Below are 55479 nucleotides of genomic sequence, written 5' to 3' on the forward strand. Positions count from 1 at the left end.
GAAGTAGCCGATCCACAGGACCGCGATCAGCACGAACCAGACGTCGTGGAGTTGCATGTCAGATCCTCAGTTCCCCAGTGGTCCTGGTGGCTCAGTACGCGAAGGCGAGCGGCTTGTCGGCGTCCTCGTCCGAGGACGGTCCGCGCAGGGACGGGTCCTTGGCCGGGGGCTGCTCGGTCACCACCGGGCCGGCCTTGGCGTACTTGACCAGCAGCCGGACCTCGACGACGGCGAGGACGGCGTAGAGCAGGGTGAAGGTGACCAGGGCACCGATCTGGGTGCCGACGCCGACGTTGGGGGAGACGGCGCTGGCCGTGGTCATCAGGCCGAAGACGGCCCAGGGCTGGCGGCCCATCTCGGTGAAGATCCAGCCGAAGCTGTTGGCGATCAGCGGGAAGCCCATGGTCAGGATGCCGACCCGCCAGCTCCACTTGGTGAGCACCGGGCCCAGTTCGCGCTTCGGCGTGAGCATCAGCCGGGGCACCTCGGTGGCGCCGGTGCGGAACTCGGGGTCCAGGAAGAGCTTCCTGCGGGTGGTCCAGAGGCCCACCAGGCCGGCCACGAAGGAGGTCATCCCGAAGCCGATCATGAAGCGGAAGCCCCAGTAGGTGACGAAGACGCTCGGGATGTAGTCCTTGGGGTCTCCGCCGTGCTGGGCGGCCTCGGCGGCGGCGGTGTCGTTGATGCCGGGGACGGTGGAGCTGAAGTCGCTGTGGGCGAGGAAGGACAGCACCCCGGGGACTTCCAGGGCGACCGAGTTGTGGCCCTTGCTGACGTCGCCGACCGCGAAGATCGAGAACGGCGCCGGCGACTGGGTGTCCCACAGTGCCTCGGCGGCGGCCATCTTCATCGGCTGCTGCTCGAACATGACCTTGCCGAGGGTGTCGCCGCTGAGCGCGGTGCCGGCGCCGAAGACCACCGCGAGCACCAGGCCGAGCCGCAGCGAGGTGCGCATCACGGCGGTCTTCTTGGGGTCGGCGGTCTCGGGCTTGCGCTTGGCCTTCCAGAGGTGGAAGGAGGCGATGCCGACCATGAACGCGGCACCGGTGAGGAAGGCTGCGGTCAGGGTGTGGAAGACGACGGTGAGGGTGGTGTTCTGGAACAGCACCTTGGCGATGTCGGTGAGCTGCGCCTTCCCGGTGGCCGGGTCGATCGTGTAGCCGACCGGGTGCTGCATCCAGCTGTTGGCCGCCAGGATGAAGTAGGCGGAGAGCACGGTGCCCAGCGCGACCATCCACATGCAGGCGGCGTGGATCTTCTTCGGCAGCTTGTCCCAGCCGAAGATCCACAGGCCGATGAAGGTGGACTCGAAGAAGAAGGCGATCAGCGCCTCCATCGCGAGCGGGGCGCCGAAGACGTCACCGACGAAGCGGGAGTAGTCGGACCAGTTCATGCCGAACTGGAACTCCTGGACGATGCCGGTGACCACGCCCATCGCGATGTTGATGAGGAAGAGCTTTCCCCAGAACTTGGTCGCGTGGAAGTACTTCTCCTTGTTCGTCCGCACCCAGGCGGTCTCCAGCCCGGCCACGATGGCGGCCAGGCTGATCGTGAGCGGGACGAAGAGGAAGTGGTAGACGGTCGTGATGCCGAATTGCCACCGCGCGATGGTCTCGTGAGCGATTGCCAGTTCCACGTCGCTCTCTCTCCCAACCTGCCCGCAGGATGACGGGCATCTTCCGGACAAACTTCTCTAAAGCCGTAGACCGTTGCTCAACCACGCAAGCTTGTCCGCTTGTGAACGTGAACACGTTCACAAGAAGCAGTATCCATCATCCTTACGAAGGAATCGCAGGCGGGGTGGGGTTGACACGGCACGGCGGTGCGTGACGCTGCGCACAGTCTGCGGAGCCGCCGGGCGCCGGGACAACGAACGAGTGGGCGGACCGGGCGCGGATCTTGGCCGAACCGGTGCTTGACAGGTGCCCCGGCCGCTTGACCGGGGCACCGGAAACCGTCAGGACGGCCGTCGGGCCCGGCCGTCAGGTGTGACCGTCAGGCCCGGCCGAGGAGCTCGGTGCCCGGGGTGGAGTCGGCGCGGGCCGTGAAGAACTCGCTGAACCCCACGAGGAACTCCTCCCGGGTGATCCGGCCGTCCCCGTCGGCGTCCAACTGGCGGAAACCGTGCGACAGCTCGGCCGGGTGCACGCGCGGCCCGCCGAACACCGCCCGGTACTCGTCGAACTCCAGGAAGCCGCTGCCGTCGGTGTCCGCCGCGGTGAACACCGCCCGCAGCGCGGGCAGCAGCCCCCGCTCCAGGTAGGCCTCGTCCCGGTCGCAGCCGGCCAGGGTCGCCGCCACGAACTCCTCCCGGCTGACCCTCCCGTCCCCGTCGGCGTCCATCAGCGCGCGCAGCTGCTCCCACCAGCTGTCGAAGGCCTCGTACACCCGGGCCTCGCCGGCCTCGTCCAGCTCCAGCTGCCAGCACACGTTGTGCGCCATCGCCCGCAGGTCGTGTGCCGTGATGAAGCCGTCGCCGGTCTGGTCCAGCACCTCACGGAAGAAGCGGTCCAGCCGGGATCCGCGCGCGTCCCGGCGCTGGCGGGGGAGGCGGGGCGGACGGTGCTCCTCCGGGGAGCGGTAGCGCGCCCGGTCCGGGAGGAAGCGGACGACGGCGCCGGCGCCGCGGTGCAGCACGGCGGACAGCAGCGCCCCCCGGCGGGTACGGACCAGCCCGAACCGCTCCCGCACGGCGGGCGGCAGGTCCGCCACCGTCAGGTCACGGATCACCCGGGCGACCAGCACCCGGGTGATCCGCCATCCGGCGTCCCCGAGGAACCACAGCCGGCGCGGCCGGGGCGCCTCGCGCAGCAGATCGCCCAGCAGGTAGCGCGCCGCCTCGGTGTACTCCAGCCTCTCGCGGGCGCACCGGGCGAAGTACGCGGGCAACTCCCCCACGGTCTCCGGGATCTCACCCTCGGGAAGGCCGAAGGCCGCGACCGTCTCCCGGAACTCCGCGTACGCCGACGCCAGCTCCCCGGCGTCGTACGGGTCCCCGCCCAGCCGGCGCATCGCGACCACGCACTCGAAGAGCGTCAGCAGCACCCAGGCCCTGGTCGCCGCGTCCCGGGCGTCGTACGGCCGCCCGTCCGGCCCCGTCCCCCGGATCCGCTTGTGCGCCCGCTCCAACCGGGCCACCTCCCGGCGCAGCGCGTCCGCGTCCTGGTAGAACAGCCGCCGCCCGCTGCCCAGCGTGTGCTCCACCCGCCGCCACGGATGCGCCCGGTACGTCGAGTGCTCCGCCATCCCCGCCGACACCACCGGATCCGCTGCCTGGAGCACCAGCAGCCGCCAGGCGACCAGGGCGATCCGCCACTCGGACAGGTCCCGCTTGAACGAAACACCCTGGTCAGACACAGCGCTCCCCAGTGATTTCGGAGCCGATCCCGAAGCCCTTGGCGGGACCCCCCGGGATGACGGCCTGCTTGCCGTACGGGAATCGGGCCGGGAAGTCACAACCGATCTCCGCGCGCACGTTCTTCGGGACAGCAATGGCCTTCCATCCCTCTCACAGCCTCTGGTCAGTGTCCACGACGGTCTCCCGGTGCCCGAGTCAGCACGTGGACCATCGCACACGGCCGAGGGGCCGATCGGGTGAACGGTGGCGGGTTCACTCGATCGGGGAGTTTGGGGGCTCGGAAACGCCGGAACCGCAGGACGGGCCGGGGCCTGTCCTGCGGTTCCGGGTGGTCGCGCCCTCCTCCCGAGCGGACGCGAACGGGGGGTGGGTCAGGAGGTGGAGCGGGTGGCCGGCTTGCGGCGGGAGACGTAGAGGGCGGCGGCGCCGAGGCTGATGGCGAGGCCGGAACCCAGGGCGAGGTACGGCGTGGCCGGGTTGGAGCCGGTCTCGGCGAGTTCGGTGGCCGAGCCGGTGGTGGCCTGGGTGGTGGTCGCGGTGGTCGACTTGTTCACGGTGGTCGACTTGTTCGTGGTGGTGGTCTTGGTCGTGGTGGTGTCCGAGACCGGGGTGACGGCCGCGGGCTGCTCGACCGGCTCCTCGACGGGCTGCTCGACGGGCTGCTCGACCGGCTTCTCGGCGGCCGCCCTGGCGTCGGCGAGGGCCTTGTCCGCGGCGGCCTTGACGGTGGCCGCGGCCTTGGTGGCCTGATCCGCCGTGTGGATCCGGCGGAACGCCTCGACCCGGGCGTCGTCCATGGCGTTCCGCGCGGCCGTCACGTCGGCCTTGGCCTTCTCGTCCGCGGCGATGGCGGCGTTGGCGGCGTCGACCGCCTTGAGCATCCGCTCCCTGGCCTTGGGCAGCTCCTCGTCCGTGGCGGAGCCGTACGCCCGGGAGGCCTCCCCGGCCTCCTTGTTGGCGGCGTCCTTGGCGGCGGCGGCCTTCGCCGCGGCGGCCTTGGCCTCCTGGTACTTGCCCAGGTAGGGCTGCGGGTCGTCGAGGAAGGCGGAGGCCTCGGCCCGCACCTTGGCCTCGTTGGCGACGGCCGCCGTGTAGGCCTTGGCGGCGTCGGCGGCGGCCCGCTCCAGTTCGGCGATCGAGCCGTTGCCGCTCCGGGTCTGCGCCGCCGGAGCCGACTCCGCGAAGGCGGGCGTCGCGGAAAGCATGGCGACGGGCGAGACGACGGCGGCGACGAGGGCGGCCGAAACCAGCGAACGGCGGAGTTTCACGATGACCCCTTTCGGGTCTAAAGGAAAGCAAAAGCCTCGGCCGGAACGGATTCTGACGGCCGGGCAGCGCCGATCATAGACAGACGCTTTCTTAACGCTCCATTCCGGATTCCGGCAATGATCGAGCGTCGTGCCTTCCTGGTTCGCCGGAGAATTGACGAGTCGACAAATGCGACGAGACCCGCGCCCCGAATGCCCGGATTCCGAGCATTCGGACGGGGACGAGAGGAATTCCGGTCAGCGCTGGCGGGGCAGTTCGACCCGGAAGGTGGCGCCCTCGCCCGGGGCGGTGTGCAGGGTGAGGGTGCCTCCGTGGGCGCGGGTGAGGGCGGTCGCGATGGCGAGGCCGAGGCCGGCGCCGCCGCCGTTGTCGCGGCTGCGGGAGGGGTCGACCCGGAAGAAGCGGTCGAAGACCCGCTGGGCCTGCTCCTCGGTGAGGCCCGGGCCGGAGTCGGCGACCTCCAGCAGGCAGATGCCGCCGGGGCCGGCGCCCACCCCGATCCGGACCGGGGTGCCGGACGGGGTGTGCTTGACCGCGTTGCCGACCAGGTTGGTGACCACCTGCCGCAGCCGCGCCTCGTCGCCGAGGACGGGCGCCGCGCCGGGCGCGCCGGTGCCGGCCGGGCCGGTGAGCGCGACCGGGCGGCTGGGGTCGAGGGCGGTGAGGTCGTGCAGCGCGTCGGCGGCGAGGGTGCGCAGGTCCATCGGGGCGAGGTCGAGCGGGCGCTCCTCGTCCAGCCGGGCGAGCACCAGCAGGTCCTCGACCAGGGCCCCCATCCGGTCGGCCTCGCTCTCGATCCGGGTCATGGTCCGCTTGACGTCGGCGTCGGTGGGCAGCGCGCCCATCCGGTACAGCTCGGCGAAGCCGCGGATGCCGGCCAGCGGGGTGCGCAGCTCGTGCGAGGCGTCGGCGACGAAGCGCCGCATCCGGGCCTCGGACTCGGCGCGGGCCGCGAAGGCCGCCTCGATCTGGGTGAGCATCCCGTTGAGCGCGATCGACAGCCGGCCGACCTCGGTGCCCGGGGAGAGCTCCGGCATCCGGTGCGACAGTTCGCCGGCCGCGATCCGCTCGGCGCCCTCCTCGATCCGGGCCAGCGGCCGCAGTCCGGCCCGTACCGCGAAGAAGCCGAGCGCGGCGATCAGCACCAGGACGCCGCCGCCGATGGCCAGGAAGGAGGTGTTCAGCTTGCCGAGGGTGGCGTCGATGTCCTCGCGGGAGACCGCCACCATGACGTGGGTCGGGGTGACCTCCGGCGAGGCGTACGCGCTGGGGGTGGGGGCCTGTCCGCGGGGGGTCTGGAGCGGCAGCACCAGCACCCGCCACCTGTGGTGGCCGCGCTGGTCGGGCAGGTCGAAGGGGACGTCGGGGGCGGTCCGGGTCGGGTCCAGCCCGGCCAGCTGGGGTGCCGGATCGCTGTCCGAGACGGGCTGGCGCATCACCGCCTGGACCTTGCCGTCCGAGGAGAGGTACTGCACCAGGTACTGGCTGGGCAGGCTGACCCGCCGGCCGGCGACGGCGGGTCGGCCGGCGGCCGGCGCGGTCAGCTGGCCCGGGGGCTTGCGGGAGAGCGGCGGCCCGTACCGCTGGAGCTGCTCGTCGAGCTGCTCCACCAGCTGGGTCCGCACGGTGCCGAGCACGAAGGTGTCGCTGATCACGAGCCCGGTGGTGACCAGGGCGAGCGCGAGCACCAGCAGCCGGGCGCGCAGCGACAGCCGGGAGGAGAAGCGGGCGAACACGAGCGGGTCCGGTCAGCCCTGCGGGGGGCGGCGCATGACGTAGCCGATGCCGCGCACGGTGTGGATCAGCTTGGGGCCGTGCGCCGGGCCGGAGTCGAGCTTGCGGCGCAGGTAGGAGATGTACGACTCGACGATGGAGAGGTCCCCGCCGAAGTCGTAGGCCCAGACGTGGTCGAGGATCTGCGACTTGGAGACCACCCGGCCGACGTTGGCCATCAGGTAGTGCAGCAGCTTGAACTCGGTCGGGGAGAGCGAGACCGTGGTTCCGCCCCGGGTGACCTCGTGGGCGACCGGGTCGAGGCTGAGGTCGGCGACGACCAGCCGGCCGTCCTCGGCCGGTCCGCCGGCCCGGCGCAGGATGGCGCGGATCCGGGCGATCAGCTCCTCCAGGCTGAACGGCTTGGTGACGTAGTCGTCCGCACCGGCGGCCAGGCCCTGCACCTTGTCGCCGACGCCGTCCTTGGCGGTGAGGAAGAGCACCGGCAGGTGGTCGCCGGGGTGCCCGTGGGCCGGGCCGGCTATCTGCCCGCGGCTGGTGCGCTCGCGCAGCTTCTCGACGACGGTGAAGCCGTCGAGGTCGGGGAGCATCACGTCGAGCACGACCAGGTCCGGGCGCTCGGCGGCGACCAGTTCGAGCGCCTCGGTGCCGCTGGCGGCGGAGGCGACGCGGAAGCCGGAGAAGCGCAGCGAGGCGGAGAGCAGCTCGCGGATGTTGGGTTCGTCGTCCACGACGAGCAGGAACGCTTCGCCCTGGCCTCCGGCCACCGTGGAGCCGCCTGGTGTGGTGACAGTGCCTTGCACGGGGCTTTCGCCTCCCGGTCGGACGATGACGTTCAGCATGAGGCTAGCCCCCGGAGGCTATGCGGCATGGATGAATGTTGGATTAACACCTTATCGGTCGGTTTTTGGGCGATCGGCGCACAGGGGTGGGTTCGGTGGTGTGCGTACGGGCGTGGACACGACGAATGGGGCGCGCACCCGGCGTGACGCGCCTCACTTCCGCACGTCGCCTCCACTCGGCCGGCCCTCCGTCCAGGGCCGGAGCTTCTCCGGGTTGCGCACCGCCCAGATGTGGGTGATCAGGCCCTCGGCGATCCGGAACGCGAACACGGTGACGGTCACGCCGTCCTGCCGGGCGACCAGGCCGGGAAGACCGTTGACGCTGCACTCCAGCAGCGTGATGCCGGGCGCGAAACGGTCGGAGTCCAGGTAGGCGGCGGCGATCCGCTCGCGCCCGGTCAGCGGGTGCAGCAGCGCGCCGACCAGACCGCCGCCGTCGGCGATCACGGTGGCCCCGGGGTCCAGCCACCCGGGCGCGATCCGGATCGACGGCGACACCGCGACCGGCCGCGCCCACATACACGAGGTCGTCCGCCTCAAGAACGGCATGCAGGGGCTCAACTACGCGATCTACCACGACCGTTACCGACGCACGGCGGACGGCTGGCGGTTCACCGAGCGGGTCTACGAGATCCGCTACCTGGACACCACCCCGCTGACCGGCGCGGCGCCGCACGCCACCGGACCGGCCTCGCACACGGCCCCGGCCCCGGACCCGACGGCCGCCGACCGCCTGGAGCGGGTGGCCGCCGCACTGACGGCGAACGGCTTCACCGTCGAGATCCTGGACGACGCCGCCGCCGCGCGCACCCGGGTCGCGGAGCTGGTCCCGGCCGGCGCCACCGTCTTCACCGGGGCCAGCGAGACCCTCCGGCTCTCCGGCATCGAGGAGGACGTCAACACCGGCGACCGCTACCGGGCCGTGAAACCCCGCGCGCTGGCCATGGACCGGGCCACCGAGGCCGACGGCATCCGCACGATGGCCGCCACCCCGGACGTGGCGCTCGGCAGCGTCGCCGCCGTCACCGAGACCGGCTCCCTGGTCGTCGCCTCGGCCACGGGCAGCCAGCTGCCCGCCTACGTCGGCGGTGCCGGCCGGGCGATCTGGGTCGTCGGGGCCCAGAAGGTCGTCCCGGACCTCCCCGCCGCCCTGCGGCGCCTGGAGCAGCACGTCCTCCCGCTGGAATCCGACCGCGCCCGGGCCGCGTACGGCCGGCCGAGCGCCGTGAACCAGCTCCTCGTGCTCAACACCCCGGCCCGGCTCACCCCGGGGACCGTCCTGCTGCTGCGCGAGGCCGTCGGCTTCTGAGGCCGCGGAATCCCTCCGCTTTTCGCCCTGCTATGATTTACGGCGAGGCGAAGGCAATGCTTTCGAGCAATTGCCCGGCCCGATCATTTCGGTGGTCATAGCGAGAGGGAAACGCCCGGCTCCATTCCGAACCCGGAAGCTAAGCCTTTCAGCGCCGATGGTACTGCAGGGGGGACCCTGTGGGAGAGTAGGACGCCGCCGAATTCTTCTTACGGCCCCTGCCGTGTCCGACAGAGACACGGCAGGGGCTTTTTCGTTTCCCCCGACGATTCGGCTTCCCCCCGACTCCCCCGACTCCCCCGACTCCCCCGACTCCCCCGGCTTCCGCGGCTTCCGCCCCCGCGGAGCGCCCTTCGGAGCGTCCTTCGGAGCGTCCGGTATGCGAGACGCCGAGTCCCGGAAAAGCCGCTTTGCAGGCATCCGAGAGGATGGCGACCACCGAAACGGACTTGCGTCTCGCTACCTGAGACTGCAATATCATGGTATGGACAACACTAGCGGCGTCGGCGTTCTCGACAAGGCCGCTCTGGTGCTCAGCGCACTGGAGTCGGGCCCCGCCACGCTGGCGGGGCTGGTCGCCGCCACCGGTCTGGCGCGCCCCACCGCCCACAGACTCGCCGTCGCACTCGAACACCACCGCCTCGTCACCCGCGACATGCAGGGCCGCTTCATCCTCGGCCCCCGCCTGTCCGAACTCTCCGCCGCAGCCGGCGAGGACCGACTGCTCGCCACCGCGGGCCCCGTCCTCACCCACCTGCGCGACGTCACCGGAGAAAGCGCCCAGCTCTACCGCCGCCAAGGCGAAATGCGCATCTGCGTCGCCGCCGCCGAACGACTCTCCGGCCTGCGCGACACCGTCCCCGTCGGCAGCACCCTGCCCATGAAGGCCGGCTCCGCCGCCCAGGTCCTCCTCGCCTGGGAAGAACCCGAACGCCTCCACCGAGGCCTCCAGGGCGCCCGCTTCACCGCCACCGCACTCAGCGGCGTCCGCCGCCGCGGCTGGGCCCAGTCCATCGGCGAACGCGAACCCGGCGTCGCCTCCGTCTCCGCCCCCGTCCGCGGCCCCTCCAACCGCGTCGTCGCCGCCGTCTCCGTCTCCGGCCCCATCGAACGCCTCACCCGCCACCCCGGCCGCCTCCACGCCCAGGCCATCATCGAAGCCGCCAACCGCCTCACCGAAGCCCTCCGCCGCAGCTGACGGAACCCGGCCGACGGACACGACGGAACGGGCCGTGTCCGAGGAAGAAACCTCCTCGGACGCGGCCCGTTCCGCCGTTCCGGCCGCCCGTCCCCCTCCACGGTTCCTACGGTTCGAGGCGGTGCGGGCCCCGGAAGATCTTCCCGCGTGTGGAGAGCGGGCGGTGGTGCCGTCCGGACGACCGCGTGCCGACTTCGGCCTACGCTGGCTGGAGGGGGTCCCGGGCACCACCGGCCACCACCTCACGGAGTCGCCATGGCCACCACGAAATGGTTCTTCGAGCCCAGCCACACCGGTGCGGAGTTCCGCGCCAGACACATGATGGTCACCTACGTGCGCGGCCAGCTGAAGAACGTGCACGGCTTCCTGGAGGTGGACCCGGACGCTCCGGAGAAGGCCCGGGTCGAGGCGACCATCGACGCGACCCAGGTGTACACCGGCTCGCCCGAGCGGGACGCACACCTGCGCAGCGCCGACTTCTTCGACGTCGAGCACCACCCGACCTGGACCTTCGTCGGGTCACGGGTCCACCAGGTGAGCGCGAGCGGTTTCGAGGTCACGGGGCAGCTCACCATCCGCGGCGTGACGCGCCCGGTCACCTTCGACGTGAGCTACCTCGGGCAGTGGGACACCCCGTGGTGGGAGGACGGGCGCGACCTCGGCCCCAGGCGGCGCGCCGGATTCACCGCCGGCACCCGGATCAACCGTCAGGACTTCGGCGTGAGCTGGAACGACGTGGTGGACCGGGGCGGCGCGGTGGTCGGCGACCTGGTCGACGTCACGGTCGATGTCGAGGCGGTCCTGGAGACCGCCCCCGAGACCGGCGACGCCGCCTGACCGGGCGCACGCAACCTTTCGGCCTGCTCACCGCATCCAAGTGATGACAGGGCCACGGGAGGGGAGGGGCGCCACACGCGAGGCGGGCCGCATCCGGTGCGGACCACTGAATTCCGCCACATTCCCTCGGTATGTATACGACCGATACGGTCGGATCCGGCCTCGGAATCCTGTTGCACAGCCGTGACAGCCGCGCACCAAAAATCGTTCGACCGGGGACTTTCGAGGGTTAGCATTCCGGGATGGCATCGAATCTCCCCCCGATACGGAGTTCCTCCGACGACGTGGACCCCCGGCCGTCCCGCAACGCGCCGCTCCGGCTGGCCCGCCTCGGTGCGACCTTCCTGGGGGTGAGCGTCGTGTCCGGCGTGCTGCTGGCAGGTCTCGCCCTGCCCGTCGCCGGCGGCATCGGGCTGACGGCCAAGGGCACCGCGGAGGGGTTCGAGGACGTTCCCTCCGACTTCAAGACCCCGCCGCTCACCCAGGCCACCCAGATCTTCGACGCCAAGGGCGGCCTCATCGCCAAGGTCTACGAGCGCGACCGCACCGTCATCACCGCCGACCAGATGTCACCGTTCATGCGGCACGCCCAGGTCGACATCGAGGACGCCCGCTTCTACGAGCACGGCGCCGTCGACCTCAAGGGCGTCCTCCGCGCGCTCAGCAAGAACGCGGAGAGCGGAACCGCCTCCCAGGGTGCCTCGACACTGACCCAGCAGTACGTGAAGAACGTCAACGTGGAGAAGGCCGGCGACGACCGGGACGCCGTCCTGGAGGCCCAGCGCAAGACCCTGGGCCGCAAGATCCAGGAGCTCAAGGTCGCCATCAAGCTGGAGGAGGAGCTGCCGAAGGAGCAGATCCTCACCAACTACCTCAACATCACGTACTACGGGAACGGCGCCTACGGCGTGGAGGCCGCCTCCCAGCGCTACTTCGGCAAGAGCAACAAGGACCTGACCGTCGCCGAGGCGGCGATGCTCGCCGGGCTGGTGCAGAACCCGTCCCAGTACGACCCGAAGCTGCACCCGCAGGCCGCGCAGAACCGCCGCGACGTGGTGATCGGCAAGATGCTGGAGAACAAGCACATCACCGCCGAACAGGCGCAGGAGGCGAAGGCCGCCCCGCTGGGCCTGAACTTCAAGGCCCCGCAGAACGGCTGCATCACCGCCCAGGCCGGGATGGGATTCTTCTGCGACTACGTCCGCCACGTGGTCAAGCAGGACCCGGCCTTCGGCCAGGACTCCGCCGAGCGCAAGAAGTTCTGGAACCAGGGCGGTCTGAACATCTACACCACGCTGGACCCGGACAAGCAGGCCGCCGCCCAGAACGCGGTGAGCAACAACGTGCGGATCACCGACAGCGTCTCCGCCGCCGTCTCCATGGTCGAGCCCGGCACCGGCAAGATCCTCGCCATGGCCCAGACCCGCCCCTACGGCCTGCTGGAGGAGAAGAACCAGACCGTCGTCAACCTCAACGTCGACGCGGCGATGGGCGGCGGCAACGGCTTCCAGCCCGGCTCCACGTTCAAGCCGGTCGTCGCGGCCGCGGCACTGGAGGCGGGCGTGCCGGCGACCCAGGAGTACTCGTCCCCGAACAAGCTCGAGTACCCGACGATGAAGACCTGCGAGGGGACCTGGAGGAACGAGGCCCGCCCCAAGACGGTGGTGCCCAACGAATCCGCCAACGAGAAGGGCCCGTACCAGCTGAAGATGGCGATGGCCCTCTCGGTCAACACCTACTTCATCCAGATGGAGCAGGAGATCGGCCTCTGCGCGGTCAAGCAGATGGCCAACAAGCTCGGCATCACCACCAAGGCCAGCGGCAAACCCCTGGAGGAGGTCCCCGCGATGGCCCTGGGCGTCGAGGAGATGAGCCCGCTGACCATGGCCAACGTCTACGCGACCTTCGCCGCCCAGGGCACCCACTGCACCCCGATCGCCATCACCAAGATCACCACCGTGGAGGGCAAGGACGTCCCCGTCCCGGCCGGCCACTGCGAGCAGGTGTTCTCCGAGAAGACGGCACGAGCGCTGAACACCGTCCTGAACGGCGTGACCGAGAACAACGGCACCGGCGCGGCGCTCAGCCTGGAGGACAACCGGCAGATCGCCGGCAAGACCGGCACCTCGGACCACAAGAGGGCCGCCTGGTTCAACGGCTACACCCCGCAACTCGCCACCGCCGTCTGGCTCGGCGGCCCCAAGGGCGGCGTCGAGATGCGCAACATCACCATCAACGGGAAGTACCGCGCAGAGGTGTTCGGCGCCGACGGCCCCGGACCGATCTGGCGGGACGCCATGAACCAGGCCCTGCGCGGCACGCCCAAGCAGTCCCTGCCGATGGCCGACATCCCCGACGCGGCGCCGTCCAAGGCCGACCCGAGCAGCACCGGGACCACCACCGGCCCGACGACCACCACCGGCCCGGCGAACACCGCCGACCCGACGACCCCCGCCGGCCCGACGCACACCACCGACCCGACGACCCCCGCCGGCCCGACGCACACCACCGGCCCGACGACCCCCGCCGGCCCGACGAAGACCACCGGCCCGACGGCCACCACCCAGCCCGACCAACAGCACTGACCGCACCCGCCTCGCAGTACCTCGCCCCGCCGAGCACCAGCTCGGCGGGGCGACGTGCTCGGAGCCGGCCCCGCTTCCGCAGGGCACCCCGGCGGCCCCTCGGGGGAGCGAGGAGCCGCCGGGGCCGGCCGTACCGGGCGGGCCGGGCTACGGGGTGACGATCGGGAACTGCGGGTCGGGGAGGGTCAGCGTGCCGAAGACCTGGTCCGCCGCCTCCTGGGCGTGGTCGCCCTCCAGGAGGACCACCTTGTCCGCGACCGCCGTGTCGAAGTTGTGCTTGAACCCGGGGCGCTCGGCCAGCTCGTCGAGCGTCTTGCGGGTCAGCCTGATGACGGCGTCCGGCACGTCGACGAGGCGGTCGCCGCCGTCGACGAAGACCAGCACGCCGTTGCGGAGCGTCGTGGTGCACCTGACGCCGGTCTCGGCGCCGGTCTCGTCGGTGAAGACCCAGTCCAGCACGATCGGGGCGCGGTACTGCTCGGCGGCCGTCGGCCCGTCCACGCTGCGGGCGAGGGCGGAGAAGTACTGCTCCAGGGTGGTGCTGCGGATCAGGTCGGCCGAGGACTGGCTGATGATCGCCGGCTGCGGACCGCCGACGACCTCCTGGGCGCCGACCAGATAGGCGTTGCGCCAGGTGCCGTTCTCGGCGCCGTAGCCGAGCTGGGTGAGGACCTTGGCCTGGAGTTCCTTGGCCTGCTGGAGCGCCGTGGCGGAGATCCCGCTGTCCGGGTCCGCCGCACCGAAGACGACGTGGTTCAGGAGCTCGGCCGCCCAGCGGAAGTCCTGCGCGGTGTCCTTGCCGTACGCCTCCGCCGCCTTGGCCACCACCGCCTCCGCGCCGCCCATCGCCTGCACGTAGGACGCGCCGGACTGCACCGGCGGCAGCTCCCACAGGTGGGCCGGGTTGGCGTCGTACCAGCCCATGTACCGCTGGTAGACGGCCTTGAGGTTGTGGCTCACCGAGCCGTAGTAGCCCCGGTCGTACCAGTGGTCGTTCAGGCCGGGCGGGAGGGTCTTCAGCTCCTCGGCGATCTCGATGCCGGTCTGGCCGGCGTTGATCAGCCGCAGCGTCTGGTCGTTGAGGTAGCCGTACATGTCGCGCTGCTTGTTGAGGAACTCCAGGATGCGCGCGTTGCTCAGCTTCTCGGTCGACTCGTCCACCTCGGCCCACATCGGCCAGTGGTGCGAGGCGAACAGGACGTCGGTCTCCTTGCCGAAGGTCTGGATCGCCTCGGTGAGGTACTTCGACCACGCGTGCGCGTCCCGCACCTGCGCGCCGCGCAGGCTGAGGATGTTGTGCATGGTGTGGGTGGCGTTCTCGGCGATGCACAGCGCCCGGGCGTCGGGCAGGTAGATGTTCATCTCCGCCGGGGCCTCGGTGCCCGGGGTGAGCTGGAACAGCAGCTGCACGCCGGCCAGCTCGAACTGGTACAGCCCCGGCCGCCAGGGGATGACGTACGCCTGGTCGTTCCACTGCGTCTTCGGCACCGGCTGGTGCTCGGGCCCGCCGATGTAGACGGTCGGCGGGACGAGGGTCACCTCGCCGGTGGAGATGGTCAGGCCGAGGCCCGAACCGACCTGCCCCGTCGGCCCCTTGTCCAGCTGCGCCGCGTACATGTACTGCGCCCGCCGGGCCATCGCCGGGCCGGCGTAGATGTTCTCGCTGACCGCGTGTTCGAGGAAGCCCTCCGGCGCGAGGACGGGGACGCCCGGCTCCAGTGCGTCGCCGAGCTCGGCGAACAGGCCCCGCGCGCCGCCGAAGTGGTCCACGTGGCAGTGGGTGTAGACGACGCCCTTGATCGGCCGCTGTTCCTTGGTGAGCTCGGTCCTGTCCCGGAACAGCTGGAGCGCGGCCTGCGCGGTCTCGTAGCAGGCGAGCGGGTCGATGACGATCAGGCCCTCGTCGGACTCGACGATCGTCATGTTGGACAGGTCGTAGCCGCGCACCTGGTAGATCCGGTACGCGCGACAGCTGGCGACATGGAACAGCCCGGCCATGGCCGTGAGTTGGCCTTGCCGCCACAGGCTTCCGTTGACCGTCGACGGGCTGGACTCCGGGTCGGAGTCGGTGAGGAAGTCGTACGTGGAGAAGTCCCAGACGACCTTCTGCGGGTCCCTGCGGGAGTAGATGATCGGCACGTCCGGCGGGGCGATCAGGAACCGGCCGGCGTCCGCGAAGTCCCGGCCGTCCTTCTCGTTGGCGGCCCCGACCGCCTCCGAGACCTTCCGGTTCGCCTCGGCAATGCCGGGGGTGGGCTCGATGGGCTCGGTGTACTCGGGCGTTTCGGGCATGGCGAAGCCACCTCCACGTCGTTGTGTGGGCGCCGCACTGCGGCCAGGTCACGCTATGCACACGCATGGTTACTCACAAGGGTGCTGATCAAGCCAACAGTCGGAACAGAACGGCCGGATTCCGGTGCCCCGCACCCGCGCCGGCGGCCCCTTGCGAGGAGCAAGGGGCCGCCGGAACGAACTACGGGTATCTGCACAGGAAGTCGGACCGACCGGGCTGCGGGGACTCCGCAGACCTCTCGCGCGCCGGGACGCACTGCGCCCGGGTGGTCGCATTCCGCTGAACGGACGATTGCGGCCAGGACACGCCCGGCGGGCGGGTCGGGCTGGTCCGGCGACCCTAGCGTGAGCGGGGACACCCCCTGACGATCATGGTCGCAGCGAGGTGTCCTGTCCGGGTCCGTGCGGTCGACGTGGGGACCGTTCCGTCTCTGAACCCCTATTTCCTGGAGGGAACATGAGTGACATTGCGGAATACGAGCTGAAGCTCGACTGGGTGCGGATCGACGACGTCAGCGAGGACTCCGACGACCCCGTGGGCGAGATCTACGGCAAGATCCTGCTGGACGACGCGACCCTGTGGTACCCCTCCTACGAGAACGCCTTCGGGAACACGAAGTCGAAGCACGCGAAGATGCGGGCCGGCGAGTTCTTCAAGCTTCCCGCGGACCGGTCCTCCCGGCGGCACTTCGACGAGAACGCCCTGGATCAGTCCACCGCCTTCCGCCTGCAGATCCGGCTGATGGAGGAGGACGACTGGAACTCGGATGACAAGATCGCCACGGTCGACGAGGAGATCCGCCCCAACCTGGCCGAGTTCAACGGCAAGACGAGCCTGACCACGGAGAAGACCGCCTCCGCCGACGGCAAGATCACCTACCGGTACACGCTCACGCGGATCGGTTAGCACTGTTCCGTCAGGCCGGAGCCGTTGGTGACCAGGTGGTCGAACTCGCCCGGTTTCACTTCGGATGTCCGCACATCTGTAGGCGTCACCTGCATGAACCGGCGGCCCCTTGCGGAAAGAGCAAGGGGCCGCCGGCATGAACTGCCTCCGGTACGCCGGAAGTCGGACCGGCCGACTTCCGGCGCTCGGCGGCTGCTTCGGGAAGGCGGCACCGAAGGCGGCACCCAGGGCGGAGGTGCAGGGGCTCGGGGCGGTGAGCTACCGGACCCCCTGCTCCCAGGCCGCCTTGAGGAGTTCGTACTCGACCTCGCCGTGCTCGGACCCCGGGATCGACTCCGGCCAGTCCCCGAAGTAGCTCCGGAGGAACGACAGGCCGGACTTCTCCATCACGCGCCGGGACCGCGTGTTCACGGCCATGGTGTTCGCGGTGACCCGCTCCACCGCGAGGTCGGTGAACCCCTTGTCGATCAGGGCCCGCGATCCCTCCGTGGCATAGCCCTTGCCCCAAGAGGCCCGGTTCAGCCGGTAACCGAGTTCGACGACGGCGGGGTCGTGGTCGTCGAGCGGGCGGAGTTCGAACCAGCCCAGGAAGGTTCCGGTGTCCCTCTCCTCGGCCGCCCAGAAGCCTCGGGTGCCCGAACCCGGGTGGTCGTGGAGGAGTCGGGGCAGAGTGCGCACCCGGATCGCGTCGCGGTCCGCCGGCTTGCCGCCGTTGATGAAGCGCATGACCTCGGGGTCGTTGTCCAGCGCGAAGAGATGGTCGGCGTCGGCCTCGGTGAACGGCCGCAGCACGAGCCGTTCGGTCTGCAGGAAAGGATCCATCCAGCGATCTTCACCAGGCTCCGCCGAACCCGCCATCGAAATATTCGGGCCGGGCCGCCCCGGCCCGGGGCGACGCCGCCAGGACGACGTGTCGCTGTCGGCCATCAGGGTTAACGGCCGTCCCGCCTTGCCCACCCGCTGGCGTGCCTGGTGAAGCGGCAGGCCCCTTCAGGCTGAAGTTGTGGCACCGATTCCCACCCCGGCCGGAGAGAAGCCCATGAGAAACCCCCGCACGGTGACCGCCATGGCCGCCGCCGTCGCCCTGATCACTGTGGTGTGCGGCGGCTGCTCCAACAGCAAGAGCACGACGACTACGGAAAGCCCGGCAACGGCGGCAACCTCCCCCGGCAGCCCGGCCGCCACACCGACGTCGACGGAGAACACGAGCCCTGCCGCCGGATCCACGGGCGCCGGCGCCACGGTCGCGGCGGCCACCGTCGGCAAGTACCAGAGCATCCTGGTCGACTCCCAGGGCAAGACCCTCTACCTGTTCGAGGCGGACACCTCGCCCACCTCGACGTGCTACGACGCCTGCGCCACCGCCTGGCCGCCCCTTCTGACCACCGGCACCCCCACGGCCGGGAAGGGCGTCGACCAGGCCAAGCTCTCCACCACCGCCCGCAAGGACGGCAAGTCCCAGGTCGTCTACAACGGCCACCCGCTGTACTACTTCGCGGGCGACACGGCGCAGGGCGACACCAACGGCCAGGGGTCCCCCGAGTTCGGTGCCGGGTGGTACGTGGTCAACGTCGCAGGAGACAAGGTCGGAGGCAGCTGAGCAGCTGCACGGCGTCGAACGGCGGACTTCCGCCGGACGGGACTGCTCATCGTCGCCACGACCTGTCCGAAGAAGCCGGAAACAACCCGAAGCACCATAGGCATTGACCGGTGGCCCCTTGCGAGACGCAAGGGGCCACCGGAACGAACTGCCTCCGCTGCGCCGGAAGTCGGACCGGCCGACTTCCGGCGCTCGGCTACGGCTTGGGGAAGGCATCGGCCAGCGCGGACGTGCGGGTGAGGACGGCGACCGCGACCAGGGCGAGGGCGGAGAGTCCCTGGAGGACGGCGTACCAGGCCGGGCAGAGGCCGGGGACGAGATCCACCCCGATGATGGCGATCGGCATGACGGTGGAGAGGGTGCGGACCCGGTCGAAGGCCTTGGCGGAGCCGCCGGCGGCACGGGTGGCCAGCCGGTGGAGAAACGGAACGATGGCGAGGAAGATCACGCCGCGGATCCACATGAACGGGGTCGTCGTGTGGCCGGTGGCCGCCATCACGACGACCGTGCCGAGGACGACGGCGCCGGTGGCGCCGAAGAGCACAATGCACTTCTTCACCGTGGTGAAGGTGTCCTGGTCGGTCGTGGTCGCCATGGTTCTTTCCCCTCCGCGTCGTTGTGGGAACGACGCTACGGAGCGGACGCGCGGCCGGGTATGGGTCCAGCCCCACGAACGGGTGGGTCCAGCCCCACTCCCGTCAACCTGCGGGTCCGCGCCGGAAATTGAGCGGCGCGTTCCTCTTGTCATGGCTATGGTGGCCCGATGACATCGGTCAAGCATTTCCAGGTCACCTTCGACTGCGCGGAGCCCGAGCGCGTCGGTCGCTTCTGGTGCGAGGTCCTGGGGTACGTCCCGCCGTCCACGCCGGAGGGGTTCGACACCTGGGACGACTTCCAGCGCTCGCTGCCGCCCGAGGAGCAGGGCTCGTGGTTCGCGGCCGGCGACCCCTCTGGAGTGGGCCCGCGCATGTACTTCCAGCGCGTTCCCGAGGGCAAGGTCGTCAAGAACCGGCTGCACCTCGACGTGCGGGTCGGCACCGGGCTGGTGGGTGCGGAGCGCCTGGCGGCGCTCGAAGCCGAGTGCGCCCGGCTGATCCCGCTCGGCGCGACGCGCGGGCAGTTGCTGGTCGCCGACGACAAGAACGAGTCGTGCCTCGGGATGTTCGACGTCGAGGGCAACGAGTTCTGCCTCGACTGAGCACTCTTGCCGGGACCCTGCAAGGGCCCAGCCGGGATCTTGCAGGGTTCTGTCGGCGCGGGGCGGAGCCGGCGTGGCTAGTGTGACCGGGAGTGGACGTGAGCGAACGTCCGTGACCTGGGGGGTGGGGGAATGACTCCACTGGGCTTGAGCGTGGCCACCTGGTGGTGGATCGTCGCGCTGACGACGGTGCTGTTCTGGGCGCTGGCGATACCGCCGCAGCCGACGCGGAAGTACCGGATCATGGTGTCCCTGGCGCCGTTGGCCGGGGCGGTCTTCCTGGTCGGCCGCTCCCACATGAACGGGATGACCTCGGCCGGCGCGCTGTCCATGTACTCGCTGGCGATGCTGTCGATGACGTTGGGGACGGCCGGGCACCTCGGAAAGCTGGCGCGCCGACAGCTCGCGGCCGACGAGGCGGGTGACACGGACGAGGTGCCGCTCCCCTGGAGCTTCATGGTGCAGTTGTTCCTGTGCCTGACCACGGGCATGGTGGTGTACTTCGTGATCCAGCCGTAGGCACCTCATGCACCAACCGGCGGCCCCTTGCGGACGAGCAAGGGGCCGCCGGTTCGCTAGGCGGTGGCGGCGATCAGGTGGTCGAACTCGCCAGCCTTCGCGCCCTGGAGAAAGGCGCCGAACCTGCGGGCGGTGGTGCGGACGATGACGCCCTCGTCGGACTCCCGAAGTTCGATCACACCAGCGACGGCCCGCACCTCAACACAGTTATTGTTCGCCTCGCTGAAGCCGGACTTCTGCCAATCTGAGCTATGCATACCTGTCGTTCATTTCCTTCATGATCGAACGGATGTAGTCTCGCGACTCGCTCTCCGTCAGAGCAACGGCTTCGATGCGCCCGAAGATTGCGCGGTAGCCCGCCAGCTGGGCAGGAGAATCGAAGATATGAGAACCGTGGGACGAGTCGGCCTGGACGGTGTCCAACTCCGGCACCGGCCCGTCCGCGTAAGCCAGGTTCTCGCTGGGGCCAGGGAAGTCTGCCGTGTCGAACGGCACGACTCGTAGCGAGACCTCCGGAAGCTCGGAGGCTTCGATGAGGCACTCAAGCTGTTCCCTGAGGACCGCAGGACCGCCGTATTGGATACGAAGTGCTGCCTCATGGATGAGCGCCAAGTACGGCGTTTCGCCGGATCGAACAATCCGCTGCCTACGCAGACGGAAGTTCACCCTTCGAGCGACCTCGTGATCAGCAAGGGGTGTGTAGCCCTTCGCGAACACGGCGGTGGCGTAGGCGGCTGTCTGTAGCAATCCAGGTATGAAGCCAATGGTGAAGCTCCTGAGCCGCCGCGCATGGCCTTCAATCTCTGCCACATCGATCGGAGCCGCCGCGAGCACTCCTCGATACTCCTCCCACCAAGCCGCCTCGCGCTCGCTGGCCATGCCGGCGAGCGCGGAGACCAAGGGCTCGTTGAGGCACATGCAGGCTTCTGCGATCTCGCGCAGACGCTCCGGGCTGACAGCGGACTTCCCGTTCTCCATCTGAGTCACGAGGGCGGGCGTCACCCCGAGCAGGCTGGCGAGGTGGCTGCCGCCGAAGCCGGCCTGCTCTCGCATCCTCCGCAGCTCGGCGCCGAGGCGGCGCTGCCGAAGCGTCGGGATTCGAAGGGCCATGGCGTCCTCTCTGCTGATCTGGGAGCCAGTGTCCCACTGACGGGGGAACTTTCTCGCATTCGAATTAACTTTAAGAGCGCGTGCGCTAGGGTCGTCCCAGGTCGATCCGATGGATCGTCAGACACGCCTTGGTTCAGCGCAGTAGGCGCCTGCTGCCCTCCCGCCGAAGAGCAACCACATCCTGGCCTGGCTCACGGCTTCTCCCCTCCACACTCATGCCTCTCGGAGGTTCCCGTGTGCACCCTCAACGCCCCCTCGATCACCCTCACCCGGCAGGCCCTGCGGGACGTCCTGACCCGCGCCGACTGGGACACCGAGACCATCTTCAACGCCGAGCTCGCCCTCGGCGAGTTGATCGTCAACGCGTGGCGGCACGCCCACACCGCCTCACCCGTCGTCTACTTCTCCCTCGACGTCCGCACCCTCCGGGTCTGCGTCGCGGACGAGAGCCCCACGCTCCCCCACGAAAAGGCCCTCGACCTCTCCGCCGAGTCCGGCCGGGGCCTCCAGCTCGTCGCCGGGCTCACCCACCGCTGGGGCGTCGACCCCCAGAAGCGCGGCAAAACGGTCTGGTACGAGCTGGACTCCGCCGCGTGACCCGCGAGCCGGTCGCCCCCGACGACCCCCGGATGCGGGACTTCACCGCCCCGCACATCACCGTCCTCCTCGGGGAGCTGCACCGGCGCGGCCTTCCGCACGGGCTCCTCTGGGGCTCCGCCTCGGCCGGCGAGACCATCCTCGACGGGCGTCTGCTGGTCGACTTCGGCAATGCGCCCGTGAGCACCCTCCTCAACCTGCTCCACCTGCTCCGGGACCTGGACCGGGACGCGGCGTGGCAGCGGTGAGGCAGCGGTGAGGCTCGTCGGACCGCGCTGAGCACATGCGAAGGCCCTCGCCCAGGGAAGGGACGAGGGCCTCGCGGTCGTCCGGCGGATCCGGGTCAGCCGCCGGACGGGTTCCTGGGCATTCCTCCACCGCCCCCGCCACCGAAACCGCCCGCACCAGCGGCGCCTTCGACGAGCTGGTTGGCGGTGTAGCCACCGTTGGCGTCGGGGGTGCCGACGACGGTCACGCTCTGGCCGGGCTGGAGGTCTGCGACCTTGCCCTCCTTGTTGAGCTGGACCTTCGTCGCGTCGCCGGTGGTGACTTTGATGGTGTTGCCGTTGGTGTCGGTCAGGTACACCGTGTTGCCGTCGACGGCCTTGACCGTGCCACGGGCGAAACCGGCCTGCCCGCCCTGCCCGGCGCCCTGCCCCTGGCCCTGCCCCTGGCCCCCGCGGCGGGAGCCGTTCTGCCCGTAGCCGCCGCCAGGAGCAGCCGCAGCGGCAGCCGGCCGGGCGGAGGACTTCCCGCCGGAGGAGGAGCCGTTGTTCTGCTGGTACCAGACCCCGCCCGCGAACGCGCCGGTGGCGATCACGCCGCCCGCCAGCACCAGGCTGAGCCAGGGCAGCTTCCGCCGTGGCGGCGCGGCCAGTTCGGCGCTCACGTCACGGGCGTCCGGCGGGGTGGCGAGCAGGGCGACCTGCTCGGCCGGGGTACTGGCGACCGTGGCGATCTCTTTGCTCATGACAGTGGAGTCCTACTCGTGCCGGAGGGCGTCGATCGGCCGCAGCGAGGCGGCCCGGTTGGCGGGGTAGCTGCCGAAGAACAGCCCGATGGCGACGGCGATGGCGAACGCGCCGAGCACCGACTCGGGGATCACCACCGGCTTGATGCCGACGATGCTGAAGTGCGAGCCGGCGATCCCGGCCGCCACGCCCAGCCCCGCGCCGATCACCGACAGCAGCGTCGACTCGGTGAGGAACTGCCCGAGGATCACCGCGCGCGGTGCGCCGAGCGCCTTGCGGATGCCGATCTCCCGCGTTCGCTCGGTGACCGTCACCAGCATGATGTTGGTGATCCCGATCCCGCCGACCAGCAGCGAGATCGCCGCCACCGCGCCGAGCAGCACGGTGAAGGTCTTCGTCGTGCTCTCCCTCGCCGTGAGCAGCGAGGCCTGGCTGGTGATCCGGAAGTCCGCCTTGGACGGGTCGGCGATCGCGTGCGTGCCGAGCAGGACGCGGGTGATCTCGGACTGGGCCGCCGTGGTGCTGTCCGCGGACGAGGCCTGGACCAGGATCTGGTTGACCGAGCCGAAGCCGGTGAAGGCGTTCTGCACCGTCGGCAGCGGGGCGATCACCACGTCGTCCGGGTCGGTGAAGCCGCTGCCGCCCTTGGCCTGGAGCACGCCGACGACCGTGAACGGCGTGCCGCCGAGGACGACCGACTTGCCGACCGGGTTCTCGGTGTCGAACAGCTGCTTGGCCGTCGTCGCGCCGAGCACCGCGACCTTGCGCGAGTTGAGCACGTCGTCGTCGGTGAAGTACTCGCCGTGGGCGACCTTCTGGTTGGCGGTCTCGAAGTACGACGGGTAGGTGCCGACGATCGAGCCCGGGCTGTACGAGATGTTCCCGTACAGCGCCGTCGCGCTGGTGGTGACCACCGGGGCGACCGACTTGATCGCCCCCGCGTCGGAGTCGCTCGCCAGCGCCTTGGCGTCGGCGACCGTGAGCTTCTTGACCGAGGAGGTGGCCCGGGAGCCGCCGTTCGCCGAACCGGAGCTGACCGTCAGGGAGTTGGTGCCGAGCGAGGTGATCGAGTCCTTCACCGCCACCGAGGAGCCGTTGCCGACCGCCAGCAGCAGGATCACCGAGGCCACGCCGATCAGCACCCCGAGCATGGTGAGCGCCGAGCGCACCTTGTTGGCGGCCAGGCCGCCGACCGCGAAGCGGAGCGTCTGCCAGAGGATCACGCCGGCACCTCCGCGACCGGTGCCCCCGCGAACGCCGGGTCCAGGAAGGGCGGCGGGCCCTCCACGGGCGCCTGCCTCAGGTCGCTCACGATCTGCCCGTCCACCAGCCGCAGCACCCGCTTGGCGTGCCGCGCGACCTCGTCCTCGTGGGTGATCAGCACGACCGTGCGGCCGGTGGCGTTGAGCCCGTCGATCAGGGCCAGCACCTCCTCCGTCGAGCGGCTGTCGAGGTTGCCGGTCGGCTCGTCGGCGAGCAGCATCGCGGGCGCCGTCACCAGTGCCCGCGCCACCGCGACGCGCTGCTGCTGGCCGCCGGAGAGCTCGTTGGGCTTGTGGCCGGCCCGCTCGGCGAGCCCGACGAGCGAGAGCGCGGCCATCGCCCGGCGGCGCCGTTCGGCGGTGCGGACGCCCGCGTAGGCGAGCGGCAGCTCGACCTGGGCGAGGGCGGTGGTGCGGGGCACCAGGTTGAAGGACTGGAAGACGAAGCCGATCTTGCGGTTGCGCACCAGTGCGAGCTGCTGCTCGTCCAGGTGGCCGACGTCGGTGCCGTCCAGCAGGTAGCGGCCGGAGGTCGGGACGTCCAGGCAGCCGAGGATGTTCATCAGGGTGGACTTGCCGGAGCCGGAGCTGCCCATCACGGCGACGAAGTCGCCCTGCTCGATGTCCAGGCTGACGCCCTGCGGTTCGCCGGTCTCCGGGTCGGAGGGGCCGCGCAGCGCGTGCACGGTGGCGTCGCCGTGCCCGTACGCCTTGGTGAGCCGGCGGATCCGGATCACCGGGACGGGATGCGCGGGGACGCGCTTGTCGATGACGTGACGCATGACCGGACTCAGCCCTTGCCACCGCGGCCGGCCCCGCCACCGGCGCCACCGCCACCGCCACCGCCCGGGAAGACCCCGCCGCCCCCGGCTCCGCCGGCCCCGCCCCGGTTGCCGCCGAGGCCAGGGAAGGAGGCGTTCGGGAAGCCGTTGCCGCCGCTGGTGGTGGGGAGTTCGACCTTGTCGCCCTCCTTCAGCCCGGAGACCACCTGCACCGTGCTGTCACCCTCGACCCCGACCGTGACGGTGACCCGCTCGGAGGCGCCGTCCGGCTGCACCAGGGTCGCGGTGCGCGACGTGCCGGTGCCGGACAGGGCGGAGGTGGGCAGCGAGAGCGCGTTGTCGGCCTCGCCGGTGATGACCTGGACGGTGGCGCTGAGTCCGGTGCGCAGCGTGCTGGTGTCGCCGCTGAGCTGGAGCGTGGCCGCGTACTGGACGGCGGAGGAGCCGGCCGCGCCGCCGGATCCGCTGCTGCTGGGCAGCGAACTGACCGACAGGACGGTCGCGTTGAGCTTGGTGTCGGACTGCGCGTTCAGGGTGACGGTGGCCGCCTCGCCCTTCTTCAGCTTGAGCGAGTCGAGCTCGGAGAAGTTCGCGGTGACCTGCATCCCGGTCGGGTTGGTGAGCACGATGAAGCCGCTCGGGGCGGCCGTCGAACTCGCGCCGCCACCGGTCGACTTGGAGGAGGATGAGGAGGACGAGCCGCTCGCGGTGGCGCCGACGGTGTCGCCGACCTTGCCGGCGACCGAGGCGACCGTACCGTCCACCGAGGCGGTCAGGGTGGTTCCGGCCAGCGCCGCCTGGGCGTTGGCGAGGTTGGTCTGCGCGGTGCTGACCTGCTGCTGGGCCTGGGCCACGGCCGCGTCGTCGACCTTGGTGGTGGTGATCGTGGTGGTCTGCGGGGCGGGCGTACTGCTCCCGCCCGCCCCGCGGCCGCCACCGCCGCTGCCGGCCCCGCCGCCGGGAGTGGCGGCGGAGGTGGCGCCCGGCAGGGGCTCGGTGGTCGTGGTGGTGACGCCGGCCTGGGCCTTGGTGAGGTTGGCCTGGGCCGTGGTGAGGGCCGCCTGGGCCGCGTCCACCTGCTGCTGGGCCGCCGTGGTGTCGACGGTGGCGAGCACCTGGCCCTTCTTCACGGCGTCCCCGACCGCGACCTTGACCCCGGTGAGCCGGCCGCCGGTGGTGAAGTCCTGGGCGGCGTCGGTCGGTGAGACCAGGGTGCCGGTTCCGGACACGGTGGCCAGGACGGTGCCCTTGGACACCGTCGCGGTACGGGCCGCGGGCTTGGCGGAAGCCGGGCCGGAGCTGCCGCTGACCGTCGTATAGACCAGGGCGGCACCGCCCAGCAGGGCCACGCCGAGCGCGGAGTTGACGAGGACGGCGCCTCGCCGCCGTGGGAGCACCTTCATGCCGGACAGCTTCCCGGTGAGCTCTTGCGGCCCCCTGGACACCTGCTGGGAGAAGACTGACCGGCCGGATCCGGGCATTCCGGACGTATACCCCGTCCTCCGTCGGCGCCTTGGCCGCTCCGTGGCCCGCCGTTGGCCGAACTCCCAGCGGGCTCCCAGCGACCCCCAGGCATCCGGGAGGACGTTCTGAGGACGTTCTCACGGAGCCGCCCGGGAACGCCGCAGGGGCGCGCCGGAGGACCGGCGCGCCCCTGCGATCACCAGCAGGACGTCAGAGCGACTTGCGGAAGGCCTCCGCCACCGACAGGAAGATCGAGTTGCCCTCGGCCTCGCCGATCGACACCCGCACGCCCTCCGGGAACGGCCGCACGACCACGCCGGCCTCGGCGCACGCGGCGGCGAACTCCTGCGAGCGGTCGCCGAGCCAGAGCCAGACGAAGTTGGCCTGCGAGTCCGGGATCTCCCAGCCCTGGGCACGCAGCCCGGCCACCACCCGGGTGCGCTCCCCGACCAGCGCCTCCACCCGCTCCAGCAGCGCCTCCTCGGCGCGCAGCGAGGCGACGGCGGCGTCCTGGGCGAGCCGGCTCACGCCGAACGGGGTGGCGACCTTGCGCAGCGCGGCCGCCACCGGCTCGTGCGCGATGGCGAAGCCGACCCGCAGGCCCGCCAGGCCGTACGCCTTGGAGAAGGTGCGCAGCACGCAGACGTTCGGGCGGTCCCGGTAGAGGTCGATGCCGTTGGGCACCTCAGGGTCGCGGATGAACTCGATGTAGGCCTCGTCCACCACCACCAGGACGTCGCTCGGGACGGCGTCCAGGAAGCGCTCCAGCTCGGCGCGGTGGATCACGTTGCCGGTGGGGTTGTTGGGGTTGCAGACGAAGATCAGCCGGGTGTTCGGGGTGACCGCGGCGAGCATCGCGTCCAGGTCGTGGTCACCGTTGGCCTTGAGCGGCACCGGGACGGGCGTGGCCCCGGCGACCGCGGCGATGATCGGGTACGCCTCGAAGGAGCGCCAGGCGAAGATCACCTCGTCGCCCGGGCCGGCCGTGACGAGCACCAGCGACTGGGCGACGCCGACCGAGCCGGTGCCGGTGGCGATGTGCTCGGTGGGCACCCCGAAGCGCTCGGCCAGCACCGAGGTCAGCTCGGTGACCCCCATGTCGGGGTAGCGGTTGAACGAGCCGGCCGCCTTGACGGCCGTCTCCAGCACGCCGGGCAGCGGCTCGTAGGGGTTCTCGTTCGAGGACAGCTTGTAGGCGTCGGCGCCGGCCGGCTTGCCGGGCTTGTACGTGGGGATGCCGTCGAGGGTCGGCCGCAGCCGCGGGCCCTGCGCTGACGTACCACTGCTCACGGTCGTACTCCGTTTCCAGTTGCGGAACTCTCCGGTGCGCTCGCCCGCCACGGACGGGTTCGCCTCCGTGCCCGGAACCTCGTGACGCGCCCGGACCACCCCGGTCGGGTGCCTTGCACGATACCGAGCGCCCTCACCCGTAGGAGTGAGATGCCCGGTCGGGTTACAGGCGCAGATCAGCCATTCTGCCCGGTTCCTTTGGCACATGTCAGAGGTAAGAGGCCTGGTTTCAGGCGGGTATCGAAGGGGCGCACCCCGGCTCACTCGTGGAGAAACGTATCTCCGCAGGCTCCCGGTGCGCCGGTCACAGACCCTTGTCAGGAGCCATACGATCGGTCCGCCATGACAGCAGCAGCCAACCAGAGCGGTCGGCGTCCCACCACCTCGCGGCGTCTGGAGCGGGCCGGCATCCGGGATGTGGCAGCAGCCGCCGGAGTGTCGATCACCACGGTCTCCGATGCGCTGAACGGAAAGGGCCGCCTGCCCGACGAGACCCGCAGCCGGGTGCGCGAGGTCGCCGAGCGCCTCGGCTACCGCCCCTCCGCGGCCGCCCGCACCCTGCGCACCGGACGGTCCGGCCTGATCGGGCTGACCGTCACGACCTACGGTGAAGAGCCGTTCACCTTCACCGAGTTCGCGTACTTCGCCGAGATGGCCCGGGCCGCCACCAGCGCCGCCCTGGGCCGCGGCTACGCGCTGGTGGTGCTGCCCGCCTCCTCCCGCCACGACGTCTGGGGCAACATCGCCCTGGACGGCACCGTGGTGATCGACCCGCCCGACCAGGACCCCCTGGTGAGCGAGCTGTACCGGTCCGGCGTCCCGGTGGTCAGCGACGGCAAGCCCGGCAACTGCCCGGTCACCGCCTGGGTCGACAACGACCACGAGGCCGCCGTGCTCGGCATCCTCGACCACCTCTCCGAGGCCGGCGCCCGCCGGATCGGCCTGCTCACCGGCACCAGCACCGACACCTACACCAGGCTCTCCACCGAGGCCTACCTCGGCTGGTGCGCCAAGGTCGGGCAGGAGCCGGTGTACGAGACCTACCCGGCGCACGACCCGGCCGCCGGCGCCGTCGCCGCCGACCGGCTGCTCGCCCGCCCCGACCGGCCGGACGCCGTCTACGGACTGTTCGACCCCAACGGCACCGACCTGCTGGCCGCCGCCCGCCGGTACGGCCTGCGGGTGCCGGACGACCTGCTGCTGGTCTGCTGCAGCGAGAGCGACGTCTACGCGGCCACCGAGCCGCCGATCACCACGCTCTCGCTCAAGCCGCGCAAGATCGGCACCACGGTGGTCAACCTGCTCATCGACGCGATCGAGGGCGTGGACTCCGGGACGGGCGTCGACATCGCCCGGCTCTTCCCGCCGCGGTTCCGCACCGCCGGCACCGGGCCGCCGCCGGGCACCCTGATGCCGACCGAACTGATCGTCCGCGCGTCCTCCCAGCGCCGGAGCCCGCGCACCACCGTCAGCCCGCCCCGCCCTCCGGGCGAGGTTTAGACCACCGAGCCACCGCACCGGGCACGGGCCGAGGGCCGCGTGCCGAGGGCCGCGTGCCGCGGCGGCACGACGAGCGCTCGGGCCGTGCTGACGAGACCGTACCGAGCCGGGACAAAACGGACCCAGCGGGACCGCCCGGCTGACGCTCCGGAGGATTGGATACCCACCAGGTGACGACGCCGGGAGAGTGGTCTTCCTATGATGGGCGAATGACACCCGAGGACCGCTTCCCCGGGCCCGAGCACCCCCACTCGGGCCCCCGCCACCAGCCGGACCTCGACGTGCTGCCGTACGGCACCTATTACGAACCCGATCCCGCCCCCGGCTACCCCGCCGCGTCCTACGACGGGGAGACCTACGAGGGGGAGACCTACAGCGGCTACGGCGGAGCCCGCTACCTGGAGCAGCACTGGCACGCCGACGGCCAGGGCCACACCGTGCACGCCCAGGGGGTCGGCATGGACCACACCCCGGCCTTCTCGCACCAGGGACAGGGCGGCTACGAGGACGGCGCCGGGTACGAGGACGGTACGGGCTACGAGGACCGCCCGGGCTACGACGGCCAGGAGCAGGACGGCTACGAGCCCACCCTGCCCGACCAGCCCTCCCCGGCGCTCCAGATCGCCGGCCGCGACGACCCGCCGACCATCGAGCTCGGCCCGCCACTGCCCGACCCCGCCGCACCGACCTACCCGTACCCGGCCCCCGGTCCCGGCGAGCCGCCCGGCCCGGTCTACGTCGTCGGCGACGTGCACGGCTACCTGGAGGAGCTGCGCGCCGAGTTGCGCCACCAGGGCCTGATCGACGCCGACGGCCACTGGTCCGCCGGCCGCGCCCGGATCTGGTTCCTCGGCGACTTCACCGACCGCGGCCCCGACGGCATCGGCGTCATCGACCTGGTCATGCAGCTGGCCGCCGAGGCCGCCGCGGCCGGCGGCTACTGCCGCGCCCTGATGGGCAACCACGAACTGCTCTTCCTCGGCGCCGCCAAGTACGGTGACGAGCCCGTCCAGTCCACCGCCGGCACCGCCTCCTTCCTCGCCGCCTGGCGGCTCAACGGCGGCCAGCAGAACGACCTGGACCGGCTGGAGGCGCACCACATCAGCTGGCTCTCCCGGCTGCCCGCCATCGCGCTGGAGGACGGCCACCTGCTGCTGCACTCCGACACCACCGCGTACCTGGAGTACGGCGAGTCCATCCCCGACGTCAACGACGCGGTGCACGGCCTGCTCGCCGACGGCGGCGTGGACGAGTGGTGGGACTGCTTCCGCCGCTTCACCAAGCGGTTCGCGTTCCGCGGCGACGCCGGCCCGACCGCCGTCCACGAGCTGCTGGACACCTACGGCGGCAGCCGGATCGTGCACGGGCACAGCCCGATCCCCTACCTCACCGGCGCGGTGCACAACGACGACGGCCAGCCGCCGCACATCCCGGGACCGTACGTGTACGCGGACGAGCTCGCGGTGGCGATGGACGGCGGCGTCACCATGGAGGGGCGGCTGCTGGTCGCCCGACTGCCCGTCAGCTGACGGTCAGTCCATCGCGGGTCGATCGCCAACCGACCATCGACATCGAACAGTTGTTCCCGGCGCCCGCGCCGTCGCACGCGCGCGTCCGGGGGCGCGAAGTTCCGGAAACCGACTGTCAGCCCGGGCGCGCCCGCCCCTACCATGAGGCACACCACACCCGGCCGCCCGTCCGGCGGCCCGCCTCCGCGCCCGTTTCGGCGCCCTGAGGGCCGCGCGCCCCCGGGGCGGAGCGAACGGGGTCCGCACGAACGGGGTCCCCATGTCCAACCCCCCGCCACTGCTCGCCGAGGACCGCCCGGAGTACGAGCGCCTCCTCACGGAAGCCCTGCGCGACCGCACCGTCCTCACCGCCCTGCGCGCACCCGGCGCGCTCACCACCGACCAGCTGCGCATCCGCGCGCTGCGCGACGCCGACCGCGTCAACGCCGCGGCCGCCACCGAGTACGCGCACTACACCCGGCTGCGCGAGAACCTGCACAGCACGCCCCCGACCCCGCCGACCGGCAGCGAACCCGCCGCCCCCGGGCTGCTCGCCCAGCTGCGCTCCGCCAACGGCGGCGCCGGACTGTTCCCCGTCCTCACCGTGCTCACCCCGATCCTGGCCTGGACCGCCGCCCTGTTCCTCCTGCTGATCGGCTACCTGCTGCGCGCCACCAACCCGGACCTCGCCCTCGCCCGGTCCCTGGTCACGGCCGGCTGGGTGGCGCTCGCCGCCGGGGTCGCCGCGATGGCCATCGGCATCATCGGGCTGCTGCTCACCGCCCTGCGCGACGGCACCGCGACCACCCCGGCCGGCACCGACCCGGAGCTCGCCACCGAACTCGCCGACGCCCACGGCGAGTGGCGCACCGCGCTGCGCGAGCGCGGACTCGTCCCGTACCTGCTCGACACGCTGCCACCGGTGCCGGGCCCGGCGGCCCGGCCCGACCACGGTGGCCCCGACTTCAGCAGCCCCGGCTACACCTCACCCGCGTTCACCAGCCCCGGCCCCGAGGGACCGACCGGCCCCGAGGGCCGCACCGCCCGCCCGGCCTTCACCCCGCCCGACTTCACCGGGCCCGGGTACACACCGCCCGACTTCACCGGGCCCGACGAGGTCGGCTGAGCCCTCCGTTCCCCGGGCACCGAGGCCGCTTCCGGGGGACATCCCCACCCCCGGTCCGGGTGCGGCCACCATCGCTCCGGGACTCCACTGCCCGCCAGGCTGGAACCCACACGTGGAGAACGACCGGGGGAGACCAGCGTTGAACACCGGACCCGTCCGACCGTCCCGCACCGGACCGGCGCTGCCGCTGGTCACCGTCCTGCTGGCGGTGCTGCTGGGGCTGCTCCCCACCGCGGCGCCGGCGAGCGCCGTGCCCGTCGACGCCGCGCCCGTGAACATCACAGCCGCGAGCGCCTCGCCCGCTCCGGGCGATCCGGTCCCCAGCCCGGTCGACTTCACCGGTGCCGGCGGCACCGCCCTGCACGGCCTGGTGCTGGCCGCACCCGCCGTGCCGGCCGGCACCCGTGGCCCCGGACTGGTCATGATCCCCGGGGCCGGCCCGGGCCCGCTGACCGAGCTGCGGGCCGCCGCCGAGTCGTACGCGCGGCACGGCGTCACCACGCTGATCTTCGACAAGCGCACCGACGGCTACTCGATGACCCACCGGGACTACGGGCAGCTGGCCGACGACGCCCTGGCCGCCGTCCGGCTGCTGCGCACCCGGCCCGAAGTCGCGCCGGACCGCGTCGGCCTGTGGGGCCTGTCCGAGGGCGCCTGGGCGGCCTCGCTCGCCGCCACCCGCTCCACCGACGTGACGTACCTGGTCACCGTCGGCGCGGTCGGCCTCACCCCGGCCCGCCAGCAGGCCTGGGCGTACCGGGGCTACCTGCGCCACGCCGGCGTCTCCGGCTCGCTGCTCACCGCGCTCTCGGACACCTCCGTCCGGCAGCTCACGGCCGCCGGGCTCTTCCCGGAGGCCGACTACGACCCGGTGCCGGTGTGGGAACGGGTCCGGCAGCCGGTCCTGGCCGAGTGGGGCACGCTCGACCGCGAGGCCGCCCCCGAGGAGAGCGCGACGATCATCCGCCAGGCCCTCGACCGCGGCGGCAACACCCACTACACGCTGCGCACCGTCCCCGGCGTCCGCCACAACCTGCACCTGACCCGGGACGACGGCTACGACCGGCCCGACCGCCTCCCGGCGGACTACGCCGACACCGAGTCCGCCTGGATCCAACGGCTCGCCACCGGCCTCCCCGAGGCCTCCGTCGACCCGGCCCCGCCCCAGGACGCCCGCAGCCGCGCACTCGACCCGCTCCCCTGGTACGAGTCCACCTGGTTCGAGGCCGTCGCCACCCTGCTCTGCCTGACCGGCTTCGCGGGGTACGCGCTGACCGGCGCCGTCCGCCGCCTGCGCCACCGGCCGCGCCCCGCCGCCCTGCCCCGGGCCGCCCGCTGGGCCGCCCTCGCCGGAACGGCCGCCGTCCTGGGCGGACTCGGCTACCTGCTCTTCCTGACGGTCACCGCCGCGATGTTCCCCGGCCCGGTCCTGTTCGGCCGCCCGGTGGTCTGGCTGGCCGTCCAGCTGCTCGCGCTGTTCGCGCTCGGGGCGGCCGCCGTCGCCGCGGCCGGCGCCCGGCGGGAGCGGGCCGCCCTGGCCGCCGCCTCCGCGGCCGACCGGGCCCGGCTGGGCGCCCTGCTGCTGGCCGGGGCGGTATTCCTGCCCTGGGCCCTGTCCTGGGGACTGCTGCTGCCCTGACCCGCCCCCATCCGGCGGACGACGGCCCGCTCCCCCGCCCGGGGGAACGGGCCGGCCCGGGTTCAGCCCCGGTGAGGACGCCCCCGCCGGCGCGCTCCGGGAGGGTCGGAGCCGGTGGCGGACGGACGGCGTCCGCCCGGGCCGGGAGGCGGAACCATGGGCGCACGGACGATCGCCGCACGACTGCACGGCACACCCGCACCGGGCGTGCCCCGCTGGGCGGTGCGGACCGGGTACGCGATCACCCTGGCGGTCCTGCCCTCCTGCCTCTGGCGGATCGGCGGCTTCATCCTCGGACTGCCGCTGCTCGACCACGGCCCGACGCCCCCGGAGCAGGACCCCGCCTCGTTCGACGGCGGCTGGGGGTACATCCTCGCGCTCAGCGTGGTCAGCGAGGCGCTGGCCTTCCTCTGCTTCGGCCTGGTCGCCCGCTGGGGCGAGGTGTGGCCGCGCTGGATCCCGGGCCTCGGCGGCCGCCCGGTCCCGGTGCTCGCCGCCGTGGTCCCGGCCGGGCTCGGCTCGGCGGTGCTGATGGTCTTCCCGTACGCGATGGTGATGTTCTCGCTCGGCCTGACCATCCGGGGCGACGAGGGCGGGGTCATCACCCACGGCTGGCAGACCCTCGTGTTCTGGATCGGGTACCTGCCGCTGGCCGCCTGGGGACCGCTGCTCGCCGTGCTCACCGTGCACTACTACCGCCGGCGCAGGGCGGGTTGAGCCGTCCCGGCTCAGAAGCCGGTCGGCAGGCGGGGCGTGTACGGGGCCTCCAGGGCCGCCGCCTCGGCGTCGGTGAGGCCGAGGCGCAGGGCGGCCGCCGCGTCGTCCAGGTGGCCCAGGCGGGTGGCGCCGACGATCGGGGCGGCGACCACCGGGTTGCGCAGCACCCAGGCGAGCGCGACCTGCGCCATCGGGACGCCCCGGGCCCCGGCGACGTGCTGGACGGCGTCCACGATCGGGCGGTCGACGTCCGCGAAGAAGCGTCCGGCGACAGGGTCCCCGGCCGAGCGGGCGGTGCCCTGCCCGTACGGCCGGGCCAGCCGGCCCGAGGCCAGCGGGCACCACACCAGACCGGCCACGCCCTGGTCGGCGAGGAACGGGAACATCTCCCGCTCCTCCTCGCGCTGCACCAGGCTGTACTGGTGCTGCATCGACACGAACTGCGGGCCGCCGGCCAGGGCCGCCGCGTGCCGCAGCTTCGCGAACCGCCAGGCCCACATCGAGGAGGCGCCGACGTACCGGACCTTCCCCGCCTCGACCACCTCGCACAGCGCCGCCACCGTCTCCTCGACCGGGGTCGCCGGGTCGAAGCGGTGCAGCTGGAAGAGGTCGATGTGGTCCGTGCCGAGGCGGGCCAGCGAGCCGTCCACCTGCTCCAGGATCGCCCGCCGGGACAGGCCGGAGCCGCCCGGACCGTCGTGCATCGGCAGGCCCGCCTTGGTCGCCAGGACGACGTCCTCGCGCCGGGTGTAGCGCCGCACCGCCCGGCCGACCAGCTCCTCCGAGGCGCCGCCGCCGTACACGTTGGCGGTGTCCCAGAGGGTGATGCCGAGCTCGACCGCCCGCCGGAACACCGGCGCGGCGGCCTCCTCGTCCAGCGCCCACGGGTTGTGCCCGCCGCCGCCCCCGCCGAAGCCCATGCAGCCGAGCGCGATCCGGCTGACCTCCAGGTCGGTGCCGGGCAGTTTCAGGTACTCCATCGTTCTTCCCCTTCCCCGGTTACGCCGGGTACGGCACGGCGGCCCGCGCGTTCTTCAACGCGCCCGCCCACCAGGACAGTTGGTCGAGCAGGACCTTGGCGCAGCCGGGCGCCTGCGGGTCGTTCGGGCGGCCGTCCGCCCAGGCGGTGAAGTAGTTCGGGAAGGCCAGGCCGTCCCGGATGGTCACCGCGTGCAGCTCGGTCAGCACGTTCTCCAGGTGCAGCACGGCGTGCCGGCCGCCGGCCGCGCCGCCGTAGCTGACGAAGGCCACCGGCTTGGCCGTCCACTGGGTGAAGTGCCAGTCGATCGCGGCCTTCAGCGAGGCCGGGTAGCTGTGGTTGTACTCGGGTGTGACGACAACGAAGGCGTCGGCACCCTCCAGGGCCTCGGTCAGCTTCGCCATCCCGGCCGGCCGCGGATAGCCTTCACCTGCGAACTTCGGTGAGGAGGCGGGGAGTTCGAGCGGCAGCTCGACCTCGGCGAGGTCCACCACCTCGACCTCGAAGCCCCCGTGCGCGGCGGCCTGCTCGGCCACCCACGAGGACACCACCGGACCGAACCGGCCCTCCCGGACGCTGCCGAGAATGATCACCAGCTTGTGCGTGTTCGTCTCCATGGCCACCACTCTCCGCCCGCCCCACGGCCGTAACCAGGCCGCGCTCAGGCTGGCCCCCGCAGGGCCACCCTCGGAGTGACGATCAGCCGTACGCTCGTCATATGGGCACACCACTGGGGGACTTCATCCGCGCGAAGCGCGACAGCATCCAGCCGGAGACGCTGGGCCTGCCCGACCACGGCCGCCGCCGCTCGCCCGGGCTGCGCCGCTCCGACCTGGCCGTCCGGGCCGGCATCAGCGTCGAGTACCTGACCCGGCTGGAACAGGGCCGCGACCGCAACCCCTCCACCCCCGTGGTCAACGCACTCGCCGACGCCCTCAGCCTCGACCCCGCCGAGCGCAACCACCTGCGCTACCTCACCAAGATCACCGGTGGCGCGTGCGCCGGCCGCACCCGGCCCGCCCCCGCCCCGCGCGAGCTGCGCCCCACCGTCCGCGAGACGCTGCGCCTGCTCGAACCCGGCGTCGCCGCCGTCACCAACCGCCTCGGCGACGTCCTCGCCCACACCAGCGGCTACGCGGCCGTCCTCGGCGCGGCCGGACTGCTCGACACCCCGGCGCCCAACCTCACCCGCTACGTCTTCACCGACCCGCGCGCCCGCACCCTGTTCGCCGACTGGGACGACATCGCCGACGAACAGGCCTTCGACCTCTGGCTCGGCCCCTCGGTCGAGTCCGCCGAGTGGCTGAGCACCGAACTCGCCCCGCTCGCCGGCCCCGACTTCACCCGCCGGCTCGGCAACCACCTCGTCCCCCGCCGCGGCCCGCTCCGCCTCCACCACCCGTCCGGCCCTGAACTCCGGCTCCACCGCGAGACGCTGGACCTCCCCGACGACTCCCAGCAGCTCCTCGTGCTGCTCCCTGCCGACGACGACACCGCCGCCCACCTCGACCGCCTGCTCGCCCCGGAGCGGCCCCGGCTGCGCGCCATCTCCTGAAGCACTCCGCCCCCCTCAGCCCGCCGCCACGACGCACGACGGGGTCGCCCCGCCGGCCCGCCCCTCGGCGACGTCCGCCGCCGCCCGGACGAAGGCGCGGACCCGGGCGGTGGTGTTGCTCTCCAGCCAGACCGGGCCCCGCTCGATCGGGGGCGCGTCGTGGATCGGCACGTACGCGACGTCCGGGCGCGGGTAGTAGCGGCGGGAGTGCTCGCCGACCGGAAGGACGCCGCGGCCCATCGCGACCAGGCTGAGCATCTCGGAGAAGGTGCCGCCGGACGGGCCCTTGGGCACCGGGCGCCCGGACGGGGTGTGGTCGGGGGTGCGGTCGCGCTTGAACGCCGCCGAGGTGACGGCCGGGTACTGCACCACCGGATGGTCGGCGAGCACCTCGACCGACACCGACCGCTCCGAGGCCAGCAGGTGCCCGGCGGCGACCGCGAGGACCCGCTGCTCGGTCAGCAGCACCGGCCCGCAGGCCATGCCGTCGAACGGGTAGGAGGCGATCAGGACGTCGATCGAGCCGTCCACCAGGCTCGCCCGGGAGTTGGAGAGCTGGACCTCGCGGACGTCCACCCGGCAGTCGGGGTGCCGCTCGCCGAACAGCGCGACCGCCTTGAGCAGCACCGGCGCCGTCCACTCCCCGAGGAACGCCACCCGCAGCTCCCCGGTCACTCCTCGGCTGGCGTCCTCCGCGCGCCGCAACGCCGCCGCCATCGCCTCCACCACCGGCGCCAGGTCGTCCGCCAACTGCCTCCCCACGGCGCTGAGTCGGACCGACCGGCTGGTGCGCTCGAACAGCGGGCCGCCGATCCGACGCTCCAGCTTCTTCACCACCTGGCTGACCCGCCCGGTGGTCAGGTGCAGCCGCTCGGCGGTCCGCCCGAAGTGCAGCTCCTCGGCGAGCGCGAGGAAGACCTCGACCTCCAGCCGCTCCAGCATCCGGCCCCACCCCTCGATCGTTGAATCCGGCTCAACGATCGTACGTCGACCACGCATTGATCCCCCGTCCGGACGGCGGGATCGTTGAACCCGTCACCAGCAGTCGCACCCGAGCGGAGCCGAACACCCATGCGCGTCGTAGCCTTCGACCACCTCGTCCTCAACGTCGCCGACGTCGAACGCTCGCTGGCCTTCTACTCCGGCCTGCTCGGCCTGGAGCCCGTCCGCGTCGACGAGTGGCGCGCCGGCCAGGTGTCCTTCCCGTCCGTCCGTGTCACCCCCGAGACCATCATCGACCTGGTCCACGGGCCCCGGCACGAGTCCAACGTCGACCACATCTGCCTCACCGTCGAGCCCCTCGACTGGCAGGAGGTCATCGACTCCGGCGTCTTCACCGTCCTCGAAGGCCCCGTCCCCCGCTACGGCGCCCGCGGCAACGCGACCTCCGTCTACGTCCTCGACCCGGACGGCAACACGGTCGAGCTCCGCTGGTACCCCCAGGACGCCGACAAGTGAGGGGTGCCGCCCCGAGCCCGCGGCCCGGGCCGGGACGGCACCCCTCGACCACCTGCGCGTGCCGGGTCAGTTCCGGCCGGCGAGGTGCTCGACCAGCCGGTCGAAGCTGGAGTTCAGCCCCGCCTCGGCCTCCGGGCCGCGGAACATCTCCGGCACCCCGGTCTGGTGCAGCACCACCCGGGTGCGGCCGTCACCGAGCTCGGTGAACGTGAGCGTGGACCGCATGCCCGAGCCCTCCTCCACCATCGTGAAGGACTCGCCGGCCCGGATCTCGGCGATCTCGGCCTTCAGCGGGTACCGCTCGCCGGTCGCGTCGACCACCATGGTGCTGTCGTAGCGCCCGCCCTCCTTCGCCTCGATGGTCACGGTCTCCAGCGGCACGTGGGTGCCGACCGGACCCCAGAAGCGGACGAACTGCTCCGGCTCGAAGTACGCCTCGAACGCGGTGGCCGGGGCACCCGGCAGCTCACGGGTGATGGTCAGCTCGCCCAGGTTCTCGGTCATCTCGGTGTCTCCTCCGTGGTCACGTGATCGCTTGCACAGGGGTAGACCGCGGCCGCCCCGAAAACTCATCGCTCCCCGCGAAAATTTTTCGACCGACCTTCCCCACCACCGACGACCGCCCCACCCCGGGCCGGCGGACCGGCCCGGAACGGCACGCCAGTCGGCCGACGGGAGGTGGACCCGGTTGCCGTGCTCCGCGAACTCCGCGGGGGGGGCCGGACGCGGTTACTTCTTCGGTGTCAGGCAGAGCACGAACTTCTCGTTGTCCATCTGCTGAGCGAGTGCATCGAAGCCGTCGCCACAAGCGTTCACGTCGAAGGTGTCCTCGACGACCTTCGACACCGTGTGAGTGGCCTTGCTGTTGTCGCAGCCGACCGTATCGACCGACGGGTGATCGCCGCTTCCGGTGACCTGCACGCAGTCGCCGACCTTGGCACGCACCGGCCCGTTCATCGCGTCCTTGACAGCGACCTTGACGATCGCCACAACGACGATCAGCACGAGCGTGCCGAGCACCGAGAGCATCTTCTTGCGCTTGCTCTTCTTGGGCGCCGGTGCCGTGGCCTGCACGGCCTCGGCGTACGGGAACGGAGTCGCGGCAACCGCCTCGGGCGACGACGGGGCCTGGGGGCTCTGCGGGGTGGTCATGAAATCCTCTGATACGCGTGACGTAGCGGGTAGTGCGGCGCACCCTATCGGCGCCCGCCTTGCGCATTTCCGACAACCACGGCGATATCAACCCGCGCGTGATTCAAGTGAAATGTAAAAAGTAGATAATGAGTTGAGGCATCGACACCACGACCCCCCGGCAAGTCGTCACTGGCTCCGGCTGGCTCCGGACACGGAGGTGGTCGGCCACGGCCAGGAACAGGAAGAAGTTGGGGATCCCGGCGACCGGCCGCCCGAAGCTCTCCCAGCCCTTCGGAAGCCGCCAGGGCCATGACCTCGCCAGGTAGCGGCTCCTGAAGCCGGCAGGACTGAGCGTGTCGCACTGGTGCCTCTTTCATCACGAAGGAAACCGCAGCTCGGGTGAGCCACCGGATGCCAGCGGGAGCCGTCTCCCAGCGCGGCGTAGCGTGAAAGGTGGCCGACCAGGGACCGTCGGCGAAGTGCGCCGGTCGTTCCGCCGGCAGGGCGGGGCCCATGGCAGGAGCGGCGCAATGAGCAAACAGACGGTTGAAGAGTTGACGGGCCGGGTGCACGGTGCGGTGGTCAGTGCCGGCGACGAGGAATATGACGAGGCCCGCAGGGTCTACAACGCCATGATCGACCGGAAGCCCGCCGTGATCGTGCGGTGCGCCAACGCGGGCGATGTCATGGCCGTGGTGGACTTCGCCCGGGAGAACCTGCTCGACCTGGCGGTCCGCGGCGGGTCGCACAGCGCCCCGGGGTACGGGACCTGCGACGACGGCGTGGTGGCCGATCTCGGCGGAATGCGCGGTGTCCGGGTGGACCCGCAACGGCGGACGGCCCGGGTCGAGGGCGGGGCCACCCTGGCGGACCTCAATGCGGCGACCTACCCCTTCGGCCTGGCCGTCACCGGCGGGATCATCTCCACCACCGGGGTCGGCGGGCTCACCCTCGGCGGCGGCTTCGGGTACCTGGCGCGCAGCCTGGGCCTGACCTGCGACAACCTGCTCTCCGCCGACCTGGTGACGGCCGACGGCCGGTTCCTGGTCGTCGACGAACAGAGCCACCCCGACCTGTTCTGGGCGCTGCGCGGCGGGGGCGGCAACTTCGGCGTGGTGACCTCCTTCGAGTACCGGCTCTCCCCGGTCAAGGACGTCTATGCCGGGCTGATCCTCCACGAGCCGGGGCACACCGCCGAGATCATGCGGTTCTACCGCGATGCCATCGTCGACGCCCCCGAGCAGCTGAGCGTCTTTCCCGGCTTCCAGATCGCACCCCCACTGCCGTTCATCCCGGCGGACCGGCACGGTGACACCTTCGCGATCCTGGTCGTCTGCTGGAGCGGCGTGATGGAGGAGGCCGAGCGGGCTGTGCGGCCGTACCGCGAGGTGGCGCCGAAGGTCGCCGAGATGGTCGGCCCGATGCCGTACCCGGCACTGGTCGGCATGTTCGACGCGCTGCTGCCGCCCGGGCTGCACCAGTACTGGAAGGGCGCGTTCGCCACCGAGCTCACCGACGAGGCGATCGCCGCACACGTCGAGTACGGTCCGCGGGTGCCGACGGTCAATTCGGCCTGCCACGTCTATCCGCTCAACGGCGCCGTCCACCGGGTCGCCCCCGATGCCACGGCCTTCTCCTACCGCGACGCCAACTTCGCCACCGTGATCGTCGGCGCCTGGCCCGACCCGGCCGACTCCGAGGCCGGCATCGCATGGGTGCGCGACTACTACGCGGCCCTCGAACCCCACTCCGCTGCCGGCGGCTACGTCAACTTCGTCAGTGCCGACGACCAGCACCGGGTCACCGCCGACTACCGCGACAACTACGCCCGCCTGGTCGCCGTCAAGCAGACCTACGACCCCGGCAACCTCTTCCACGTCAACCACAACATCCGCCCTGAGATCACGAGCGGCGTGGCCGGATGACGACGGCTGCCGAGACGGCGAAGCGCCGACCCAGCGCGTGGAGCACGGGGCCGGCGCTTCCGGCTGTCAGTCGGCCAGCGGGAGGTAGACCTTGTTGCCCTGGGCCTTGAACTCCTCGGACATGGCCTTCATGCCCTCGACGGCCTCCTCGTCGTACTCCGGCGAGGCCGCGCCGCTGCCGAACTTCTCGTTGATGGATTTGCTGATCTTCATCGAGCAGAACTTCGGGCCGCACATCGAGCAGAAGTGCGCGGTCTTGGCGGGCTCGGCGGGGAGGGTCTCGTCGTGGAAGTCGCGGGCGGTCTCCGGGTCGAGGGCCAGGTTGAACTGGTCCTCCCAGCGGAACTCGAAGCGGGCGTCGGAGAGGGCGTCGTCCCAGGCCTGGGCGCCGGGGTGGCCCTTGGCCAGGTCGGCGGCGTGGGCGGCGATCTTGTAGGTGATCACGCCGGTCTTGACGTCGTCGCGGTTGGGCAGGCCCAGGTGCTCCTTGGGGGTCACGTAGCAGAGCATCGCGGTGCCCCACCAGGCGATCATCGCGGCGCCGATGCCCGAGGTGATGTGGTCGTAGCCGGGGGCGACGTCCGTGGTCAGCGGGCCGAGGGTGTAGAACGGCGCCTCGTCGCAGATCTCCTTCTGGAGATCCATGTTCTCCCTGATCCTGTTCATCGGGACGTGGCCCGGGCCCTCGATCATCACCTGGACGTCCCGCTCGCGGGCGATCCGGCCGAGCTCGCCGAGGGTCTTCAGTTCGGCGAACTGCGCCTCGTCGTTGGCGTCCGCGATCGAGCCCGGGCGCAGGCCGTCGCCGAGCGAGAAGGTGACGTCGTAGGAGGCGAGGATGTCGCAGAGCTCCTCGAAGTTGGTGTGGAGGAAGTTCTCCTGGTGGTGGGCCAGGCACCAGGCCGCCATGATCGAGCCGCCGCGCGAGACGATGCCGGTCTTGCGGCGGGCGGTGAGCGGGACGTAGCGCAGCAGCACGCCGGCGTGGACGGTCATGTAGTCGACGCCCTGCTCGCACTGCTCGATGATCGTGTCCCGGTAGACCTCCCAGCTCAGCTCCTCGGCCTTGCCGTCCACCTTCTCCAGGGCCTGGTAGAGCGGCACGGTGCCGATCGGCACCGGGGAGTTGCGCAGGATCCACTCGCGGGTGGTGTGGATGTTGCGGCCGGTGGAGAGGTCCATGACGGTGTCGGCGCCCCAGCGGGTGGCCCAGGTCATCTTCTCCACCTCCTCCTCGATCGAGGAGGTGACGGCCGAGTTGCCGATGTTGGCGTTGATCTTCACCAGGAAGTTGGTGCCGATGACGGCCGGCTCCACCTCCGGGTGGTTCACGTTGACCGGGATGACGGCCCGGCCGCGGGCCACCTCGGCGCGCACGAACTCGGGCGCGAGGCCCTCGCGCAGCGCCACGAACTCCATCTCCGGCGTCACCACGCCCCGCTTGGCGTAGGCGAGTTGGGTGACGGCGGCACCGGCGCGACCGCGCAGCGGGCGACGCGGGCGGCCGGGGAAGACGGCGTCCAGGTTGCGCAGGTTCCCGCCGCGCGGCGAGGTGTGCTTGATCCCGTCGTCCTCGGGACGCGGCTCGCGGCCGTCGTACTCCTCGACGTCGCCGCGCTGGCGGATCCAGGCGTCCCGCAGCGCGGGCAGGCCGCGCCGCACGTCGGGCTCGTAGGACGGGTCGGTGTACGGGCCGGAGGTGTCGTACAGCGGGACGGACCTGCCGTTGGTGAGCTGCACCTCGCGGTACGGAACGCGCAGGTCGGGGCGCGATCCCTCGCGGTAGGCCTTGCGCCAGGCCGGGGTCGGGTAGCCCGTGCGCTCGCTGCTGGGGGCGCCCTGGGCAGACTGCGGCTGTGCTTCGAACGTGGTCATCTGACCTCTACTCCCTACGCCGGCATTACCCGGTCAGGTTCCTGCGGTCGACGCAGCCGTCGGTCCGTCCGTCGACGTCCCGGTCAGCGTCCTCTCAGCCCGGTGCTCCGAGCTCCCGCGTCGCAGGCGGTGTTGCCTGCACACGACGCCCAACACGGTAGCGAGCGGATCGCCGCAGGTCCAGAGCACGCCACGGCCCGCCCGGCCGGCCGACGGCCCGCGGGAAACGCCCGAGGCCCGGCTCCTCCCTCACGGGGGGCCGGGCCTCAGGGCGGCGTTACGGGGTGACCGGTCAGCTCTTGGCGGCCTTCTTCACCAGGACCACCACGGCGGCCGCGATGCCGACCACCACCAGCAGCTTGATCACGATCGAGAGCAGTGCGCCGACGACGCCGAACACGAACGCGACGATGTTCCAGGCCAGCACCAGGACCAGTACCGGGATGACGATGTTGCGCACCCAGGAGGGCAGCGACTTCCAGAGCTCAGCCATGTCGGTTCCTCTTCTCCCCTCGGGTCGGCCGCCGTCCGGTGCCGCATCCCGCTTGCTTTCGGTACTTCGATCGTACGGTGGCGTGAGAGCCGGAACGAGGCCCAACGGCCCGGAGAGAACCCCGAGATCACCCCGATTCCGGCCCCCCGGGTGACCCCCGAGAAGTCGACGCCGTCGCCGGCCCGGCCGGCTCCCGCGTCACGGACCGACCCGCCACCGCCCGCCCGTCGTCCGGGCTCCCGGGGACGGCCGGACGGGCCCGCACGGCTCAGACCGGCCAGCGCTCGCCGCGCCAGGCGGCGTCCCAGAACATCCACTCGTAGCGCGAGGTGGTCACGAAGTGTTCGACCACCTTGCGGCGTTCGGCCGCGGACAGCTCCCCGCCCAGCCGGTCGGTGAGCGCCAGCACCCGGCGGACCACCGACTGGAAGGCCTCGTCGCCGTAGGTGGCGATCCACTTGGCGTACAGCGGGTCGGGCGAGCCCTGGGCGAGCAGCGCCTCGCCGACCCGGGCGTAGATCCAGTAGCAGGGCAGCACCGCGCCGACCGCCTCGGCGAAGGATCCGCCGTAGACGGTGGCCAGCAGGTAGCTGGTGTAGGCCCGGGTGGTGGGCAGCACCGGCTCGGCGGCGGCCTCCTCGGCGCTGCCGCCGAAGGCGGTCAGGAACTCGGCGTGCATGCCCTGCTCGGCGGCCAGCGCGCCGACCGCGTCGTCGGCGAAGGCCCGGACGTCCTCCTCGCCGGGCGCCTTGGCCGCGCAGACGGCGAGCGCGCGGGCGTAGTCGCGCAGGTAGTGCGAGTCCTGGACGACGAAGTGGCGGAAGGCCCCGCGCGGCAGGGTGCCGTCGGTGAGCCCGGCCAGGAAGGGGTGGGCGAGGATCTCGGCGTACACCGGCTCGATGGCCGCCCAGAGTTCTTCGGTCAGCGTCTTGGTGCTCATGACGCCGACCCTATGACGCCGACCCCGACCACCGGGGGGCTCAGTCCTCCGGAGGGGAGAACACCACCAGCACCCGCAGCTCCTCGGTGACGTGGTGGAACCGGTGCGGGGTGCCGGCCGGCACGTACACCACGGTGCCCCGCGCGACCGTCGCGGTCTCGGCGCCGACGGTCAGCTCGGCCCGGCCGCTGATCACCTGGTAGATCTCGTCCTGGTCGTGCGCGGTCTGGGTGTCGGTGTCACCGGGGGCGAGCGCGTACAGCCCGGCGGACATCCGCGGCTCGCGCAGGAACCGCAGGTACGCACCGTCGTTGGCCGCCCGTTCGGCGTCCAGTTCGTCCAGCCGGAAGAGCTTCACCGTGCCGTCCTCCCTCGTCCTCGGGCCCGTCCGTCCACCTCCGCGCCCCGGCGCATTCAACACCACCCCGCCGCATGGTGGTTCCGCCGGGACCGGGGTTGCTGTCAGGCTTGGGCGGCATGAAGGGTTTCGTCATCAAGACACTGATCAACGCGGCGGCCATCTGGGTCGCCGCCTGGATAGTCAGCGGCATCCGGCTGGCCCAGGGCACGGCGGACTGGCAGCACAAGGCGCTGACGGTGCTCGGCGTCGCCGTCGTCTTCGGCGTGGTGAACTGGCTGATCAAGCCGGTGGTCAAGCTGTTCTCGTTCCCGCTGTTCATCCTCACGCTGGGCCTGATCACCTTCGTGATCAACGCCCTGATGCTCATGCTCACCTCCTGGGCCTCCGGGAAAATGAACCTGGACTTCCATGTGGTCAACTTCGGTGCCGCACTGGTCGGTTCGCTGATCATCAGCCTGGTCTCGTGGGGCCTGCACCTGGCCCTGGACGACGACTGACCGGTGTCGCGAGGACAGCCGAAAGGGGCCCGCACCCGGGTGTTCCACCGGGTACGGGCCCCTTCGCCGTGCCTTGTGCGGGCTGCCGCCGCCGGAGTGCTCACCCCGCGTTCTCACGCCCCTTGAGCAGGTCCGCGAGCTGGGCGTCGACGTCCCGCCCGGTGAACTCCTGCCCCATCGGCACCAGCCGGTCGGTCCGCACCAGGAACGCGATCAGCGGCGCGGACGAGGCGCGCAGCAGGGCGTCGCCGTCGGGGGAGCGCAGCACGATGCAGACCTCCGAGGGCTCCTCGCCGACCGGGCGGATGTGCACGTCGCCCTCGCCCGCCGGTCCGCCGATCCCGTCGAGCAGCAGCTCCCGCGCGAAGTACCAGGTGACCGGGGCGTCGCCGGGCAGGTGGAAGGTGAGCCGGACGGCGTACGGGTCGTCGGCCTCGTACACCAGGTCCACCAGGAGGCGGAAGGAGAGCTCGTGCGAGACCACGAGGTTCATCACCAGGTGACCCTGGACTGTGCTGTGCTGCATGGCGCCAGTACCTCTCGTTCTGCCCGCGCCGTCGGTTCGCTTGGTCCGATGGCGGCCGGACATGTTTTCGATGGTTTTTGTGACGGTTTATGCAACCAATCCACGGCGGAGGCCAACCGGCCGGCCTGTTCGACCGGAAGCGACAGGGCCATGATGGCGACCACCGGGCCGTGGTGATCGGGACGGCCGCGCAGACCGTGCCGAGCACGTACGTGTTCTCCCGAACGGCCGTGCGCTCCGGTCCATGCCACCCAACCCCCAGCCCGAGTCCCTCGTACAGGTCCGTGCCCAGAACGGGCGTGCGGAGCGAAACCTCCGATTTGCCCAATAGCTGCTCATTGCAGCACAACGGGCCCCCGAACGGGTACATCCGACCGGATCGGCGTTTCGACCCGTTCCCGGTGCGTTTCGACCCGTTCCCCGGGTTTCGTCCCCTCCCCGGTGCGGGAGACTCCCGCACAACGCGCCAGTCCCGGAGGTGGCCATGGGCCCCGAGAACCGCATCCCGCCACCACGCCCGGTCGTGAAGCGCACCGCACGGGCGATCCTGCTGGACCTGGACCCGGACGATCCGTACGGCCCGGCCTCGATCGTGCTGATCCGGCGGGTCCGGCCGGGCTCGCCGCACCCGTACTGGATCACCCCCGGCGGCGGGGTCGAACGCGAGGACCGGACGGTGGTCGAGGCGCTGCACCGCGAGGTCGACGAGGAACTCGGCGGCAAGATCGTGGACGTGGTGCCCGCCTTCGTCGACACCATCAGCCACGCCCTCCCCCATCCTCCGGCCGGGGGAGCTCCCATCGACGGCGGCATTCCGCCGCACCCGCACGGGGTCAAGGTGCAGCACTTCTTCGTCTGCCGGCTCGCCTCGATGGACCTCAGCCGGCGGCACGGGCCCGAGGTGACCGACCCCAACGGCGAGTACGAGGTGGTCCGGCTTCCGTTCACCCGCGAGGGCGTCACCTCCGTCAACGTGGTCCCGCCCCGGCTGCGGGCGTACCTGGCGGCCAACATCGAGGGCATCCGCGCACTCCTCGCTCCCGACCTCGGGTGATCACCCGGCGGCCAGGTCGCCGACCGGGTCGTGCCGGATCCGCCCGGCCGGCACCCCGGTGCGCAGCAGCACCCCGACGCCCTGGCGCACCATCGCGGGCGGCCCGCTGAGCACCGCCTCGTGGCCGGTCCACGGGCCGAACCGGCCCACCACCTCGGGCAGTTCGCCGGTCAGCAGGCCGCCGGCCGAACCACCCCCGGGCAGCAGGCCGCCGGCCGGCCCGCCGCCGGACAGCACCGGCGTGACCGTCAGCCACGGGTGGCGCGCGGCCAGTTCGCGCAGCCCGTCCAGCTCGTACAGCTCCTCGGCCCGGCGGGCCCCGTAGAACACCTCGATGCGGCGGCCGGGCGCGCCGTGCTCGACGGCCTCCTCGACCAGGGCGCGGATCGGCGCGATGCCGGTGCCGCCGCCGAGGCAGAGCAGGTCCGGGCCGGCCGCGTGGTCGACGGTCATCGAGCCGGCCGCCGGACCGAGCCGCAGCACGTCCCCGGGCGCGGCGCGGTGGACCAGCGCGTTGCTCACCCAGCCGGCCTGGACGGCCTTGACATGGAAGGTCAGCAGCCCGTCCGGGCGGGGCGCGCCGGCGAAGGAGTAGTGCCGCCAGACCCGCGGCCACCACGGCGTCTCCAGAGCCGCGTACTGCCCGGCCCGGAACGGGTAGGCCTGGTCCGGCCGGACGGTGATCGCCGCGACGTCCCGGGTGCGGCGCTCGTGCCGGACGATCTCGCCCTGCCACCAGGGCGGCGAGGTGCGGGCGTCCTCCTCGGCGGCCTCGATCATGACCGAGGAGATCATCCGGTAGGCGCGGCGCCAGGCCTGCTCGGCCCCGGCGTCCCAGCCGCCGCCCGCGTACCGGGCCAGCGTCTGCACCAGGCACTCCTCCACCACGACGTAGTGGCCGGTCAGCGTGCCGTACCGGCGGTGGCTGCGGCCGAGCCCGGCCAGCGTGGTGCGCAGGGCCACCGGCTGGTCGATCTCGCGCACGACGGCCAGCAGGGTGCGGAACAGGCGGTCGCGGTGGACGTCCATGGCGGCGGGGAAGAACGAGCGGAGCTCGGGGTGGCGCAGGAAGAGCAGCGCGTAGAAGTGCGCGGTGGCCCGGTCGGCGACCGGCTCGACGGCGGCGAGGCCGGCCCGGACCAGCTCGACCTCCCGGGCGGTGAGCGGCGGGTCCCCGGAGGCCCGGTCGGGCCCGACGGCCGGCAGCGCGGCCACGGGGGGCGCGGCCGGAAGCCGTCCGGCGGGGGTCCGCACGCCCCAGGCCTCGCTCCACCGGTCGCCCGGGCCGGCCCAGTTGAAGCCGGGCGCGTCGACGAACAGCGGGCGGAACGCGGTGGCGGGGTCAAGCGCGGGCCCGGGCGCGGGGACGGCCGGCGGCTGCACCGGCCGGGCCGGGATCACCGGACGGACGGGCTCCAGCAGCGACACCGGCGGCAGCACCGCCGTCGGCGCGTCCGCCGGAGCCACCGACACCGGCGGCAGGTCCGCCGGGGCCGGGGGCATCGGCGGCAGGTCCGGCGGGCCCAGGGGCATCGGCGGCCGGACGGACAGCTCCCGCGACCGGCGTCCTCCGGGCGCGGCCGCCGGCAGGCCCGGGACGGAGGCGACCCCCGCCGAGCCGTGCCCGGTGCGGACCAGGACTGCTCCGCGGGACTTCACCGCTACGTTTCGAGTACCCAAGAGAATCGTTTCGCCTCCGGCCGCCCTGCGCCACCACCCGGCTTGTCCCTACTGGCGCCAAGGCAGCGTGGCACGCCCGAACCGCTCGTTCGACGAATCGCGCGAAGCCCGGACATCCGGGCCCGGAACGCGCTACTCTCCCCGGTCCGCGGTCGCCCTGGGTGCCTCTCCGCGCACCCAGGGCGATCGCGACCCCGCCCGACGGCCGGGCTCAGAGCTGCCGCAGCAGCATCCCCGGCTGCTCCACGCAGTCCGCGACGAACCGCAGGAAGCCGCCCGCCGTCCCGCCGTCGCAGACCCGGTGGTCGAAGGTGAGCGACAGCTGCGTCACCTCGCGCACCGCCAACTCCCCCTGGTGGACCCAGGGTTTGGCGACGATCCGGCCGACCCCGAGCATCGCCGCCTCCGGGTGGTTGAGGATCGGGGTGGAGCCGTCCACGCCGAACACCCCGTAGTTGTTCAACGTGAAGGTGCCACCGGTCAGTTCGGCCGGGGTGAGCGTGCCGCTGCGCGCCGCCTCGGTCAACCGGCCGAGCTCCTCGCCCAGTTGCCCGGTGCTGCGGTTCTGCGCGTCCCGCACCACCGGGACGACCAGCCCGCGCTCGCCCTGCGCGGCGAAGCCCAGGTGCACCGCCGAGTGCCGGATGATGCCCGAACCGTCCTCGGTCACCGAGGAGTTGAGCTCCGGGAAGCGCGCCAGCGCGACCGTGCAGATCCGCGCCAGCAGCGCCAGCACGCTCACCTTCGGCCCGGGCGTGGCGTTCAACTGCCGCCGCAATGCCATGAGTTCGGTGGCATCCGCGTCCACCCAGCAGGTCGCCGCCGGGATCTCCCGGTGACTGCGGCCGAGCTTCTCGGCCACGGCCTTGCGCAGCCCGCGCAACGGGACGACACCGTCCTGCGCGGCGGGCCCGGCGACCGCCGGAGCGGCCACCTTGGCCGCGACCGCCCGTTCGACGTCCGCACGCATGATCAGCCCGTCCGGCCCGCTCCCGGTGAGCGCGGCCAGGTCGACCCCCTGCTCCCGGGCCAGCCGCCGCACCAGCGGCGAGATCACCGGCACCACCGCCGGCCCGGCCGGCACAGCCGCAGCCGGAGCCACAGCCGGAGCCACTACGGCCGCGGCCGAGGCCGAAGCCCCGACCCGGCGCCGCCGCCCGCCCCGGCCCGGCTCGGCGACCCCGAACCCGACCAGCGGCCGCTCCACCTCGGCGGCGGCAACGGCAGGCTCGACCGGAGCCTCCGGGGTGCTCCCCTCCTCCGGCGCCACCGCGACCGTCACCAGCGGCGCGCCCACGGCGATCTCCTCGCCCACCTCGCCGTACCGCGCGGTGACCACCCCGCCGTACGGGCAGGGCACCTCCACCACGGCCTTGGCGGTCTCCACCTCCACCACCGGCTGGTCGACCACGATCACCTCGCCGACCTCGACCATCCAGCGGACCACTTCCGCCCCGGTGAGCCCCTCACCGAGGTCGGGCAGCCGGAACTCCCGCACGACGGGCATCATCCTCGGTCCTCCCACTGCAGCCGGGCGACCGCGTCCAGGATCCGGTCCACCCCGGGCAGGTGGTGGTGCTCCAGCATCGGCGGCGGGTACGGGACGTCGAAGCCGGTGACCCGCAGCACGGGCGCGGCCAGGTGGTGGAAGCAGCGCTCGGTCACCCGGGCGGCGATCTCCGCGCCGGTGCCGCCGAAGCCACTCGCCTCGTGCACCACCACGGCCCGGCCGAGCGAGCGCACCACCCGGCAGACCGTCTCGTCGTCGAACGGCACCAGGGTGCGCAGGTCCAGCACCGCGAGGTCCCAGCCCTCGGCCTGCGCCGCCCGCGCCGCCTCCAGGCAGACCGGCAGCGAGGGGCCGTAGGTGATCAGCACGGCGGAGGTGCCGGTGCGCCGCAGCACCGCCCGGCCGATCGGCTCGACCGGCACCGCCGGGTCGAAGTCGGCCTTGCCCCAGTAGAGCCGCTTGGGCTCCAGGAAGACCACCGGGTCGTCGGAGGCGATCGAGGCGCGCAGCAGCCCGTACGCGTCGGCCACCGTCCCCGGGGTGACCACGTGCAGGCCGGGGGTGCTGGTGTAGTACGCCTCGGAGGCGTCGCTGTGGTGCTCGACGCCGCCGATGCCGCCGCCGTACGGGATGCGGACGGTGATCGGCAGCGGGAGCCTGCCCGCCGTGCGGTTGCGCATCTTGGCGACGTGCGAGAACAGCTGCTCCAGCGCCGGGTAGGCGAAGGCGTCGAACTGCATCTCGACCACCGGGCGCAGCCCGTACATCGCCATGCCGATCGCGGTGCCGAGGATGCCGGCCTCGGCCAGCGGGGTGTCCAGGCAGCGTTCCGGGCCGAACTCGGCGGTGAGTCCGTCGGTGATCCGGAAGACGCCGCCGAGCGCGCCGACGTCCTCGCCGAGCACGTGCACCGCCGGGTCCTCGCGCATGGCGTCCCGCAGCGCGGAGTTGAGCGCCTGCGCCATGCTGGCGGTACGGGCACCGGAGGTGTTCCGTACCGCCGCTGCGCCGAGGGTGGGGGCGGGCGACGGGTGGGAAGCCGTGCTCATCGCTCGGCCACCTCCGCCTCCGCGGCCAGCTCGGCGGCCAACTGCTCTGCCTGCTCCCGTAGTTGAGGTGTCGGTTCGGCGAAGACGTGGGCGAACAGCGACATCGGGTCCAGGGCCGGGTCGGCGTGGAACTCGGCCCGCATCCGGGCCGCCAGTGCCTCCGCCTCGTCCGCCGCCTCCCGCACCAGCCGGTCGTCCAGCAGGCCCAGCCCGCGCAGCGCGCGCTCCATCAGCAGGATCGGGTCGTGCTCGCGCCAGGCGGCCACCTCGGGTTCGGTGCGGTAGCGGGTGGCGTCGTCGGCGTTGGTGTGGGCGTCGATCCGGTAGGTCAGCGCCTCGACCAGGGTCGGGCCCCCGCCGGCCCGGGCCCGCTCGACCGCCTCGGTCAGCACCGAGTGCACGGCGGGCGCGTCGTTGCCGTCCACCAGCCGGCCCGGCATGCCGTAGCCGACGGCCTTGTGGGCCAGGCTCGGCGCGGCGGACTGCGCGCTGAGCGGGACGGAGATCGCGTAGCCGTTGTTCTGCACCAGGAAGACCACCGGGGCGCCCAGCACGGCCGCGAAGTTCAGCGCCTCGTGGAAGTCGCCCTCGCTGGTGCCGCCGTCGCCGAGCATCGCCAGCGCGACCACCGGCTCGTCGCGCAGCCGGGCGGCGTGCGCCAGCCCGACGGCGTGCGGGGCCTGGGTGGCGAGCGGGGTGCAGAGCGGGGCGGTGCGGCTGGCCCGCGGGTCGTAGCCGGTGTGGGCGCTGCCACGCAGCAGGGTCAGCGCCTCCAGCGGGTCGACGCCCCGGGAGACCACCGCGAGGGTGTCGCGGTAGCTGGGGAAGAGCCAGTCGCGCTCGCCGAGCACCAGCGCGGCGGCGACCTGGCAGGCCTCCTGGCCGGTGGACGCCGGGTAGACGGCGAGCCTGCCCTGCTTGGTCAGGGTGGTGGCCTGCTGGTTGTACCGGCGGCCGACGACCAGCCGGCGGTAGAGCTCGCGCAGCAGGGCCGGGTCGTACTTCTCCAGCGCGGGGGTGCCGATCGCCCGGACGGGGGAGAGGTCCGGGAGGAGGGGTGCCGGGTCGGCGCGCGGGGCGGTGGCCCCGGGCAGCCAGCCGGGCACAGGCGTGTGGTGTCTGTGGTCGAGAACGGTCATCTCGGGGCACCTCCAGGGGTGGCGGGGGCTCCCTACCGATTGTTCGGTCGTCTGTTCATCTTGACCAGAAGCGTGACAAGGTGGTGGACATTCGGCCCGTTCGGCGGTCGACTGGTGGCAGTACGTCCAATCGGGGAGGGTGGGGGGTCATGTCGGCTGAACAGATGTCCAGACTCGACCGGGTCGACCGGTCGATCCTGCGGCTGCTGCAGCAGGACGGTCGCGCCTCCATCCGCTCGGTGGCCGAGCGGGTGCACGTGTCCCGGGCCAACGCGTACGCCCGGATCTCCAGAATGGTCGAGGACGGCGTCATCCGCGGCTTCACTGCCAGGGTGGACCACGAACGGGCGGGTCAGGCCGCGTCCGCGTACATCACCCTGAAAATCGTCCAGAACTCCTGGCGGACGGTGCGCGAGCAGCTGCTGGAGCTGCCCGGGGTGGCGCACATCGCGCTGGTCGGCGGGGACTTCGACGTCCTGCTGCTGGTGCACACCGCCGACAACAAGACCCTGCGGGAGCTGGTGCTGGGCAGCATCCAGTCCATCCCCCAGGTGCTCGGCACCCGCACCATGCTGGTCTTCGAGGAGACCGACCAGGTGCCGCCCCTCTCGTGAGGGGACGGGTCAGCGCGCCCGCAGCCCGTCGAAGGCCAGGTGGACCACCGCGTCCGCGACCCCGTCGGCGGCCTTGAGCCCCGGCCGGTACCACTCCACGATCGAGTTGATCATCCCGAACAGCAGCCGGGTGGCCAGCCGCGGCTCCACGTCCGCGCGCAGCGCGCCGTCCGCGACCGCCGCCCGCAGCAACTCGGCGACCTGGTGGTCGAAGTCCCGCCGGCGCTCCAGCGCCCACTGCTCGGTGGCCGTGTTGCCGCGCACCCGCAGCAGCAGCGTCACGTACGGCAGCTCCTCCAGCAGCACCTCGGTGGTGCGCCGCACCACGTGCTCCAGCCGCTCCACCGCCGGGCCCTCGACCGCGGCCGGCTCGGCCAGGATCGCGAACAGCCCGTCCAGCGCCCGCCCGACCGCCAGACGCAGCAGCTCCTCCTTGCCGCGCACGTGGTGGTAGATGGAGGACTTGGAGATCCCGGCCGCCCGGGACAGGTCCTCCATGGAGGTGCCGTCGTAGCCGCGCTCGTTGAAGACGTCGACGGTCACCGCGAGCAGTGACTCCACGGTGTAGGCGGTGCGCGTGGTGTGATCGGCCATCCTCCGAGTATCCCCGGCCGCCCCTGGTGGTACGCGATCGGGTCCTGCTGGTCCACACCGGCCGAAGGCGGCAGGCCCTAGACTCTCCGGACGATCCGTCCACGTCCAGAGCACTGGGGTCCACGGCCGATGAACGCAATACGGGCAGTCGCCTCCGACGTGCCGGAGCAGCGCAGCGGGGATCCGGACGACGCCGCGCGCACCTGGCAGGAGCGCGCCCGCGCCCTGGTGGTCCGCTTCGGACCGGCCGTGTGGTGCTACACGGTGCTGAAGCTGATCGGCTTCACCGTCTTCATGAAGCTGCTCTCCTTCTCCGGCGAGTACGCCACGAAGCCGGCCCGGTTCGGCGGCGGCGCCAATCCCTGGGACGTGGTGGCCAGCTGGGACGGCTGGTGGTACCAGCAGGTGGCCCGGTTCGGCTACCACCCGGCGCTCGTCCCGATACCGAACGGACCGGCCGGCTTCAACGTCGAGCAGAACTCGGCCGCGTTCTTCCCGCTCTACCCGGGCCTGATGCGGCTGACCTCGGACGCCACCGGCCTCGGCCTGTACGGCGCCGGGATGCTGGTCTCGGTGGTGGCCTCGCTGTTCGCCGCGGCCGGCATCTACGCCGTGGTGGAGAAGCTGACCGGCGACGCCCGCTCGGGCGTGATCGCGGCCGGGATCTGGGCGATCGCCCCGGGCTCGGGCGCCGAGTGGGCGGTCTACTCGGACTCCCTCTTCGTCGCGCTGGCCACCTGGGCCTGCTACTGCGTGATGACCAAGCAGTGGGTCGCGGCCGGGGTGATCACCCTGGCCGCCGGGCTCAACCGGCCGACCTCGGCGGCACTGATCGGCGCCGTGGGCCTGGCCGCGCTGGTCGAGCTGTACCGCCGGGAGAGCGGCGTCCTGCGCCCGCTGGCCGCGATGCTGCTGGCCCCGGTCGGCCTGCTCGGCTACGTCGGCTGGGTGGGCTGGCGGACGGGCGAGTGGGGCGGCTACTTCCGGCTCCAGCACGACGCCTGGCTGCACTACTTCGACTGGGGCCAGGGCACCTGGCACGCGATCCGCGGGGTGCTGCTGGGCCGCAGTGACTACCCCTTCGCCTTCCCGCTGCCGGACCTGTTCGCCACCCTGATCGTGCTCAGCCTGCCGATGCTGATCGTGCTGCTGGTCCGGCTGCGCCCGCCGCTGGTGCTGACCGCCTACACGCTCGCCACGATCGTCTCGGTGCTCGGCAGCCTGGGCATCTTCGGCAACGTCTCGCGCTACCTGCTGCCCGCGTTCCCGCTGTTCATCGCGCTGGCGGTGGGGATGCGCAAGCTGAGCTGGCCGGTGCTGGCCACCGTGCTGGGCACCGGTGCGGTCGCCTCCGGCTGGTACGCCGGGTACGTGATATTCGAGCTCGGCGTGCCGTAGACGCCGATCATCCGAGCCCAAGGGGGCGCGTCCGCCACGGACGCGCCCCCTTTCGTTCCGGTGGATTCCCCGCCATGGCACCCTCTTGAGCCGACCGATCGTTCGGTTACCCTGTGACGTGTCCCGTCCTGCTTTTCGAGGCCCTCCGAGGAGCGCACAAGATGTCCGCAGCGGTCACCCACCCCCTCGTCAGCGAGCTGGTCGAGCGCCACCAGGCCACCCTGGACGCCGCGCTCGCCGCCGCCGCCAAGCGCGACTACTGGTCGCCCTACCCCGAGTTCCCGAAGGCCTACGGCGAGAGCGGCCCGGCGGACGGCAAGGCCGCCTTCGACGCCCTGCTCGGCAAGCCCTTCACCCTCGACGGCCACCCCACCGACGGCGACCAGGTCGGCGGCGAGGCCTCCCCGTACGGCGTCGAGCTGGGCATCACCTACCCGCACGCCGACCCGGACGCGCTGATCGCCGCGCTCACCGCCGCCCGCCCCGGCTGGGCCGCCGTGACCCCGCTGGAGCGCGCCGCCGTCTGCCTGGAGATCCTGCACCGGATCAACGCCCGATCCCACGAGTTCGCCCAGGCCGTCATGCACACCACCGGCCAGGCCTACGGCATGGCCTTCCAGGCCGGCGGCCCGCACGCCCAGGACCGCGGCCTGGAGGCGGTCGCCTACGCCTACGCCGAGCAGACCCGGCTGCCGCAGCGGGCCGGCTGGACCAAGCCGCAGGGCAAGCGCGACCCGCTGGTGATGACCAAGGAGTTCACCGTCGTCCCGCGCGGCCTCGCGCTGCTGATCGGCTGCAACACCTTCCCCACCTGGAACGGCTACCCCGGGCTGTTCGCCTCGCTGGCCACCGGCAACCCGGTGCTGGTCAAGCCGCACCCGCGGGCCGTGCTGCCGCTCGCGCTGACCGTGCGGATCGCCCGCGAGGTGCTCGCCGACGCCGGCTTCGACCCCAACCTGGTCTGCCTGGCCGCCGAGCACGAGGGCGGCACCGTCGCCCAGGTGCTCGCCGTCCGCCCGGAGATCAAGCTGATCGACTACACCGGCTCCACCGCCTTCGGCGACTGGCTGGAGGAGCACGCCAA

General features: G+C 71.9%; 55 protein-coding genes, 1 rRNA gene and 1 riboswitch (2 of these 57 running past the window's edge). Of the genes, 24 read left to right on the forward strand and 32 right to left on the reverse strand.

Annotated features, from left to right (window positions below; translation table 11 throughout):
* From cydB to AB0O11_RS17040, 7 genes are all read right to left on the reverse strand, one after another.
* A protein-coding gene (gene cydB, locus AB0O11_RS17010) for a cytochrome d ubiquinol oxidase subunit II (protein ID WP_363386863.1) crosses the window boundary here: on the reverse strand, nt 1–57 show its 5' portion. 969 nt of this gene lie to the left of the window's left edge; the window shows 57 of its 1026 coding nt (coding positions 1–57); it begins with the start codon at nt 55–57; its stop codon lies beyond the left edge, outside the window.
* Nucleotides 58–91: 34 nt separating this feature from the next.
* On the reverse strand, nt 92–1636 hold the full coding sequence (locus tag AB0O11_RS17015) for a cytochrome ubiquinol oxidase subunit I (protein WP_363386866.1): 1545 nt from the start codon (nt 1634–1636) through the stop codon (nt 92–94).
* A 359-nt stretch (nt 1637–1995) separates the two neighbouring features.
* A complete protein-coding gene (locus AB0O11_RS17020; RefSeq protein WP_363386869.1) occupies nt 1996–3357 on the reverse strand; it encodes an EF-hand domain-containing protein in 1362 nt (453 codons plus the stop codon).
* Between the two features lie 372 nt (nt 3358–3729).
* Nucleotides 3730–4626, reverse strand: coding sequence for an LPXTG cell wall anchor domain-containing protein (locus tag AB0O11_RS17025; RefSeq protein WP_363386872.1), 897 nt, complete (start codon nt 4624–4626; stop codon nt 3730–3732).
* 237 nt (nt 4627–4863) lie between these two features.
* Nucleotides 4864–6363, reverse strand: a complete 1500-nt coding sequence (locus AB0O11_RS17030) for a HAMP domain-containing sensor histidine kinase (RefSeq protein WP_363386875.1) — start codon at nt 6361–6363, stop codon at nt 4864–4866.
* 12 nt (nt 6364–6375) lie between these two features.
* Nucleotides 6376–7164: a response regulator transcription factor gene (locus AB0O11_RS17035; RefSeq protein WP_224281401.1), complete on the reverse strand. Its 789-nt coding sequence runs from the start codon at nt 7162–7164 to the stop codon at nt 6376–6378.
* Nucleotides 7165–7356: 192 nt separating this feature from the next.
* Complete coding sequence (locus AB0O11_RS17040; protein WP_363387101.1) at nt 7357–7722, reverse strand: hypothetical protein; 366 nt, start codon at nt 7720–7722, stop codon at nt 7357–7359.
* Between AB0O11_RS17040 and AB0O11_RS17045 the strand changes: the two genes are divergently transcribed.
* The 5 genes from AB0O11_RS17045 (at nt 7652) to AB0O11_RS17065 (ending at nt 13132) form a co-directional block, all read left to right on the forward strand.
* Nucleotides 7652–8512, forward strand: coding sequence for an LUD domain-containing protein (locus AB0O11_RS17045; protein WP_363386879.1), 861 nt, complete (start codon nt 7652–7654; stop codon nt 8510–8512). The two genes, AB0O11_RS17040 and AB0O11_RS17045, sit on opposite strands and share 71 nt — an antisense overlap.
* An 87-nt stretch (nt 8513–8599) precedes the next feature.
* A 5S ribosomal RNA gene (gene rrf, locus AB0O11_RS17050) occupies nt 8600–8716 on the forward strand.
* Nucleotides 8717–8996: 280 nt separating this feature from the next.
* Nucleotides 8997–9710, forward strand: coding sequence for an IclR family transcriptional regulator (locus AB0O11_RS17055; protein ID WP_030246527.1), 714 nt, complete (start codon nt 8997–8999; stop codon nt 9708–9710).
* 255 nt (nt 9711–9965) lie between these two features.
* The gene (locus AB0O11_RS17060; RefSeq protein WP_363386882.1) at nt 9966–10547 is read left to right on the forward strand and encodes a YceI family protein; all 582 of its coding nucleotides are present in this window, start codon (nt 9966–9968) and stop codon (nt 10545–10547) included.
* Nucleotides 10548–10789: 242 nt separating this feature from the next.
* Nucleotides 10790–13132, forward strand: a complete 2343-nt coding sequence (locus tag AB0O11_RS17065; protein ID WP_363386885.1) for a transglycosylase domain-containing protein — start codon at nt 10790–10792, stop codon at nt 13130–13132.
* Between the two features lie 147 nt (nt 13133–13279).
* On the opposite strand, the gene AB0O11_RS17070 is transcribed toward AB0O11_RS17065, so the two are convergent.
* Nucleotides 13280–15424: an alkyl sulfatase dimerization domain-containing protein gene (locus AB0O11_RS17070; RefSeq protein WP_363386888.1), complete on the reverse strand. Its 2145-nt coding sequence runs from the start codon at nt 15422–15424 to the stop codon at nt 13280–13282.
* A 457-nt stretch (nt 15425–15881) separates the two neighbouring features.
* Between AB0O11_RS17070 and AB0O11_RS17075 the strand changes: the two genes are divergently transcribed.
* Nucleotides 15882–16331 carry a hypothetical protein gene (locus tag AB0O11_RS17075; RefSeq protein WP_363386891.1) on the forward strand — a complete coding sequence of 150 codons (450 nt, stop codon included), beginning with the start codon at nt 15882–15884 and terminating at the stop codon, nt 16329–16331.
* Between the two features lie 258 nt (nt 16332–16589).
* Here the strand turns inward: AB0O11_RS17075 and AB0O11_RS17080 are convergent, their stop codons facing one another.
* Nucleotides 16590–17153 (reverse strand): GNAT family N-acetyltransferase, encoded by a 564-nt coding sequence (locus tag AB0O11_RS17080; RefSeq protein ID WP_363386894.1) that lies wholly within the window; start codon nt 17151–17153, stop codon nt 16590–16592.
* A 217-nt stretch (nt 17154–17370) separates the two neighbouring features.
* Between AB0O11_RS17080 and AB0O11_RS17085 the strand changes: the two genes are divergently transcribed.
* Entirely contained in the window at nt 17371–17931 is a 561-nt protein-coding gene (locus AB0O11_RS17085) for a hypothetical protein (RefSeq protein WP_363386896.1), read from the forward strand.
* A gap of 196 nt (nt 17932–18127) precedes the next feature.
* Here AB0O11_RS17085 and AB0O11_RS17090 read toward each other — a convergent pair whose 3' ends face one another.
* Nucleotides 18128–18526: a hypothetical protein gene (locus tag AB0O11_RS17090; RefSeq protein ID WP_363386899.1), complete on the reverse strand. Its 399-nt coding sequence runs from the start codon at nt 18524–18526 to the stop codon at nt 18128–18130.
* A 168-nt stretch (nt 18527–18694) separates the two neighbouring features.
* Between AB0O11_RS17090 and AB0O11_RS17095 the strand changes: the two genes are divergently transcribed.
* Together AB0O11_RS17095 and AB0O11_RS17100 are read left to right on the forward strand one after the other, a co-directional pair.
* Nucleotides 18695–19129, forward strand: a complete 435-nt coding sequence (locus AB0O11_RS17095) for a VOC family protein (RefSeq protein WP_363386902.1) — start codon at nt 18695–18697, stop codon at nt 19127–19129.
* 132 nt (nt 19130–19261) lie between these two features.
* Entirely contained in the window at nt 19262–19648 is a 387-nt protein-coding gene (locus AB0O11_RS17100) for a hypothetical protein (protein ID WP_363386905.1), read from the forward strand.
* Between the two features lie 56 nt (nt 19649–19704).
* Here AB0O11_RS17100 and AB0O11_RS17105 read toward each other — a convergent pair whose 3' ends face one another.
* Together AB0O11_RS17105 and AB0O11_RS17110 are read right to left on the reverse strand one after the other, a co-directional pair.
* The gene (locus tag AB0O11_RS17105) at nt 19705–19905 is read right to left on the reverse strand and encodes a DUF397 domain-containing protein (protein ID WP_363386907.1); all 201 of its coding nucleotides are present in this window, start codon (nt 19903–19905) and stop codon (nt 19705–19707) included.
* Nucleotides 19898–20758: a helix-turn-helix transcriptional regulator gene (locus AB0O11_RS17110; RefSeq protein WP_363386910.1), complete on the reverse strand. Its 861-nt coding sequence runs from the start codon at nt 20756–20758 to the stop codon at nt 19898–19900. Before AB0O11_RS17110 ends, AB0O11_RS17105 begins: the two co-directional genes overlap by 8 nt.
* A gap of 234 nt (nt 20759–20992) precedes the next feature.
* On the opposite strand from AB0O11_RS17110, the gene AB0O11_RS17115 reads away from it, so the two are divergent.
* Together AB0O11_RS17115 and AB0O11_RS17120 are read left to right on the forward strand one after the other, a co-directional pair.
* A complete protein-coding gene (locus tag AB0O11_RS17115) occupies nt 20993–21355 on the forward strand; it encodes an ATP-binding protein (protein ID WP_363386913.1) in 363 nt (120 codons plus the stop codon).
* Nucleotides 21352–21603 (forward strand): hypothetical protein, encoded by a 252-nt coding sequence (locus AB0O11_RS17120; protein ID WP_363386915.1) that lies wholly within the window; start codon nt 21352–21354, stop codon nt 21601–21603. Before AB0O11_RS17115 ends, AB0O11_RS17120 begins: the two co-directional genes overlap by 4 nt.
* A 95-nt stretch (nt 21604–21698) precedes the next feature.
* Here AB0O11_RS17120 and AB0O11_RS17125 read toward each other — a convergent pair whose 3' ends face one another.
* The 5 genes from AB0O11_RS17125 to hisC all read right to left on the reverse strand — a co-directional run bounded on the left by AB0O11_RS17125 (nt 21699) and on the right by hisC (nt 27124).
* Nucleotides 21699–22325, reverse strand: a complete 627-nt coding sequence (locus tag AB0O11_RS17125; protein ID WP_363386918.1) for a DUF5666 domain-containing protein — start codon at nt 22323–22325, stop codon at nt 21699–21701.
* A 12-nt stretch (nt 22326–22337) separates the two neighbouring features.
* On the reverse strand, nt 22338–23549 hold the full coding sequence (locus AB0O11_RS17130; RefSeq protein ID WP_363386921.1) for an ABC transporter permease: 1212 nt from the start codon (nt 23547–23549) through the stop codon (nt 22338–22340).
* Entirely contained in the window at nt 23546–24370 is an 825-nt protein-coding gene (locus AB0O11_RS17135; protein ID WP_363386923.1) for an ABC transporter ATP-binding protein, read from the reverse strand. The genes AB0O11_RS17130 and AB0O11_RS17135 overlap by 4 nt, the downstream gene beginning before the upstream one ends.
* An 8-nt stretch (nt 24371–24378) precedes the next feature.
* Nucleotides 24379–25773 (reverse strand): biotin/lipoyl-binding protein, encoded by a 1395-nt coding sequence (locus AB0O11_RS17140; protein WP_363386926.1) that lies wholly within the window; start codon nt 25771–25773, stop codon nt 24379–24381.
* A gap of 271 nt (nt 25774–26044) precedes the next feature.
* Nucleotides 26045–27124, reverse strand: a complete 1080-nt coding sequence (gene hisC, locus AB0O11_RS17145; protein WP_363386929.1) for a histidinol-phosphate transaminase — start codon at nt 27122–27124, stop codon at nt 26045–26047.
* A 342-nt stretch (nt 27125–27466) separates the two neighbouring features.
* On the opposite strand from hisC, the gene AB0O11_RS17150 reads away from it, so the two are divergent.
* The 5 genes from AB0O11_RS17150 (at nt 27467) to AB0O11_RS17170 (ending at nt 33614) form a co-directional block, all read left to right on the forward strand.
* Entirely contained in the window at nt 27467–28624 is a 1158-nt protein-coding gene (locus AB0O11_RS17150) for a LacI family DNA-binding transcriptional regulator (protein WP_355262119.1), read from the forward strand.
* A 209-nt stretch (nt 28625–28833) separates the two neighbouring features.
* Nucleotides 28834–30153, forward strand: coding sequence for a metallophosphoesterase (locus AB0O11_RS17155; protein WP_363386932.1), 1320 nt, complete (start codon nt 28834–28836; stop codon nt 30151–30153).
* Nucleotides 30154–30412: 259 nt separating this feature from the next.
* Nucleotides 30413–31258 (forward strand): hypothetical protein, encoded by an 846-nt coding sequence (locus AB0O11_RS17160; protein ID WP_363386935.1) that lies wholly within the window; start codon nt 30413–30415, stop codon nt 31256–31258.
* A gap of 139 nt (nt 31259–31397) precedes the next feature.
* Complete coding sequence (locus AB0O11_RS17165; RefSeq protein ID WP_363386938.1) at nt 31398–32897, forward strand: prolyl oligopeptidase family serine peptidase; 1500 nt, start codon at nt 31398–31400, stop codon at nt 32895–32897.
* 156 nt (nt 32898–33053) lie between these two features.
* On the forward strand, nt 33054–33614 hold the full coding sequence (locus AB0O11_RS17170; RefSeq protein ID WP_363386941.1) for a hypothetical protein: 561 nt from the start codon (nt 33054–33056) through the stop codon (nt 33612–33614).
* An 11-nt stretch (nt 33615–33625) separates the two neighbouring features.
* Here the strand turns inward: AB0O11_RS17170 and AB0O11_RS17175 are convergent, their stop codons facing one another.
* Both AB0O11_RS17175 and AB0O11_RS17180 read right to left on the reverse strand, forming a co-directional pair.
* Nucleotides 33626–34594 (reverse strand): aldo/keto reductase, encoded by a 969-nt coding sequence (locus tag AB0O11_RS17175; RefSeq protein WP_363386944.1) that lies wholly within the window; start codon nt 34592–34594, stop codon nt 33626–33628.
* 19 nt (nt 34595–34613) lie between these two features.
* A complete protein-coding gene (locus AB0O11_RS17180; RefSeq protein ID WP_363386947.1) occupies nt 34614–35210 on the reverse strand; it encodes an NAD(P)H-dependent oxidoreductase in 597 nt (198 codons plus the stop codon).
* Nucleotides 35211–35311: 101 nt separating this feature from the next.
* On the opposite strand from AB0O11_RS17180, the gene AB0O11_RS17185 reads away from it, so the two are divergent.
* On the forward strand, nt 35312–36148 hold the full coding sequence (locus tag AB0O11_RS17185) for a helix-turn-helix transcriptional regulator (protein WP_363386950.1): 837 nt from the start codon (nt 35312–35314) through the stop codon (nt 36146–36148).
* 15 nt (nt 36149–36163) lie between these two features.
* On the opposite strand, the gene AB0O11_RS17190 is transcribed toward AB0O11_RS17185, so the two are convergent.
* Nucleotides 36164–37090: a LysR family transcriptional regulator gene (locus AB0O11_RS17190; RefSeq protein WP_363386953.1), complete on the reverse strand. Its 927-nt coding sequence runs from the start codon at nt 37088–37090 to the stop codon at nt 36164–36166.
* Between the two features lie 129 nt (nt 37091–37219).
* Here AB0O11_RS17190 and AB0O11_RS17195 point away from each other — a divergent pair, with 129 nt between their 5' ends.
* On the forward strand, nt 37220–37606 hold the full coding sequence (locus tag AB0O11_RS17195; RefSeq protein WP_363386955.1) for a VOC family protein: 387 nt from the start codon (nt 37220–37222) through the stop codon (nt 37604–37606).
* Between the two features lie 66 nt (nt 37607–37672).
* On the opposite strand, the gene AB0O11_RS17200 is transcribed toward AB0O11_RS17195, so the two are convergent.
* Together AB0O11_RS17200 and AB0O11_RS17205 are read right to left on the reverse strand one after the other, a co-directional pair.
* The gene (locus tag AB0O11_RS17200; RefSeq protein WP_363386958.1) at nt 37673–38110 is read right to left on the reverse strand and encodes an SRPBCC domain-containing protein; all 438 of its coding nucleotides are present in this window, start codon (nt 38108–38110) and stop codon (nt 37673–37675) included.
* 225 nt (nt 38111–38335) lie between these two features.
* On the reverse strand, nt 38336–38758 hold the full coding sequence (locus tag AB0O11_RS17205; protein ID WP_363386961.1) for a hypothetical protein: 423 nt from the start codon (nt 38756–38758) through the stop codon (nt 38336–38338).
* A gap of 512 nt (nt 38759–39270) precedes the next feature.
* Here AB0O11_RS17205 and AB0O11_RS17210 point away from each other — a divergent pair.
* Entirely contained in the window at nt 39271–40665 is a 1395-nt protein-coding gene (locus tag AB0O11_RS17210) for an FAD-binding oxidoreductase (RefSeq protein ID WP_363386964.1), read from the forward strand.
* Between the two features lie 66 nt (nt 40666–40731).
* On the opposite strand, the gene thiC is transcribed toward AB0O11_RS17210, so the two are convergent.
* The 4 genes from thiC to AB0O11_RS17230 all read right to left on the reverse strand — a co-directional run bounded on the left by thiC (nt 40732) and on the right by AB0O11_RS17230 (nt 44331).
* Nucleotides 40732–42540: a phosphomethylpyrimidine synthase ThiC gene (thiC, locus tag AB0O11_RS17215; protein WP_363386967.1), complete on the reverse strand. Its 1809-nt coding sequence runs from the start codon at nt 42538–42540 to the stop codon at nt 40732–40734.
* A riboswitch (TPP riboswitch) is annotated at nt 42535–42669 on the reverse strand. It overlaps the preceding gene by 6 nt.
* A gap of 163 nt (nt 42670–42832) precedes the next feature.
* The gene (locus AB0O11_RS17220) at nt 42833–43033 is read right to left on the reverse strand and encodes a DUF5326 family protein (protein WP_049653234.1); all 201 of its coding nucleotides are present in this window, start codon (nt 43031–43033) and stop codon (nt 42833–42835) included.
* A 268-nt stretch (nt 43034–43301) separates the two neighbouring features.
* The gene (tenA, locus tag AB0O11_RS17225) at nt 43302–43973 is read right to left on the reverse strand and encodes a thiaminase II (RefSeq protein ID WP_363386970.1); all 672 of its coding nucleotides are present in this window, start codon (nt 43971–43973) and stop codon (nt 43302–43304) included.
* A 40-nt stretch (nt 43974–44013) separates the two neighbouring features.
* On the reverse strand, nt 44014–44331 hold the full coding sequence (locus AB0O11_RS17230) for a cupin domain-containing protein (protein WP_363386973.1): 318 nt from the start codon (nt 44329–44331) through the stop codon (nt 44014–44016).
* Between the two features lie 119 nt (nt 44332–44450).
* Here AB0O11_RS17230 and AB0O11_RS17235 point away from each other — a divergent pair, with 119 nt between their 5' ends.
* Nucleotides 44451–44831, forward strand: coding sequence for a phage holin family protein (locus AB0O11_RS17235; RefSeq protein ID WP_363386976.1), 381 nt, complete (start codon nt 44451–44453; stop codon nt 44829–44831).
* A 100-nt stretch (nt 44832–44931) separates the two neighbouring features.
* On the opposite strand, the gene AB0O11_RS17240 is transcribed toward AB0O11_RS17235, so the two are convergent.
* Nucleotides 44932–45357 (reverse strand): SsgA family sporulation/cell division regulator, encoded by a 426-nt coding sequence (locus tag AB0O11_RS17240; RefSeq protein ID WP_363386979.1) that lies wholly within the window; start codon nt 45355–45357, stop codon nt 44932–44934.
* Nucleotides 45358–45841: 484 nt separating this feature from the next.
* Here AB0O11_RS17240 and AB0O11_RS17245 point away from each other — a divergent pair, with 484 nt between their 5' ends.
* Nucleotides 45842–46411: an NUDIX domain-containing protein gene (locus AB0O11_RS17245; RefSeq protein ID WP_363386982.1), complete on the forward strand. Its 570-nt coding sequence runs from the start codon at nt 45842–45844 to the stop codon at nt 46409–46411.
* On the opposite strand, the gene AB0O11_RS17250 is transcribed toward AB0O11_RS17245, so the two are convergent.
* From AB0O11_RS17250 to AB0O11_RS17265, 4 genes are all read right to left on the reverse strand, one after another.
* Entirely contained in the window at nt 46412–48070 is a 1659-nt protein-coding gene (locus AB0O11_RS17250) for a globin domain-containing protein (RefSeq protein ID WP_363386984.1), read from the reverse strand.
* A gap of 232 nt (nt 48071–48302) precedes the next feature.
* Nucleotides 48303–49598 carry a dihydrolipoamide acetyltransferase family protein gene (locus AB0O11_RS17255; RefSeq protein ID WP_363387083.1) on the reverse strand — a complete coding sequence of 432 codons (1296 nt, stop codon included), beginning with the start codon at nt 49596–49598 and terminating at the stop codon, nt 48303–48305.
* On the reverse strand, nt 49598–50566 hold the full coding sequence (locus AB0O11_RS17260; RefSeq protein WP_363387086.1) for an alpha-ketoacid dehydrogenase subunit beta: 969 nt from the start codon (nt 50564–50566) through the stop codon (nt 49598–49600). Before AB0O11_RS17260 ends, AB0O11_RS17255 begins: the two co-directional genes overlap by 1 nt.
* 80 nt (nt 50567–50646) lie before the next feature.
* The gene (locus AB0O11_RS17265; protein WP_363386987.1) at nt 50647–51789 is read right to left on the reverse strand and encodes a thiamine pyrophosphate-dependent dehydrogenase E1 component subunit alpha; all 1143 of its coding nucleotides are present in this window, start codon (nt 51787–51789) and stop codon (nt 50647–50649) included.
* Between the two features lie 149 nt (nt 51790–51938).
* Between AB0O11_RS17265 and AB0O11_RS17270 the strand changes: the two genes are divergently transcribed.
* Nucleotides 51939–52403: an Lrp/AsnC family transcriptional regulator gene (locus tag AB0O11_RS17270; RefSeq protein WP_363386990.1), complete on the forward strand. Its 465-nt coding sequence runs from the start codon at nt 51939–51941 to the stop codon at nt 52401–52403.
* Between the two features lie 9 nt (nt 52404–52412).
* On the opposite strand, the gene AB0O11_RS17275 is transcribed toward AB0O11_RS17270, so the two are convergent.
* Nucleotides 52413–52997 carry a TetR/AcrR family transcriptional regulator gene (locus AB0O11_RS17275; RefSeq protein ID WP_363386993.1) on the reverse strand — a complete coding sequence of 195 codons (585 nt, stop codon included), beginning with the start codon at nt 52995–52997 and terminating at the stop codon, nt 52413–52415.
* Nucleotides 52998–53126: 129 nt separating this feature from the next.
* Between AB0O11_RS17275 and AB0O11_RS17280 the strand changes: the two genes are divergently transcribed.
* Both AB0O11_RS17280 and paaN read left to right on the forward strand, forming a co-directional pair.
* Nucleotides 53127–54395: a hypothetical protein gene (locus AB0O11_RS17280; RefSeq protein WP_363386996.1), complete on the forward strand. Its 1269-nt coding sequence runs from the start codon at nt 53127–53129 to the stop codon at nt 54393–54395.
* Nucleotides 54396–54556: 161 nt separating this feature from the next.
* Nucleotides 54557–55479, forward strand: partial view of a phenylacetic acid degradation protein PaaN gene (gene paaN / locus AB0O11_RS17285; protein WP_363386999.1) — the 5' portion only. It continues 778 nt past the right edge of the window; the window shows 923 of its 1701 coding nt (coding positions 1–923); its start codon is at nt 54557–54559; the stop codon falls past the right edge of the window.

Source organism: Kitasatospora sp. NPDC093102 (genome assembly GCF_040683915.1).
GTDB lineage: Bacteria > Actinomycetota > Actinomycetes > Streptomycetales > Streptomycetaceae > Kitasatospora.

Coding starts and splice junctions, on each gene's coding strand:
- AB0O11_RS17040 (WP_363387101.1), bottom strand. CDS start 7,722: ATGTGGGCGCGGCCGGTCGCGGTGTCGCCGTCGATCCGGATCGCGCCC.
- AB0O11_RS17055 (WP_030246527.1), top strand. CDS start 8,997: ATGGACAACACTAGCGGCGTCGGCGTTCTCGACAAGGCCGCTCTGGTG.
- AB0O11_RS17060 (WP_363386882.1), top strand. CDS start 9,966: ATGGCCACCACGAAATGGTTCTTCGAGCCCAGCCACACCGGTGCGGAG.
- AB0O11_RS17065 (WP_363386885.1), top strand. CDS start 10,790: ATGGCATCGAATCTCCCCCCGATACGGAGTTCCTCCGACGACGTGGAC.
- AB0O11_RS17070 (WP_363386888.1), bottom strand. CDS start 15,424: ATGCCCGAAACGCCCGAGTACACCGAGCCCATCGAGCCCACCCCCGGC.
- AB0O11_RS17075 (WP_363386891.1), top strand. CDS start 15,882: ATGAGTGACATTGCGGAATACGAGCTGAAGCTCGACTGGGTGCGGATC.
- AB0O11_RS17080 (WP_363386894.1), bottom strand. CDS start 17,153: ATGGATCCTTTCCTGCAGACCGAACGGCTCGTGCTGCGGCCGTTCACC.
- AB0O11_RS17085 (WP_363386896.1), top strand. CDS start 17,371: ATGAGAAACCCCCGCACGGTGACCGCCATGGCCGCCGCCGTCGCCCTG.
- AB0O11_RS17090 (WP_363386899.1), bottom strand. CDS start 18,526: ATGGCGACCACGACCGACCAGGACACCTTCACCACGGTGAAGAAGTGC.
- AB0O11_RS17095 (WP_363386902.1), top strand. CDS start 18,695: ATGACATCGGTCAAGCATTTCCAGGTCACCTTCGACTGCGCGGAGCCC.
- AB0O11_RS17100 (WP_363386905.1), top strand. CDS start 19,262: ATGACTCCACTGGGCTTGAGCGTGGCCACCTGGTGGTGGATCGTCGCG.
- AB0O11_RS17105 (WP_363386907.1), bottom strand. CDS start 19,905: ATGCATAGCTCAGATTGGCAGAAGTCCGGCTTCAGCGAGGCGAACAAT.
- AB0O11_RS17110 (WP_363386910.1), bottom strand. CDS start 20,758: ATGGCCCTTCGAATCCCGACGCTTCGGCAGCGCCGCCTCGGCGCCGAG.
- AB0O11_RS17125 (WP_363386918.1), bottom strand. CDS start 22,325: ATGAGCAAAGAGATCGCCACGGTCGCCAGTACCCCGGCCGAGCAGGTC.
- AB0O11_RS17135 (WP_363386923.1), bottom strand. CDS start 24,370: ATGCGTCACGTCATCGACAAGCGCGTCCCCGCGCATCCCGTCCCGGTG.
- AB0O11_RS17140 (WP_363386926.1), bottom strand. CDS start 25,773: ATGAAGGTGCTCCCACGGCGGCGAGGCGCCGTCCTCGTCAACTCCGCG.
- AB0O11_RS17150 (WP_355262119.1), top strand. CDS start 27,467: ATGACAGCAGCAGCCAACCAGAGCGGTCGGCGTCCCACCACCTCGCGG.
- AB0O11_RS17155 (WP_363386932.1), top strand. CDS start 28,834: ATGACACCCGAGGACCGCTTCCCCGGGCCCGAGCACCCCCACTCGGGC.
- AB0O11_RS17160 (WP_363386935.1), top strand. CDS start 30,413: ATGTCCAACCCCCCGCCACTGCTCGCCGAGGACCGCCCGGAGTACGAG.
- AB0O11_RS17170 (WP_363386941.1), top strand. CDS start 33,054: ATGGGCGCACGGACGATCGCCGCACGACTGCACGGCACACCCGCACCG.
- AB0O11_RS17175 (WP_363386944.1), bottom strand. CDS start 34,594: ATGGAGTACCTGAAACTGCCCGGCACCGACCTGGAGGTCAGCCGGATC.
- AB0O11_RS17180 (WP_363386947.1), bottom strand. CDS start 35,210: ATGGAGACGAACACGCACAAGCTGGTGATCATTCTCGGCAGCGTCCGG.
- AB0O11_RS17185 (WP_363386950.1), top strand. CDS start 35,312: ATGGGCACACCACTGGGGGACTTCATCCGCGCGAAGCGCGACAGCATC.
- AB0O11_RS17190 (WP_363386953.1), bottom strand. CDS start 37,090: ATGCTGGAGCGGCTGGAGGTCGAGGTCTTCCTCGCGCTCGCCGAGGAG.
- AB0O11_RS17195 (WP_363386955.1), top strand. CDS start 37,220: ATGCGCGTCGTAGCCTTCGACCACCTCGTCCTCAACGTCGCCGACGTC.
- AB0O11_RS17200 (WP_363386958.1), bottom strand. CDS start 38,110: ATGACCGAGAACCTGGGCGAGCTGACCATCACCCGTGAGCTGCCGGGT.
- AB0O11_RS17205 (WP_363386961.1), bottom strand. CDS start 38,758: ATGACCACCCCGCAGAGCCCCCAGGCCCCGTCGTCGCCCGAGGCGGTT.
- AB0O11_RS17210 (WP_363386964.1), top strand. CDS start 39,271: ATGAGCAAACAGACGGTTGAAGAGTTGACGGGCCGGGTGCACGGTGCG.
- thiC (WP_363386967.1), bottom strand. CDS start 42,540: ATGACCACGTTCGAAGCACAGCCGCAGTCTGCCCAGGGCGCCCCCAGC.
- AB0O11_RS17220 (WP_049653234.1), bottom strand. CDS start 43,033: ATGGCTGAGCTCTGGAAGTCGCTGCCCTCCTGGGTGCGCAACATCGTC.
- tenA (WP_363386970.1), bottom strand. CDS start 43,973: ATGAGCACCAAGACGCTGACCGAAGAACTCTGGGCGGCCATCGAGCCG.
- AB0O11_RS17235 (WP_363386976.1), top strand. CDS start 44,451: ATGAAGGGTTTCGTCATCAAGACACTGATCAACGCGGCGGCCATCTGG.
- AB0O11_RS17240 (WP_363386979.1), bottom strand. CDS start 45,357: ATGCAGCACAGCACAGTCCAGGGTCACCTGGTGATGAACCTCGTGGTC.
- AB0O11_RS17245 (WP_363386982.1), top strand. CDS start 45,842: ATGGGCCCCGAGAACCGCATCCCGCCACCACGCCCGGTCGTGAAGCGC.
- AB0O11_RS17255 (WP_363387083.1), bottom strand. CDS start 49,598: ATGCCCGTCGTGCGGGAGTTCCGGCTGCCCGACCTCGGTGAGGGGCTC.
- AB0O11_RS17260 (WP_363387086.1), bottom strand. CDS start 50,566: ATGGCGCAGGCGCTCAACTCCGCGCTGCGGGACGCCATGCGCGAGGAC.
- AB0O11_RS17265 (WP_363386987.1), bottom strand. CDS start 51,789: ATGACCGTTCTCGACCACAGACACCACACGCCTGTGCCCGGCTGGCTG.
- AB0O11_RS17270 (WP_363386990.1), top strand. CDS start 51,939: ATGTCGGCTGAACAGATGTCCAGACTCGACCGGGTCGACCGGTCGATC.
- AB0O11_RS17275 (WP_363386993.1), bottom strand. CDS start 52,997: ATGGCCGATCACACCACGCGCACCGCCTACACCGTGGAGTCACTGCTC.
- AB0O11_RS17280 (WP_363386996.1), top strand. CDS start 53,127: ATGAACGCAATACGGGCAGTCGCCTCCGACGTGCCGGAGCAGCGCAGC.